The sequence below is a fragment of the Shewanella sp. SP1S1-7 genome (assembly GCF_031932105.1).
Taxonomy (GTDB): domain Bacteria; phylum Pseudomonadota; class Gammaproteobacteria; order Enterobacterales; family Shewanellaceae; genus Shewanella; species Shewanella baltica.
In genome coordinates this window covers 115,344-173,014 of sequence record NZ_JAUOEU010000003.1, presented here as the reverse complement: position 1 = coordinate 173,014, position 57,671 = coordinate 115,344, and the positions used below count along the sequence as shown (strand labels likewise).

Below are 57,671 nucleotides of genomic sequence, written 5' to 3'. Positions count from 1 at the left end.
TTTAACTGCTGCGTTTTTTCATGTAATAGCGGATTTTTAGCCTCTTTTAATGCCGCATTGAGCATAGACTGAGTCGAGAGTAACTCCTTATTAATGTCTTCTTTATGCTGAATAACATCCGCAATAAAAGCCGCTAAAATGGGCTGACTCGATGCGGCTTCAATGTCCGCCGCCCGAAACGCTTTTTCTAAAATGACTGAGCTTTCGAGCTGCTTAATGGTGACGTCGGTTGATAATCTCACTAGTGGAATATTTTCCTTTGCAATGCCTTGGATTTCCTCAGAAACTCGCTGCATCTTCAACAAACTAAAACCAGACAAAATCAGGATCAGCACTAACATCACCCCAACGAGGGCGATCATCTTATGTTTAATCCGTAAATCTTTTAAAAACTGCACCATAAAACGGGTCTCCAACAAACACAGATATCAAAGGACGTCCCATTGAGAATAGTCACAGTTTTCACTTTAGGTGGTTGAATTGAGCCTAAAGTATTAGCTGAATTTAAAAGAAAAACTGAAACATTAGAAAAATCGCATCATAGCTAAGCTCGATGATACGTTAGAAAGTCAAAACCCGTTTAAGGCGCACGAAATACCAGAGGGCATAAGTTTGAACAAACCTTGGTGAAATTAGACACTCAATACCGCCTTCCGATGTCAACGCCTCAACAAACCGCTAAAACTTGCATTAACATGGCAGATCACAGAAGATCCCTTGGCCTTTTTCATTGCCTTTAGCCTCATCTATGACTCAACCTGCATCGCCTACGCCAAATACTGTGACTCACACAGCGACGAATACTGTTGCCTCACATCCTTCGGCAAGTGCCGCGCCTGATGCCACTGCGGTTATTTGTTCATCGGACTCAGAGCAGCGCAATGCTAAAATTAGGTCGCAATTCCCAGCGTTAAATCAACTGCTTGATGGCTATCCCTTGTGTTATCTCGACACCGCAGCCACCAGCCAGAAACCGCAAATGGTGTTAGATGCCATGGCGCAGTTTTACGCTAACGACAATGCCAATGTGCACCGCGCGGCGCACCAGTTATCGGCGCGCTCGACCTTAAGTTATGAAAAAGTGCGCGATCAACTGCAGCAATTTTTAAAGGCCGAACGCCGCGAAGAAATCATCTTTACCCACGGCACCACAGAATCAATCAACTTAGTCGCCTTTGGACTCACTGCACACGTAAGCGCAGGTGATCTGATATTAATCGACGCCGCCGCCCACCACGCCAATATCGTACCTTGGCAGGAGCTGGCAAAACGCACGGGCGCTGTGATTAAGCCAATCCCTCTCGATCAAGCTTGCCGCTTAGATGTCAGCGCCTATAAAACCTTGCTCGAGTTAAAGCCAAAAATCGTCGCGCTTTGCCATGTTTCCAACGCCCTAGGCACAGTCAATCCCGTGGCTCAGTTAGTTCAGTTAGCAAAAGCCCAAGGTGCAATAACCTTAGTTGATGGTGCGCAAGCAGTGGCGCATTTAACGCTGGATGTGGCTGAAATCGATTGTGATTTTTACGTTTTTTCGGGGCATAAAATGTATGGTCCGACTGGCGTTGGCGTGCTTTACGGCCGTTTCGACGCTTTAGATAATCTCGCGCCACTATTAACTGGTGGCGAGATGATTAAACGCGTGAGTTTTGAAGCGACAGAATTTGGCAGCCTACCGAATCGCTTAGAAGCGGGCACGCCGCCAATTGCCGAAGTCATAGGTTTGGGCGCGGCCATTACATTTTTACAAACCGAGCTCACACCGCAGGTTCAAGCTTATGAAGCTGAATTAGTTAACTATTTACAAAGCCAATTGCGCGCGCTCGGTGAAGTGCATTTATACGGCGCTTTTGATGACAATATTGGCGTCGTCGCCTTTAATCTTGCCGATGAACATCATCAAGATGTGGGCATTTTGCTGGACCAACAAGGGATTGCCGTGCGTTGCGGCCATCACTGCGCCATGCCATTAATGCAGAGTCTGAATCTTAAGGGCTGTTGCCGCGCCTCTATCGGTATCTACACCAATAAAGACGATATCGACCGCTTTATTGCCGCGTTGGCCTCGGTAAAAGACTTGCTGCTGTGATCCAGTATTTAACGACTGAACCACGCGACTCATGCGCTCAAGATAAGTTACGCTCAATAAGTGAGACAGGATTTAGCCCTATGACAGATTCGACTATGCCTATGCCAAGCGAGACCGATTTTCACTATTCAGTGCAAGATGCCGAGACCTTGCTAGCGCGTTTTACCCAGGCACCTAACTGGCAGGAAAGATATCGCCAAATTATGTTGCTAGGCAAAGACTTACCGAGTTTAACCCCAGAACTTCGCGTCGAAGCCGCTCAGGTAAAAGGCTGTGAAAGTGATGCGTGGATTTATCACTTCGAACAGGCTGGTAAACACTATTATTTAGCCGACAGCGATGCCCGCATCGTCAAGGGATTGATTGGCTTATTACTTGGCGCCTGCCATGGCAAAAGTCGCGCTGAGATCCAAGCATTTGATCCTACAGCTTACTTCAAACAATTGGGACTAGAAGGTCAGCTCAGCCCATCACGCACCAACGGCCTTAACTCTCTCGCCAAAGCCATGCTTGAAGCCACTCGATGATCATAACCTTAGGGTTTCATTTTCTGGCAAAAGTACTGGCACAAACGATAATGAACACAGCTCTGCAACAATAAATCATCATCACTCCAGCCTAGGGGAAAAGGCCAAAAAAGGGATTTAATCAAAGACTTCTACGCCCTAAAAAGGTATAAAGAAGTTACATTTGCGTTATTGATAGGAATCGAGCATGCCCATCAAGGCAGTCAATCACTACCGTCGTACACTCCTTAAAGGTCTTGGCGCAGCAACCCTGTTAAGCCCACTCGCCAGTTTACCTAGCTTTGCCACCGCACAGAGGCGGATATATGTCGATGGTTTATCCTTCCTACCCGATGACTTAAGTAATGTAACCGCCGCTAAACTCGATGCCTATCTTTGCGATATTTCGGCGATTGAGACTATAGAACAAGCCGATGGCACTCAAAACTACAAACGCACCTATAAAGCCTGTATGGAAAGTATCAAGCAGGCTGCTAAACGGGTAAGCGAACATCCTGACATTTTGTTGCAAGGCCTGAGTGGACGAGATATTCAACGTGCCCGCGACAGCCAGCGCACTGCGGTGTTTTTTCAAATCCAAGGCGCTGATTGTGTCGAAGCAGACAGTGAAGCTAACCAGTGGGCGCGGGTAGATGAGTTTCATCAACAAGGGCTGCGCGTATTGCAGCTCACCCACCACTATGGCAACACCTTCGCTGGTGGTGCGTTAGACAATGATGCCAACGGCGGACTCAATCGGCCGCTCACCGCCCACGGACGCGAACTTATCGCCAAACTCAATCACACCAATATCTTGGTCGATGTGAGTCACTCCAGCGCTCAAACCGCTTTAGATGTCGCAAAAATCACGAAATCTCCCATAGTGCAGAGTCACGGCGCGGCGCGCGGCATAGTAAACCATGCCCGTTGTTCCCCAGATGAAGTGATCCGCGCTATCGGCGATAGCGGCGGCGTATTCGGCGTATTTATGATGAGCTTCTGGCTCACTAATAATGCTGTACCTACGATCGATGACTATATTCGCCAGTTGGAATACGTATCGCGCGTCGGCGGTGTAGATAGCGTGGCAATCGCCAACGACTTCCCACTGCGCGGCCAAGAAAACTTGCTCGCTCTTAATAATGACAACGCCCAAGGCATTAAAGAATATCAAGAATGGTGGTACAGCTTAAGGGCGAAAGGCGTGCTAGGTTTCGATGCAGAGCCAAGGCATGTCGTGATCCCTGAGCTAAATCATATCGATCGCATGAGCCGTATCGATGATGCCTTAGCCAAGGCGCGCTTTAAAGCTACCGATCGCGACCGTTTTATGGGTGGTAACTGGCAACGCGTGCTCAATAAAGTACTAGTGTAAACGCCATTGTTTTATCGCTCTGTTTAATTTACGTTGTCGATAATTTTACTGGCTTATCTGCCCGCTTCAGTCTTGGATATTCTATGCTGACCACACTCGCCATTTTCAATTATCGCTCTCTGCGTGAAATCGTCTTGCCCCTAGGGCAACTCAATTTGATCACTGGGGCGAATGGCAGTGGTAAATCTAATCTATACAAGGCGCTACGTTTACTCGCACAAACGGCACAAGGTGGCGTTGTCAATGCTTTAGCCCAAGAAGGCGGGCTCGACTCCAGCTTTTGGGCGGGGCCAGAAAACCTCACCAAAGACATGTTAACGGGCAACACCGCCATTGAAGCCACCGTCAGGCAAGCGCCGAAACGCTTAAAACTCGGCTTTGCCGGTGAGGACTTTAGCTATCTTATTGAACTCGGTTTGCCTAAACCCGACGTCACAACGCTATTTGGCTTAGATCCACAAATCAAGCGCGAAGCCATTTGGAACGGACCTAAGTATCGCCCCTCCACTGTGTTAGTCGAGCGCCGTGGTCCTATGGTGAAAAGCCGCAGCGCTGATGGGCAAGGCTGGATAACCTTAGGCGCTCACCTGCAAACTGGCGACAGTATTTTTACCGAGCTTGCCGATCCAGAGCGCTGCCCAGAAGTGCTCAAGCTTCGCGACAGTATTCGCGCATGGCGCTTTTACGATCACTTCAGAACCGATGCGCAGGCCCCTGCACGGCGCCCACAATTAGGCACGGCCACACCAGTATTGCACCACGATGGCCGTGATTTAGCCTCGGCAATTCAAACCATTTTTGAAATTGGTGATAAAACCGCTTTCGATCATGCGGTCAGCGATGCGTTTCCCGGTGCTAAGGTTCGAATCGAGCCTCAAGAGGGCGGCATTTTAGTGCTCGCATTTCATCAGCATGGTTTATTAAGGCCACTCAATGCCAGTGAATTGTCGGACGGCACCCTGCGTTATTTGCTGTTAATCGCCGCCCTACTGACCCCAAGACCGCCAGAGCTTATGGTGTTAAATGAGCCAGAAACCAGTCTGCATCCAGATTTATTGCCCGCGCTGGCACGCTTAATTGCTAAGGTATCAGAGGAGTGTCAGCTGTGGGTGGTATCCCACGCCAATCGGCTTATCAATGCCTTAAGCCAATTTGAACACTGCAATACCTTGGCCTTAGACAAGACCTTAGGACAAACGCAGATCCAAGGCCAAGACTTGCTCAATACGCCCAGTTGGCTATGGCAGAATCGTTAGTCGGCGGTGTTAACGCGATTGCCCTCATCAATCGTAAAATACCGCGAGCCATAGGGTTTCTGAACTTTTAGAAGTCGAAGCGACGCGGTGTTTTTGATGGGGCACAATCGTTAAGTAATCACCTGGGGTTAGCGTAACGGAGTCACCTTGTTCAAATTCAAGCGTCACCTCCCCTTTAAGTAACATCACCCATTCATGCTGAGTTTGATCGTACCATTGACCTTCGGGTAGATACCCAAACCACCTGAAGATGCAGGATTCAGCGGGCTGATGTTAACTGAATGGTAACGCACTTTAAGTAAGGCCATTAATTGCTTCTGCATATATGGCATTCACGCCATCCATGGCGATTGCAGTTATTTGCAGACCTAGTGGACTAAGTTAAAAATAACCAACACGGCATAAAGTGCGTTACTCCGTGGTTAACATCAGCCGCCGGAACGGAGCGTCTAGGGCACTCCACTTCCATGTTGCATCAATTCAGAAGGTGGCCGACATTCTGTCGTTGATGCGCCTTGAATTGAAGCACCCTAAGCGCTCTGAAACTCGTATCTTCAGGTAGCTTGGGTATATTGCCCATTAGAGACGATGCGATCTATGGTCACAGTGTCATTACCCGCCAGTTTTTCAAACACTTCCGCCGATAAATCAGTGGGTAATTTTGCAAAAAAGTTATCAAGCATTTTGTGTTTATTCCTCTGCTTTTATTCGCTCTCTCTGCTGATTAAACAGTATTTTTAACAATCAAACATTGAGAAACGAATCTATTAACCGCTATGATATGCGCACTGAAATACTCAAGGTCCATGAGTATCCCTCAGATAAGCTTATTGTTTTACATATGGATATGGAGATTTCCCCCAATGTCGTTGTTTCGCGCACTCAAAGCCAAGTTATTTCCCTCAAACCAAACTAGCCGCGATCCAAAAGACATTCAGCTTCAAACTGAATCACCTGCAGCCTGCCAAGAACAAGCGCTAACTCAGGCACCGTCAGTCGCTGTACCGCTATTCCAGCGTCACTTCAGCTTAAAAATCCATGCGACAAAGGCAGACGCGAGCGCTTGTGAAGAAAATGCCGACCACAACTTAACTCTCTATCACTACGATGCGCCCCAAGCCATAGAACTCTTAGGCTGGGAAAATGCTAATGAATGCTGCGAATTTCATCATACCGAATTTGACCGCCTCGCAATGGGCAATCAACTCCCGTTTCCAGAGCAACATTTTTGGCTCGGCACAGAAAAAGTCTGCAGTATCACAGCTCAAAAGAACCACCAGGAAACCACATTATGGCAGGTTGAACTTAACAATCGAGATGCTCTGTTAATAAGCCACTTTACGCTCGATGCAGACTATAAAGTACAAGGCGACATTCAAGATTACGCCAGCTTAACTGGCCAACTACATCGCACTTATCATCAACTCGATTCTGAAGACGGCGCGGGTATGCTCAGAATTGTCACCCAAACGCCCAATCTCACAGAAGCCGTTGACTCAAACTACTTTGGTGAACGTCATGGAGTTTCCCGCCAGTTCGACGCTCTGGGGACCTTGTTATTTGAAGGTAACTTTATTAATGATCAACAACTTGGACAGCAAGCTTGGTATGATCATGAGGGCAACATAACCCAGAGTGAAGAACGCAGTACGAGCGGCATATTAGTCAAACGCTATTACAGTAATGGGCAAGTCAGAGAGGATGCTGAACTTGATCGTGATGGCAACTACGTCAATACCTTGAGTCGCTATTATGAGTCAGGCAAACGCTGGCTGACTCGACCTATGCTGGCGAATAAAATCCACGGCATTGAATATATGTACTATGAATGTGGCGCCCTTCAGGCCGAACTGAGTCACGAGCATGGCAACTTAGTTAAAGAGGTATGGTTTCATCCTAATGGCCAGCTCAAACAAAAAATACTCGTCAATGACGCGGGCAAGAGCTTTGAAACCTTTTTTGAAAATGGTCAATTGTCATGGCGTGAGCAATTTAATCCGCAGGGGCTTATCTATGGTATTCGCCAAGAATGGCACCCTAATGGACAGCTCGCATTACAACTTAACTTCGACAACGGTCTCGCACAGGGAAATCGTGAAAAATGGTACGCCAATGGCCAGCTTGAGGCAAAAATCCCATTTGAACAGGGTAAAGAGCAAGGCATGGCCTACTGGTACCATGACAATGGCCAACTGTCTCTCGAAATGTACCTAGAGAAAGGACTCAGGGAAGGCCTGTTTAAAAGCTACTACAAAAGTGGCGTGCTCTCGGCTGAAGGCCAATATAAAAATAACCTCTCGGTAGCCCCCTTTATCGAATATTACGAAAACCAGCAAGTTCAAATGTATTTACCGCACACTCAAGGCAACCGTGATGGCACTGCCCGCTGGTTTTACCAAGATGGCACGATACGCACTATCTCTGAGTATGAAGTGCGCGACGGCCAAGGCTACCTCAGAGAATCCAGTTTTTATAACAAAAAAGGGGTTCTCGAATCCTATCAAAGTCACTCAAATACCCGCTGTGGCTATCATCTTGAGAATAATCAAAGGGAATACTATCAAGAAGGTATTGCCGATACTCGCATCGAATACTATGAAGATGGCGCCATTCGCTGGTTGCTCACACGAACTCAAGGGGATTTATTTAGCTCTAAATCCTTATCACCTCAAGGTTTAATTTTAGAAACTGGCACAATCCAAATTATCGATGGCCGTTACCTCGATATCGGCCATTGGCAGCGTTTTACGCCCCAAGGACAAGTGTATCGTGAAGTTTGGCTAGATGAAGAAGGCCAACTTATAGAAAGTCGTCACTACTTTGATACTAATCAGCCTCTATCGACTCAAGAAGATGACGAAGCAGAATGGGATAACGCAGAGCCCCGTAATTATGGCTATGATAATTGCGACATCAGTGACTATGATGAAAGCGAAGACGAGGCTGATGACTTTGATTATGATCGTGCTGATTGGGAAAATGACGGGCTAAACCAGCGTTCAGATAACAGTGAACACAGTGCTAGCCATAGCAGCAATAGCGCATATTTGTCCCGCAACAAGTATCACAGCCCCAATGCCGATACCACAGCGAAACAAACACAAACTCAAGCCGCAGCGGATGTCGACGCCAAAGAGCCGATATTGTCTTACCACTTAAAATTTGACGACGAAAGTAAGCTTTATTCAATGAAGCGCTATCATCCCAATAGCCACATTGCCGAAGAAGGTAATTTACAGATCCAAGGAGAAGCACAATTCTGGGTCGGTATCCACAATCAATACGACGAGCAAGGTAAGCTCAAGCTCTCCGAAACCTACACTATGGCAGGAGAGCCGATAGAGCACACCACCAGCACGAGTGCGATATTGTTGAACTAGGTGCTATAGCGGAACAAGCAGTGCACAAATAATCATGGTCACATGTGCGAGCATATGCGCTCCCATTGCACACTCTAAACCGTACTTCCAATATAGGTATCCAGCAATAAATCCAAAGCCTGCATTACCTAAAATAATGTACAGAACTAAGGGTATAGTGGCTTCTGAAGTTAAAGTAAAAGCGACCGGAAGATGCCCAACACCAAATATAATTCCAGAAAGAATAATAGCTAAAACATAATTATGCACCTTAATGTCAGCCCCCTTTCTTTGGGTAAGGCGATAACTACACCATACAAGAAATGACATCAATCCCCAGCGGATCAGGAGCTCTTCTGTAATGCCGCCGTACAATACTTTTGTATACCAAGGAGGTGCTAATTTTGCTCCTGCTTGAATAAAATCTGCAGGAAGATAACCCGATAGCATCCCCAGAAAAACAAGGATAAAGACCCCTCCGAGAACTCCACCCACTAAAGCAGGAATAAGCTGAGGCCTTAATGCTGTGTAAATACTATTTGAATGAACCATAGCCGAAATCACAGGAGCGGTTAATCCCACTTTTTTAGCAAAAATAGAACCCATAAAAACCATCAAAAGTAACATCAGCGACGACTGCGCTACCGAAATAATTTTCAGCAAAAATAAGGGCATGGGTAATTCCCCTTGCTGCATAGCTAAAATTTGTGAAACAAAAGGGATAACCGACATTATCCCTAAAAAACCAACAAAGAATAACGCTAGATTTAACCTCATAACTTTTACTTCCATGTATACGATCTCCGATTTACTCTGCTAAAAAACTAAAGTGCAAAAGTGGCGATAGTCTTTTGAATACCGACGACATCCGTACCACGTTTAAGTTCTTTTACTAAAGGCTCACTCTGGCCTGAGATCCAGATTTTGAGCTCGGCATCCATATCAAAATGGCCTGTGGTTTCCACTTCAAAATGGGTAATGGATTTATACGGTATGGAATGGTAAGTAACCTTCTTGCCAGTAAGCCCCTGCTTATCAATTAAGATCAGACGTTTATTGGTGAAAATAAATAAATCGCGGATCACTTTGTAGGCGAGTTTTAATTCTTCTTGAATGCCCATGATAGGCCTTAATTCCTCGGCCAATTCCTGTAAATCAACCTCAGCAGCATTACCGAGTAAACCGTCTAACAGTCCCATTTTAACATCCCTTATTATTGATATTATTTTCAATAAGATATCTGCTGATAACCGAATGTGCAATATTGGGCTTTGATGAAAATATGGGAGTAGCTATGGTGAGGGTAACATAGATATAGGTAGGCAAATTAAGCGCGCAGATGCTAGCTGAATGGGTGTTAGGAGCATTGCACTGGGCAATGCTCCTAATGACAAGTGTTAAAGGTGTTTCTGGCCTCGCACTTGACGGTTTTCACCGACCACCATCATTTCGCATTTAGGACAGTCGAATACCAACTTGAGCACATCGTTACCGATTTCAAGCACCATAGGATCGGCCTTGATGCCTGGTACTTCCTTCGGACACAAATTAAAGTTAAAGCGCAGACAATGCTTAGTGATCATCAATGGCACGTCTTCGGTGACGCCGTTTTTCTCATAGGTATCCTGGATCTCAATCACGCCGTGACGTTGATAAAAATCCTTGGCCTTTTCGTTGGCTACGTTACCTAAGTAACTCAAATGCTTAACGGGATACACTGCATCTTGATTATGTTTCCACGGCAGTGGACGCACATAACCTTGTATACGGGCAGCCTCTAAGGCGGCCACGCCATCACGGCGTAGACCATTGAGCACAGACGCTGGCAAGAACCAGGCTTGCGCCGTATCGATACTGATACTGCGGGCAACAAAGTCGGTACTACCGAGCTTACCCAGCTGAGTGCGGGTATTTTGCAAGGTCTTGTCGACATCTGTCGCAGGTGTCTTCTCGACAGTTAAATTCACTGTGGCGCTTAGGCCATAGATATCCGTCAAGGTCAGCGCCAGTCCGTCTTCGGTGTCGCTCAACCGTAAATCGACGCCGATAATCCGTTTAGAAGATTCTTTAGATAACAGGGCTTCGAAGGCTTGGTTATGGTTACGGTACAAAGTCATGCCGACTTTTAAATCCTTTGGTACCTGCAATATATGCAGTTTTAACCCTTCGGCACGGTTAACCCGCAGGCCTTGCAGCTTATCATCGGATTGTTTTGCCATGGCAAAATTCGCTGGGAAAAACGCTAAGCCATCGCCGTTATTAAACTCGTGGCTTGAGTTCACTTGGATAAAGTCTTTACCTATGCTGACCACTTTGCCGACTTCTTCGCCTATATATTTTGGCGAGCGGAAATCTTTAATGCCTTGGTTACGTTCGTTAACAAAGTAATCTGTGCTGCCGCGGTTAAAAGTCTTTTCAGGATCGGGGATAAAAGAATGTTCACAACGGCCGTGGGACGAAGCCTTAAACTCAGGGCGACGCGCCATAATCGCATCCAACTTTTGGCGATAATGCGCGGTGACGTTTTTAACGTAACTTAAATCTTTTAAGCGACCTTCAATCTTAAACGAGCGAATGCCCGCGTCGATGAGCGCTTCGAGGTTTTCGGTTTGGTTATTGTCTTTTAAAGACAATAAGTGTTCATTCTGCGCTAACACATCGCCTTGACGGGTTTTAAGATTGCCCGGCAAGCGGCACATTTGCGAGCATTCGCCGCGGTTAGCACTGCGGTTACTAAAGGAATGACTCAAGTTACACAAACCACTGTAAGCCACACACAGAGCGCCGTGGATAAAGAATTCGAGCTGCATATTAGTATGCGCGGCCACATCACGGATTTGGCTCAAGCCTAATTCGCGGGCGAGCACCACCTGAGAAAAGCCAACTTGCTCTAAGAACGCCACTTTTTCTGGACTGCGATTATCCATTTGTGTACTGGCATGCAGGGCAATCGGCGGCAAATTGAGTTGCAATACACCCATGTCCTGCACAATCAGCGCATCGGCACCGGCTTCGTACAATTGCCAAATGAGTTTTTCGGCGTCGGCAAGTTCGTTATCCATCAAAATGGTATTGAGGGCTACGAATACCTGAGCATGATATTGATGAGCATAAGTACAGAGTCGCGCGATATCTTCAACACTGTTACCTGCCGTTGCCCGCGCACCAAATGCGGGCCCCCCTATGTATACTGCATCGGCACCATGGCGTATGGCTTCGATACCGTAGTCAGCATTTTTTGCAGGCGCCAATAACTCAAGGCGGTTATGGACGTGAGAAAGATTCTCGGGAGTGTATATCTCTGGCTGGCTCATGGCTTCAAAGGCTCAACAGGGTCATTAACAAAAAAGAGCGTAATTATAGCAAGAACTCAAATCCAGCTCTATCAGCAAATCATCAACTAATGCGCTTTGCTGCGGCGCTTGAGTTATCTCAGGAAGCTTAGTCTCACAAGCAATCTTTGGGCGTCACACTTGCACCCTCAAGCCTAGCAGAGTATCTTTGCGGCGCATTGACGAATAGGCCCCATTATGACTGATTTTATATACCAACCACCGACAACCCCTTGGCTCGATATTCTTTATCAAGATAAAGACATTATCGTCATTAACAAACCTTCAGGATTGTTGTCTGTGCCCGGTCGCGACCCAGCTAATTACGACAGTGTCTATGCCCGAGTAAAAGCTGAACACCCCCATTGCCAAATTGTCCACCGCCTCGATATGGCGACCTCAGGCGTGATCGTTGTCGCCCTTATCCGTAGCGCCGAACGTGAATTAAAACGTCAGTTCCACGATAGAGAAACCAGCAAGACCTACTTTGCAAGGGTCGCGGGCCATGTCAAAAATGATACGGGTAGCGTTGATTATCCGCTGATCTGCGACTGGCCGAATCGCCCCAAGCAGAAAGTCGATCATCTTGTGGGCAAACCGTCGTTGACTCACTACCAAGTAATAAGTCGCGCCAAACGCTCAACGCTGGTGAAACTCACGCCAATCACTGGCCGCTCACACCAATTACGGGTACATATGATGGCGCTCGGTCATCCGATCTTAGGCGATGGTTTTTATGCCGACCCATTAGCCAAATCCTTAGCCCCTCGCCTATTACTGCATGCGGCAGAACTCACCATCAAACATCCCTACACGGGTGTCAGTATGACTTTTAGCGCAGAAGTGCCTTTTTGTGAGCCTTTGGGCGAACAATGATCACTAAAATCAGCTAAGACGGGCAAAATCGGTAGCAATTCCCCATAAAAAAACGTAACTTTATGACAATTCATTACGTTATAGAGAATTTATTTATGGATACCGCATTTCAGCGCGATCAACTCGATAATCATATCCTCGAAGCCTTAATGCAGGATGCCCGCACACCCTTTGCCGAACTCGCTAAACGCTTTAGCGTTAGCGCGGGCACTATCCATGTTCGGGTAGAAAAAATGAAGCAAGCGGGGATAATCACAGGCGCGCAGATCACAGTAAATCCTAAAGCCCTAGGTTATGACGTCTGCTGTTTCATCGGTATCAATCTTAAAAGTGCAGGCGATTACCCTGCCGCCATAGCCAAACTCAACGCACTCGAAGAAGTCGTCGAAGCCTATTACACCACAGGCAACTACAGTATTTTCGTAAAGGTAATGTGCCAATCCATCGATGGTTTGCAGCACGTACTCATCAATCGCATTCAATCTATAGATGAAATCCAGTCAACAGAAACCTTAATCAGCCTACAAAACCCAATAGTCAGAGCGGTTAAGCCTTAGGCTACAAAAGCAGCAAGCACACACAAATAGAACGACGAATGGCAAAGTGTGATTAACATCTTTTTAACTGTGAAAGTGTTAACCATACGGTATTTTTGTGTTACAACTTCATTGCTGACATCAAAGAGTGCAGCAAAAACTATAACAATTCAGCTACAAGCACATTAATAAAGTGCTGAAAGCATTAATTGACAAGGAAGAAGTTGTGAAGACAAAACTATCGATCGCGATCTCCGCTGCACTACTATCAAGCGCAGCTATTGCTAACAGTGAATTTACTTTTAAACCCTACTCACCCGAGATCACATCTCACGATAAATTTAGCAAACCTAAAGTGGCGACAACAAATTTAGGTGCACCACAACGTTTTATTGTTGAAATGGAATCTCCTGCACTGGCTAAATACCAAGGTGGTATTGGCTCATTTGCGGCGACAGCTTCAGCAAAAGAAGGTCAAAAAATTAACGTACAGTCAGCTGAAGTAAAAAACTACGCCAATCATCTTACAAAAGAGCAAAACAATTTTGCTTCTGCTCTAGCTAAAACAGTACCTAATGCCAAAGTTGAACGCCATTTCCAAACTTTATTTAATGGTGTCACTGTTGTTGGTCAGGGATTAACAGCTGAAAAACTGGCTCAAATGCCAGGTGTTAAATCAGTCTATCCAGAAACCATGTATGAAATTAGCATGGATGCATCACATCAAATTATTAATACGCAAGCGATGTGGGATGCTGTATCAGGAATGGAAAATGCCGGAAAAGGCGTTAAAGTCGCAGTAATTGATGGTGGTATTCGTCCTGAAAACCCCATGTTTGCTGACGCTGGCTTTACTGCACCAAGTGGGAATTTACCATCGGATGACTATTGCTCGACTGTTGATGCATCTTTCTGTAATAACAAACTGATCGTTGCGCGTTGGTCACAACCTACCTTCCCTGTTTGCGCTGATGAATATATGAGCCCACTCGGTTTTGGTGGTCATGGTACTCACGTAGCAGGAACGGCTGTTGGTAATAAAGTATCAACAACCTTCAAAGAAATTCCGGTTGAGTTATCAGGTGTTGCTCCAGCTGCTTACCTAATGGTTTATAAAGCTCTGTATAGTAAAGCTGACTGTACTGGTGGTAGTGGTTCCAACATTATGTTGATGGAAGCCCTCGAACATGCAGTGAATGATGGCGCAGATGTAATCAACAACTCTTGGGGTGGTGGCGCAGGTGGCGACCCAGCCAGCAGCCCATACAAAACAATGTTTGAAGCTGCAGAAGCTGCGGGTGTTGTTGTCGTTACGGCTGCGGGTAATGATGGTAATGGCCCTCAAACTATTGGCTGTCCAGCTTGTATTGAATCAGGAATTACCGTTGCTAACACTACAACTGGGCGTTTTTTTGCGAATAGCTTTAATGCAGGTGGTGATGATTTACTTGCTATACCAAGTTCTGATGCAGTCCTTTCAGAAGATATTACCGCTCCAGTTATTGCCGCCGTTAATTTAGACGCTGAAAATGCCAATGGTTGTGATGCCTTTGCTGCTGATTCGTTCAAAGATGGTATTGCATTGATTTCTCGTGGAACATGTAACTTTTCATTAAAAGCAACAAACGCAAAAGCTGCAGGCGCTAAAGCCCTTGTTGTTTATAACAATGCGGCAGGCGCACCGACTACTATGTCTATGCCTGGTGAGCCATTCCCAGCTGTAATGATTACGAAAGATGCAGGTTTAGCCGTAATTGAAGCTATGGGAGATACCGTAACAACAGGCACCATAGTTGCAAAAACTAAACGTATCATGGTTTCTGAACTTGCTGATAATCTAAATAGCACCAGTTCACGCGGTCCCGATGGCAACCAAAATATCCTTAAACCGGATATCGCGGCACCTGGTACCAACATTCTGTCAGCCTTTTCTCCTGATGATGGTGGTGAAGACTTCAATATGATCTCTGGCACCAGTATGGCAAGCCCCCATGTTGCAGGTGCTGCAGCCCTAATGAGCCAATTGCACCCAGAGTGGAGTGCAAATGATATTAAAACCGCTCTTACCTCTACAGCCAAGTTTGAAGGTATTCTCGATGATGATGCGGTAACTCCAGCAACTCCTTTTGACATGGGCGCAGGTCGGATGGATTTAGATGCTGCAGCTAAGGCAGTATTAACCTTTGACAAACCTTCAATAGCTTCAGACTCTTGCGTTGGTCCATGTACCTTCACTCGAACTGTCTATAACAAAAGCGATGCAACAACATCTTGGAGCTTATCAACCTCATCCGATAGCACAGGAATCACAGTATCCCCCTCTACCTTAGAACTTGCTGCAGGAGCTTCAGCCACGTTTACTGTAACCGTTGACTCAACTTTCGCTACGTATGGTGAGTGGATCTTCGGTAACGTATTGATAAACAGCACTGAAGGATTACAAAATGCTCACTTACCTCTAGCAGTTTTGGCTAAAGAGTCAAGTAACGCATCATTAATCTCCACTCAGACGACAAAAACAGACATTACAGCAAGTGATGTAATCCCATTGGTCGCTACTGTAAATAATAACGTATTTGCAAATACAGTTACTGTAACTGCACAAGCACCTAAAGGAACTAAGCTAACCTCAAAAGATGATGTTAAAGTCACTTTAGCGGGTGCGACACAAAATGGATTGCAGGTAAATGAAGATTTAGGCTTAGTGACATGGGTAGGCCAACTAAATTTACCTAAAATGGCCACTACAAAAGGTGCTCAGAGATTCCCAAGTATTGTAGATTTAGGTGTAACACCTGTTACATGCCCTGACGGCTGTGATGAACAAGCCTTTACTTTTACAGTTCCGAGCTTTAAATACAACGGTGTGAGCTACAGTAAAATAACAATTTCAGATAATGGATTAGCTATTGTTGGTGGCGGAAGCGCAAGTGGTACTTTTGCAAATAAACAATTACCAGATGGCAGTAACCCAAATAATATTTTGGCCCCCTTCTGGTCAGATTTCGACCTATCCGATAAGTCTGTCGGCGATACTGGCGGTGGTGACTTAGCAGTTGGTGTATTCACAGATGGCGCTGGGGTGAAGTGGCTAGCATTAGAGTGGAATAAAGGCCAACTCTATGGCGACACATCAGGTACATCTTATACATTCAGTATTTGGATTAGGACCGGTGATACTGAAGAGGTTGTCTTTAACTATATCGATATTCCAAATATGCCTGCAAGCATTACTATTGGTGCAGAGAACGTAGGCGGAACCATTGGAACAACTTATAACTTTAATGGTACTGGTGGAAGTATTGCTACTGGTGATGCTTTAACATTAAAAAATACAACAGCTGGAAATGTAACAATTAACTACGATGTTACTGCTACTTCACTCAATGTTGGGCAAGCCGATGTAATTGAAACCAATGAGGAAACTTTAGTTTCTATTGATGTGTTAAAAAATGATACCAAACCAGATATGAAAGTTGCTCGCGTATCAATTACAGGTGATGGCATTACGGCAAATGCCCAACGCATTATTGATATCATGCCAAAAGGAGCATTAGGCAGCTTAGCTATTGTACAAGCACCTACACACGGCACTGCTGTAATCAATTCAACGGGTGGAATTGATTACACACCTGCTGAGAATTACTTTGGTCCAGATATGCTTAGCTATAGATCAGCAGACGAAGATGGCAATACTGGCGCTGCAGCAATTGTTACAATTGACGTAAAAAATGTGAATGACGCACCAACAGTCGCTCCAGTCGGTTCAACGGGTGTTGAAGGTTCTGTGTTAACAGCAAAAGCTAATGGCTCAGATATAGATCAAGATACCTTAACTTATACCTGGACTCAGACGAGTGGAACTCCAGTGACTTTCACCAACGGTGGAGAAACTATAAGTTTCACGGCACCTAGTGGAGCACAAGATCTGGTCTTTACTGTAACAGCATCTGATGGAGAATTAGAAAGTGAGCCAGGTATAGTGACAGTTAAAGTAACTGCTAAACCAACGCCTCCTGCTAAAAAAGATGATGGCGGTGCTCTAGGTTGGTTAACAGCCTTGTTGTTACCTCTAGCGGCAATGCGTCGTCGTATGAAGTAACGAGAAGTTAAACAGTAAAAAGGGAGCCTTAATGGCTCCCTTTTTTAATATGCTCAATAAATATGTTTACGAACGTAACCCTATTCCGCGCGAGACTAAGTAATACGCTAAGGTCCACAGGGCGACACAGAAACCGATCATAATGGCGATGGACAATGGCACGCTGATGTCGGAGAAGCCTAAAAAGCCATAGCGAAACACGTTGATCATATAGACCACAGGGTTGAGTGCCGACACGCCTTGCCAGAAAGGGGGCAAGAGTGACAGGGAGTAAAATACCCCGCCAAGGTAAGTTAATGGGGTAAGTACAAAAGTGGGGATGATACTGATATCGTCGAAACTTTTTGCAAAAACAGCGTTAATCAAGCCACCCAAGGAGAATAGCACTGAGGTTAAAAACACTGTCATTACCACTAAACCGGCATGATGCAAGCTAATGTCGACGAAGAACATGGCCACAAGCGTAACTATTAGGCCAACACATAAACCGCGCGCCACGCCGCCACCAACATAACCTGCAATCAACACATAATGGGGCACAGGAGCCACCATCAGCTCTTCTAAATTACGCTGAAACTTAGCACTGTAGAATGAGCTCGCCACGTTCGAGTAAGAGTTAGTGATCACCGACATCATGATCAAACCCGGGGCGATAAACTCCATATAAGATACGCCGCCCATCTCTCCAATTCGGCTGCCGACTAAGTTACCAAAGATCAAGAAATACAAGGTCATGGTAATCGCAGGCGGCACTAAAGTCTGGATCCAAATTCGCGTAAAACGATTGATTTCTTTGCTTAAGATGCTTTTAAAGGCGATAAAGTAGAGCTGGTTCATGCAGAGACTCCCTGAGTTTTCTTCACGAGTTCGACGAAGAGTTCTTCTAAGCGATTAGACTTGTTACGCATAGATAGCACTTCTATATTGGCCGCACTTAATTGGCTAAAGACATCGTTGAGATTTTGCTCTTTAACCACATCCACCTCTAAGGTATGAGAGTCAGTTAAGCGACAAGTCATGCCATCGAATACCGGTGCCGTTGCTGTATCGTGACGCAGATCGAGAATAAATGTCTCCATATTCAGCTTACTGAGCAGCGCCTTCATGCTAGTGCATTCCACTAAAATGCCTTTGTCGATAATGCCGATATTACGGCAAAGCATTTCAGCCTCTTCAAGGTAATGGGTGGTCAGGATGATCGTCACGCCTTGCTGATTAATTTGTTTGAGGAACTCCCACATAGAGCGACGCAGTTCAATATCCACGCCTGCGGTAGGCTCATCTAAAATCAACAGCTTAGGTTCGTGCATCAGAGCGCGGGCGATCATTAACCGTCGCTTCATGCCGCCGGATAATTCCCGCGATTGGCTATTACGTTTTTCCCACAAATCCAGTTGGCTTAAGTATTTTTTGGCGCGCTCAAGGGCAACAGGCTTAGGCACACCATAGTAACCCGCTTGATTCACCACGATTTGCAGTACGGTTTCAAACTGGTTGAAGTTAAACTCTTGCGGCACTAGACCAATACAAAGCTTGGCGTGTTCTAGCTGCTTATCAATATCATAATCAAAGACTTTGACCGAACCTGAACTCTTCTGCACTAAGGAGCTGATAATACCAATCGTGGTGGATTTACCCGCACCATTGGGGCCGAGCAAGGCAAAGAAATCCCCTTGATTGACGGTGAGGCTGATGCCTTTGACCGCTTCGACACCGCCTTTATAGGTTTTTTTAAGCCCTTCGAGTACCAGAGCATGGGTAATATTCGCCATATTTGTACCGTTCCTTACACATTAGAAAGTAATAAGATGGTGCTAAAAAACACAATTACAATGATGGGTTGCAGAACTAAAGCAAAAAATTAGCTAATCAATTGAAAAACCAATCTTTAATGGTTCAATTATTTATACTATTTTTTATATAACCGTAAAAAGCAAAACTCCCGCCTGTTGCGGGAGTTTTAAACGATATCGGACACTTAATCGAGTGGCACGACTTTCGCGATGTAAGGCAGATTGCGATATTGCTCTGCATAATCAATACCATAACCCACGATAAACTCATCAGGGATAGTGAAACCGATAAAATCGACCTTCACATCCACTTCACGACGTTCAGGTTTATCTAGCAGGGTGCACAGTGCAAGGCTCTTAGGCTCGCGCAGTAACAACATCTCGCGCACTTTGCTTAAGGTGTTACCTGAGTCAATCAAGTCTTCCACAATCAATACATCGCGACCGGCGATATCTGATTGCACATCTTTCAGCACTTTCACATCCCGTGAGCTGGTCATAGCATTGCCATAACTGGAAACCGACATAAAATCGATTTCAACATGGCCTTTAATTCGGCGACACAGGTCAGCCATAAAGACCACTGAGCCTTTTAACAAGCCTACCATCAGCAGACGTTCGCTGTGGGCATAATGGGCATTGATTAGCTCGGCCATTTGATCCAATTTCTGGCTTATCTCTTCTGCAGAGATCATCACTTCGGTGGTGTGTTTCATATAAGTCTCAATTGTCGAGGTCGCGGTTAGACTGTTTGTCATAACCCCAGCGACTCGTTAATGCATGGTCAACGCCCAAATGATCGAGAATTCGAGCGACCATAAAGTCTACCAGATCTTCAACCGATTTGGGATTGTGATAAAAACCGGGAGCGGCGGGCATAATGGTCGCGCCGAGGCGAGAAAGGCTCAACATATGCTCTAAGTGTATGGCACTAAAAGGAGTTTCCCTCGGCACTAAGATAAGTTGGCCGCGCTCTTTAATCACCACATCGGCGGCGCGTTCGAGTAAATTATTACTCATTCCTGTGGCCACTGCCGCTAACGTCCCCGTCGAGCAAGGGCAAATCACCATTTGTTTAGGTGCAGCGCTGCCCGATGCGGGCGGTGAAAACCACTCATCTTTGCCTAACACCACTAACTCGCCAGTGATAATCACGCCTTTTTCGTGCAGCAAAGCCAACAGCTGGGCATGGGCTTTGTCGCTGTTGGCGCTTAACTGCAAACCGTGTTCAGTCGCTAATACTACGCGAGCGGCACTGGATATCATCAAAAACACTTGATAACCCGATACCAACAGACACTCGAGCAACTTAAGGCTATAGGGCGCACCCGAGGCGCCCGTCCAAGCTAAGCTAATCGCCTTTGTCGACTTTGTGTAGCTCATCTTAAACCTGCTCTGCAGTTGAACGTAGCTCTAATGCGGCCAATAACTTCTTATGTAAACCGCCAAAGCCACCGTTACTCATCACCACTATGGTGTCACCCGCTTTGGACGTTGCCGCCACTTTGGCGACCACATCATCAATTTGATGTAACACAGTCACAGGGATCACCGCCGCTTCCATGGCTTCTTTCATATTCCAGTCGATGGTATCGGCTTGATATAAAAAGGCTTCGTCGGCTTGCATCATAGAAAAAGCTAAAGTGTCCTTATGGACACCGCTCTTCATAGTGTTTGAGCGCGGCTCGAGTACTACAGTAATCTTGCTCTGACCGACCTTAGCCCGCATGCCTTTTAAGGTGGTCGCAATCGCCGTTGGGTGGTGAGCGAAATCATCATATACGCTCACGCCATTAACGGTTCCGAGTAATTCGAGTCGACGTTTAGGTGGCATAAATTTAGCCAAGGCGTCAATCGCGGCATTCGGCTTAACGCCCACATGACGCGCGGCAGCAATCGCCATTATGGCGTTTTCGATATTGTGTTGACCAATCAAATCCCATTCGAGAATACCTTGAGACTCGCCATCAAAAAACACTTCAAAGCGATGGCAATCATCACTTAAGGCTTTGCCATACCAACCACTGCTCGATTCGGCTAAATGATAGTTTTCTTGCTCGCTCCAGCACCCCATCTCAATCGTTTGCTTAACAGCATGGGAATCGGCGGGCCAAATGATCTTGCCTTCGCCAGGTACAGTGCGAACTAAATGATTAAACTGTTTTTGAATCGCAGCCAAATCGGCAAAAATATCAGCATGATCAAACTCAAGATTGTTGATCACTAAGGTACGCGGATGGTAGTGCACAAATTTTGAGCGCTTATCGAAGAAGGCACTGTCGTATTCGTCGGCCTCAACCACAAAAAAAGCGGTCTTGCCTAAACGCGCCGACACACCAAAGTTTTGCGGTACGCCACCGATTAAGAACCCAGGCTCATAACCGCAATCATCTAAAATCCAAGCTAACATACTAGAAGTAGAAGTTTTACCGTGAGTGCCAGACACAGCCAGCACCCAACGCTCAGGCAAAATATGATCGGCTAAAAACTGCGGGCCAGAGGTATAAGGGATGCCAATGTTTAACACGGCTTCCACACAAGGATTACCCCGACTCATAGCATTACCAATGACAACTAAGTCAGGATAATGCCCCGCTTCACCCAGCTGGCTAGGATCAAAACCTTGAATAAGCTCAATGCCTTGGTCCTCTAATTGCGTGCTCATTGGAGGATAGACATTGGCATCCGAGCCCGTCACTCTGTGCCCTTTTGCCCTAGCTAATAACGCTAGACCACCCATGAAGGTTCCACAAATTCCTAAAATATGTACGTGCATACCGCTCGCTCTGATGTGTTGAATTCAATGCCATTCTAATCCATCGGGCGACAGATTGGCAGGTAACAATCGGCGAAAAGCACTGCAATCGCAAATGACAGTTTTTAAATCCGTGGATTTCACATTCGAGTTGCAGAACTGAGATTCTTAGATAACAGGTCAACTAACACAAGGCCGAAAACTGTCGCAATGCAGGGTACTATACCCAAACAACCTGAAGATGCAGGATTCAGCGGGAGTTTAACGCACTTTAGGCAAGGCGGTTATTTGCAGACCTAGCGGGCTAAGTTAAAAATAACCAACGCAGCATAAAGTGCGTTAAAACCCGCCGGGACGGAGCGCCTAGGGTGCTTCACTTCCGTGTTGCATCAATTCAAAAGGTGGCCGACATTCTGTCATTGATGCGCCTTGAATTGAAGCAGCCTAGGCGCTCTGAAACTCGTATCTTCAGGTTGCTTGGGTATAGCGTAAGTCTCGATAGAGTTGAGCATGCTGAGAGCGGTGACGACTAAATAAGAATTGACGTAACGCTTCACGTTCTTCGGTTTCGGCCTGAAACTTAACAAAGGCCAAACCTTTCTCACTACGGATAGGCTCAATATCGATACGTAAAGTCTCGCCATTAGGCAATTGTAATTGCAGCTCTTTACTGCCTAGCAATTGCTTAAATTGCTGCTGTGATTTAGCGCGAATAGCCATACCAGAACTGGATAACGAGACAACAGACCATTGCTCACCTTGGTCGTGGTCGAATATCCACACGTCATCGGCTTGGGTTAACCGCCAACTGCGTTCCACTCCCGAGGCATCGAGCACTTCAGGCACACCTAAAGTAGGTTGAAACTGTCCAAAGTCATCCACTTTCATCAGTAGCGGAAACCAGAGTTTATAGGGCCCGACTTCGGCCAATAACGTGAGTTTTGCCTTACCCAAAATCGAAGCGATAACTTGCGGCACTTCAGTTGTGACTGTGAGTACATGATTGACTAGGGGATCGTTGGTCAAGGCAGTGCCCACACGAGTCGGCGAAAAAAGTTCACTAAAACAAGCAAGCTCCTCCGCGGATAATCGAGGTTCATCCATCATGATAAGTCCTCCCAAGTTAAATGCCTTCCCCCAAAAAGTACCACCAAAGTATGATGTTGTACATTTTTACACCAAAATACTGGCAAAAAAGGGAATATAGGCTAGCAAGGCTAAATTCAAGACTCTATTAGCCATTTGCGCTATTTAACTTGGAAAATACAGTGGATTGTTATTCCTCACTTTTTAAACTGCTGTTAGGCGGAGCAAACAAGATACGTAAGCGTTGTTTAACACTCAAGCCTGCCGCGGTAACCTCAGCAAACATGTCTCGCCATTCGCTAAACGTCACTTTAAGGGGATTAAAACTATTCACAGGCTTAGTGATACCGTAGATCACTGTCTCCACTTCGGGCTCAAAAGTACCAAACAGCTTGTCCCAAATAATCAACACACCCGCATAGTTTTTATCGATATATTGGGGATTGCGACCGTGGTGCACCCTGTGATGCGATGGAGTATTAAAGACCCATTCCAGCGGTCCGAGTGATTTAACCGCTTGGGTATGCACAAAAAATTGTAATCCCAGATTGAGTAATACCACAAACACCACCCAGTTTGGATCGAAACCTATGACCACCAGCGGTAACCAAAATACCCACATTCCCGCCAATGGATACATTAAACTCTGACGAAAAGCCGTACTAAAATTCATATTCTCAGAGCTATGGTGCACCACGTGAGCCGCCCACATCCAGCGCACTCTGTGGCTCGCCCTGTGGAACCAGTAATAACAAAAGTCCTGCGCAACCATCAAGGCAATAAAGCTTAATGGGCCCATTTCAATATCGAATAACTTCCAACCAAACACCGCTAGATACAGCTTAGCGATCAACAAGCCAGTGAGCAGATCAGCGCCTTGATGCATGGCCGCGAGGCTGAAATTACACAGCACTTCTTGGCCGCGATAACGTGCACTCAAAGGTAGTTTTTGTCTTTTATCGCCAAAATACCATTCCAGTAAAATACACACGAAAAACAACGGCGCGAGTACGAGCAGTAACACTTCGGGGTGCTGGATCAGCGAGGCGATATCCATATAAGGTCGTCCTGTTTTCTTGTTGTTTTATGATTATTTTTAGTGTTTTTATATCAATTCTGAGCGAGTGTTATAAACCGCATTAAACGCCACAACACAGGCAACAGTGGTCGGTTAGTCGCGTTTGACAACCCGCATTTGGTTACCAGCGGGCATAATGATCTTCGGCGAGTCCCAGCACATTATTCAATTGGTAACTGCGCCCTTGATTATCGGTAATCGTGCCGCTGAAATGACCGATGAATTGGCGAAAATTACTCTTAAGCAAGAGCAAATTACGCTTTTCACTGCGGCAATTGCGCGCCGCAAACTGCAAATCCACTTGACCATTTTGACTGTAAACTCGCCAAACCTCGGCGCCGAGCGTGGCGTGTCGATCAAAATCAAACTGCACTGGTCCGAGTAAATGACGCTCGCCATTAATCCAAAAGACATTTTCAGTAGCGCCGGTTTCATTGACACCCGCCGCTAAATTAAGCCCCATTATGCCCTCATGGATCCGCGCGTTGATCGACGCCCAGCGCCAACTCGTATCGCGGCGCATGTAACCCGCCGAAAAGTCATAGCCAGCTAAAGCGTGATTCAGCGGCTGCGGTTCATGGTCTACAGTCAAACTACCTTTAACCGTCAAACCATTATGCTTTTGTGTGTAAGTCCAGCCGTTGTATCCAGTAGGACTACACATGGCCATAGGCAAACTTAAGGGAGCTGAGTGCAAAGTCACATCGGCTTGAATGTTTTTAGTATCAATCATTAACCGCCAACCGCCCTCTACGATCTCAAAACTTAACTGCGCTCCTTTACGGCCAATACGACTTTTACCCTCAGCGGGTGATGGTGTCATCTGATAGCCAAACCTCAAAGGTTTTAGCCAATCAAGCTGGGTGAGAGTGTTGGTTTTTATGTCGTATAAATAACAAAACGCACTGCCGACGTAAGCAATATCGGCAAGTGCGATACCAAGGACATAACGCGGTGTGACCAAAGAGACAAACTGAAATTGTTTATAATCGAAATGCTTGGCCCACGCTGAAGCGGGTTTATCCATAGTATCGAAGTAGGCAAAGTCCACTAAACCTAAGGTTTTAACTATGCCATCAAAATGGCCGAAATGGGGTAAGCCCTTGGGATTGATCAGGCTATCTGGGGCGATTTGCGTTGCTATCGTTAACATGACTAAGCCTTACAGAAAGGACGCGGGAGCATTTGTGCTCTCTCATTCTAAACATCGAATTTTTACTCTAACCTGTCCCCCTTTGCATTAAAAGAGTGCAAGGCTAAAATGTTGTCACTTTGTTGCGGGCGAGTATTCTGTTTACAGCTCTAATATCCAAGGTTCTAAAACGAAAAAAGCGCCAAGGGCGCTTAATTGAGGCTAATTGATAATATTTGCGAGTTAGAATCGATAACTCACGCCAAAGTTGACCCCTTGCAGCTCTAACTCTTTCATTGGCACATATTGGTACTCAAGATTGAGTCCAAAGCCAGAGCGAAAACGATATTGCCAACCTACAGCGCCGTAAAATCCTACATCATCCGAATCCATCTCTTGCTTATCCATCTCATAACTCACTTTGGTATAAGCGGCGCCGAGCTTGGCGTACAGACTATTACCACGAGACAACGCATATTCGCCATAAGCAGTGGTTCTGATACCTTGGTAATGTAAATCTTTGATTTCACTGATACCACTAATAAGTGCACTCGCCACTCCACCCGTCCCCGTTAAATACCCCGCTTCAAAACCAAAATGCTCATTAAGCATAAAGCGATAATACAAGTCACTGGTGAAGGTATCACCTGCATCATATTTACCGCTGTTGGTTTCAAATTCTTGAGTACCGTAGCCTAAACTGCCGCCGAGTATATGGGCGGAATCCCCCGCGAATGCATTGGTGCTAATGATGCTTGACGCCAGTGTCAGGCCCACAATGAACGAAATTAACGACAGTTTTGGCATATTTTGCACCTAAAGAAATGAACTAACCCATAGTGAACGCTGGATATTATCACTAAAAGCTGTACTCCAACTGAATCGAGGTGTTCTGTGGCATCAAAAGTGATTTCTGGTATGCTGTAGCCACTTTTACTTGTACGAGAGATCCCATGAAACGGCTATTACTGACTTTGACTTTTCCCCTGCTGTTCGCGGGCTGTGCCAGCCAAAATCCGACTCATATGGCTTTCAGTCCCCAAGTGCCCAATATCAGCCAACAAACCGCGCAACGTGTTCCTATCTCTCTTGAAACCGTAGATACACGCACCGTCGATTACGTGGCGCGCTTTATTGAAGAAGGGACAAAAACACGTTTGGTCGGCCCGAGTGAACCGCCTAAATTGCTGCTCGATGAAGTATTCCGCGCCGGCTTTAGCCAAGCGGGTTATCAAATCGATCCTAGCGCGACTAATTCAGTGCAAATTCAATTAGAAGAATTGCAAATGGATGTCACTAAAAAGACTTTTGGCTATGAGGCAAAACACAGTGTGTTAATCGCAGTGCAAGCCAAAAACTCAACCCAAGAACTGGTTAAACGTTATAAGGCAAAAGGCACCTTGAAAGGCCCTTTAACACCCGATTTTGCGACCTTAGAGCTGGATATGAATAAATTACTCGGCCAACTCACAGGTGAAATTCTCAATGATCCTGAGCTTAATCAGTTTCTACAACAATAACAGCGTCAGTTTATTATAAGGAAATCAATATGCTCCGTTGGATATCAGCCCTCTTATTTCTCTTTATGAGTCACAATAGCCTCGCACTCGACATTCAGGCCGATACCTTGTATCCCAGAGTAGAGTTTGACACTAGCTTAGGCAAAATAGTGGTCGAGCTAGATAGAACACGCGCACCTATCACTGTCGATAACTTTTTAACTTATGTCGTCAAAGGCGAATATGACAACACGATATTTCACCGTGTGATCAGTGACTTTGTGGTGCAAGGCGGTGGACTCACCCCTAAGTATGAAGAGTTGCCAGACGGCAAACCGATAGTCAACGAATCAGGAAATGGCCTCACCAACAGCATAGGCACTATCGCCATGGCGCGGGAAAACGAGCCGCACTCAGCCACGCGCCAGTTCTACTTCAACGTGGCCGACAATACTAAGCTCGACCCATCCAAACGCCGTTGGGGTTATGCCGTATTTGGTGAAGTGATTGAAGGTAAAACTGTCCTCGAAGCCATGGCTGTCGTTGAGACAGGCACGAATACTAAGCTCAATTGGCCTGACGTCCCTGTGACACCTATAGTATTGAAAACCGCTAAGTTATTACCTAAACAGTAATCCAAAAATAATTTCGAGCAAAAGCGCTAATTTGCATCTATACTGTTACAGCAAACAGAAAGGAGGCAAACGATGACAGCAACTGAGTTCATCGATAATAAAGCGCCCCAACTCGCCTTTTATGGAAAAGCGTTTTTGAGTGAAGAACTCGACTTCCATGAAGTGCAACTTTACTTATGGGACACGTTAGAAGAATGGCAACAATTGAATTCGACTGGCGAAGCGCAAACGGAAACTGAAAAAGTGTTTTGGCACTTGCTCCACAGCTTTAACAGGTGGCCTGACTGTGTGATCCGCGGTAATCAATATCTGCGTAAGCAAGTAAATGATTGCTGTGACTATTTGAGTTTAGGCGGCCGAGTGCCGCAGGGATGCGTCGGGATAAGACCTTAAGTTCAGCATTCCTATCGATAGAAAATGGCCCTGTTATCAGGGCCTTTTTTATCGCGCAATTCATTCCTCCCCCTTCATTTTTGTGATCTCTTTTACTCAAGGTATTAATACAGGCAATCAATGCCGACAATTAATGCTGACGATAAAAACCGCTGTAAACGCTTAGCAACAGAAGATTAACGCTTAAGCCATATTCAATCACCAAAATGCGCCAAACGAGAGCCTTATACAAAAGGAATGCCATTAGCCCTTGAACCCTATGGCACCTTACCCGTAAGCTAGGCGGATTAAACACTTAGACTCATACCTATGTCCGCAACAGGTTTTATTCAACATACACTCGATGCGCTCAGTGTCTATTATCACAAGCGGGTTTTGATCCTGTTATTACTGGGTTTTTCCGCCGGTCTACCATTAATGCTGGTATTTTCAACGCTATCCTTTTGGTTGCGTGAAGCCGGTGTTGATCGCACTTCAATTGGTTATTTCAGCTGGATAGCCTTGGCCTATGCGTTTAAATGGGCTTGGTCGCCCTTAGTCGATCGACTCTCGCTACCACTGCTAACTCGCTTTCTTGGCCGCCGCCGTAGCTGGATGCTGTTCGCTCAGTTGTTATTGGTCGGCGCTATCTTAGGTATGTCATTCAGCGATCCGCTCAAGGATCTCGAACGCTTAGCGCTATTCGCATTAATGGTCGCCTTTGCTTCCGCCACCCAAGATATTGTGATTGATGCCTTTCGAATTGAATCCGCCCCAGAAAAGATGCAAGCCGCATTAGCCGCCGCCTATCAAGTGGGTTACCGCAGCGCCATGATAGTCGCCACCGCAGGTGCGCTCACGATAGCGGCTTGGGTCGAACCCGGTAACACAGCATACAACTTAGTGGCCTGGCAAACCTCTTACCTGATTATGGCGGGCTTGATGTCGGTGGGGATTTTGACCACGCTTTTTAGCCGAGAGCCCAAAGTCGATACCCGCGCCGCCGATGCCACCGAATTAGTGCTAAAACAACGTTTAAGCGCCACTTATCCAAGCGTTATCGCCGCTGGCATGTCTTGGATTTACACGGCCAGTATTTTGCCTTTTATTGATTTTTTCAAACGCTATGGCCGCAGCGCTATCCTCATCCTATTGCTGATTTCTTGCTACCGGATCTCGGATATTGTGATGGGCATTATGGCGAACGTCTTTTATGTGGATATGGGCTTCACTAAGGAAGAAATTGCCTATTTGAGTAAAATCTATGGCCTAATCATGACCTTAGTCGGCGCAGCCTTTGGCGGTATTTTGTTAGCGCGTTATGGCACGATGAAGATCCTTTTCCTCGGCGCGTTACTGGTGGCGGTAACCAATCTGTTGTTCGCGTGGCAGGCGGTAATTGGCTACAACGTGCCCTTTTTAACCTTTGCTATTTCCGTGGACAACTTTAGCGCAGGAATCGCCACGGCAGCCTTTATCGCCTATCTATCGAGTCTCACCAGCAGCGGCTACAGTGCGACGCAATATGCCTTACTGTCTTCGATTATGTTGCTGTTCCCTAAGTTTATCGCGGGCTTTTCGGGGGCTTATGTCGACGCATTTGGCTATGTGAACTTCTTTGTCGCCGCCAGTGTGATTGGGTTTCCTGTGTTGTTTTTGGTTATCTTAGTTAACAAGTATGCGCCGCACCCCAGCACATCGTTAACTGATGGTACGTCAAAAGATACAGCAGCAAACTCGGATTAAAATCTTAAAACACTTACGATATCAATAAAAAAAGCCCTCACACCTTAGTGTGAGGGCTTTTACATTTAAAGACGAAATGGCAAACGCGATACTGCATCACGTTAAAGCAATTTTGCTCGATTAATCTTTAAAGTTATCAAATTGGAAGGGCTGGCCTAACTCAGACTCGCGTGCCAATGCCATGACAGCTTGTAAATCATCACGTTTTTTACCTGTAACTCGTACTTTTTCGCCCTGAATAGACGCTTGTACTTTAAGTTTACTGTCTTTAATTAGCTTGACCAGTTTTTTAGCAATTAAGGTTTCGATACCTTCTTTAAACTTCACTTTGAGGGAGAAGGTTTTACCGCTGTGGATGGCTTTCTCATCGACTTCCATCGAAGACGGATCCACATTACGTTTGCTCAGTTGCATACGTAAAATGTCCACTAATTGTTGGCATTGGAAGTCATCTTCAGCGGTTAACGTGACCACATGGTCCTTATATTCCACGTCAGCCGTTTTACCGCGAAAATCGAAACGGGTCGCCAGCTCACGTTTGGTATTATCAACCGCATTGCGCAGTTCAACTTCATTCACTTCTGACACAATATCCATTGAAGGCATAGTTTTTATGTCCCATATCAAATTAATATGCAGCTAGTTTACCCACACACAGGCCTAAGTTGAAGGCAAAGCCTAGAATAAAGCGTAATCATGGATGACTTTAGTGGTGGATTTTCCTATCATTGGGCCACTCTAAGCTAATGCAAACATATTTGTGATAACTAAAAATACCCTATTTAAGCTGGCTTTAGCCGTAGCCTTTGTCGTGATCAGTTATCTGGTATTTTCCAGACCAACCTATTCGCAAAGTATTCCGAATATCGACAAGGTTGGCCATCTTGGGAGCTTTTTTTGCCTCTCCTATCTCTCCTATCTCGCTTTCAGACCTAAGTGGTATTGGCTATCGCTCACATTGGCAAGCTATGCCATTTTAATTGAGCTAGTGCAATCGCGTTTACCCTATCGAAGCGCCTCTGTGGCGGATGTTATCGCCGACTTTGCGGGCATAGCGCTGTTCTACTTTTGTAATTGGGCCTATGGCAAATACTTTCGTGCGGCTCAGTTGCGGGAAGATTAGTTCGAACGCAATACATGGGCGCTGATACAGAAATCTTAAGGCTGCGAATATGACTCATGCTGTGGATATTGCCATTTTAGGTGCAGGTGCCGTTGGACAACTGATCTGTCGCCAATTAACAGTTGCGGGCATGAATGTCGGTTTTATCGGCCGTAGTGCCCTCGAAGCTAGCCAGCAGGTTCTGAGTTTCACCCCATTAGCGTCTGCCGATGACAAGCAACAGCAGATACACGCTATCCCGTATTCGGTGCCTATCTTAACTGCCGATGCGCTCGACAATATCCGTCTGGTGATTGTCTGCGTTAAAGCCTATCAAGTGCTTGATGCGCTCTCCCACTTACTCAAGCAACTGCCTAGCCAATGTCATATTTTGTTATTACACAATGGCATGGGGCCTCATTTAGCGCTGGCACCGCTGATTAATGCGCAAGCCAATGGCAGAGGGCTAAGCCTAGGGACAACGTCTCAAGGGGTGTTACGCCAAGCCCCTTGGCAGATTAAGCAAACCGGACAAGGGCTGACTCAGCTGGGGCATTTCACAGGCGCAGAGCTGACAGAGCATTATCGCAACGCTTTGCTGGCTGCCATTCCGAGCAGTGAATGGGTCGATGCGATTGTGCCTTGCCTGTGGCAAAAACTCGCAGTCAATGCCGCCATCAATCCACTCACGGCGCTATATCAATGCCCCAATGGCAAACTAGCTGAGCCAGATTTTAGTGAAATGATTAAGGGTATTCTCGATGAGTTGGTCATGGTTGCCGCACATGATGGCGTGTCGCTTGATCAATCATTTTTGCACGACAGAGTCTACCAAGTGATCCGCCTCACTGCGGGGAACTTCTCGTCGATGCACCAAGATATTGCGCATCAAAGGCGAACCGAGATAGACCAAATTAACGGCTATATCTGTGAGCGTGCACAAGCGCACGGTTTAAGTGCGCCAGTCAATGCCGAGCTTTGGGCGCGAGTCAAACAGCTAGCAGTTTAACCGAGTACAACTAGCCTAGCACAACCAAAGTTAATTCACTGTTTAATAAAGATAACCTGTAAATAACGATTTAATTTCCCGCATTCATGCAGCGCATTAAAACGCTGACTCCCCTTCGCTTTATATCCACTCGACACTATCTGCACTGATACTTGCCAGCAGAACTCATCTTGCACCAATAAAACGCACCAAATCAGGGCGATTTGATTCTGTTTTGCACCGTTTTGCATCAATTCTTGATGCTATTTCGGTGCGACTGAATGTTAACGCAATGATAATAAATGCTTTGTTTATATGGCCTGATTCCTGCTTTATTCCAATAAATTGAGTCTGAAGTTTGTTGGAGAGAAAATTGAAACTGGTCACCGCAATCATTAAACCGTTCAAATTAGACGATGTACGTGAAGCCTTAACTCAGCTCAACGTCCATGGCATGACAGTCACTGAAGTGCGCGGCTTTGGCCGCCAAAAGGGCCATACAGAATTGTATCGTGGCGCCGAATACGCAGTGGACTTTTTGCCTAAGATGAAACTCGAAGTCGCCATTCACTCCGATCAAGAAGAAGCCGTTATCGAAGCCATTATTGCCGCTGCCCATACGGGTAAAGTGGGCGATGGCAAAATCTTTGTGACCGAACTCCAACAAGTCGTGCGCATTCGCACTTCGGAAGAAGGAGTGGATGCCCTATGATGCTAGCGAACTTCAGACTCAGTTTTAAATATCTATTGATATTATTCAGTATGTTGGCGACCAATGCTGTCGCCGATGAGGGTCAGTTCAGCGCCGCAAATACCGCGTGGATCTTAAGCTCATCCGCGCTGGTGTTGTTGATGACCTTACCCGGATTAGCCTTATTTTACGGCGGTTTAGTACGCAGTAAAAACGTGCTCTCGATATTGATGCAATGCTTCTCTATCGCCGCCCTTGTCTCAGTTTTATGGTTTGCCATAGGGTATTCACTCGCCTTCGATGCGGGCAATAGTTTTATCGGTGGCTTGGGTAAAGCATTACTGTCAGGAATTGGCCGCGATAGTCTCAGTGGGGATATTCCTGAGCCCCTGTTTATGCTATTTCAAATGACCTTTGCCATCATCACGCCGGCACTGATCATCGGTGGCTTTGCCGAGAGGATGAAATTCTCAGCTGTGCTCATCTTTTCAGGGGCTTGGTTATTATTGGTTTATGCGCCGATCACCCACTGGGTGTGGGGCGGAGGCTGGTTAGCACAGCTAGGACTGTACGATTTCGCGGGCGGAACCGTGGTGCATATTACCGCCGGAGTTGCAGCGCTCGTGGCGGCTAAAGTGCTAGGTCCGCGCAAAGGATTTTTAAACTCGGCGATTATGCCGCACAACCTGACCATGACAGTCACAGGTGCGGGCATGTTGTGGGTAGGATGGTTTGGTTTTAATGGCGGCAGCGCGCTCGGCGCCAATGGCACAGCAGCCATGGCGATTTTAGCAACTCATCTCGCCGCTTCTATGGGCGCGATGACATGGGCAGCAATTGAGTGGATTAAGTTTGGTAAACCCAGCGCCCTTGGCATAGTCACAGGCATGGTAGCAGGCTTAGGCACTATCACTCCGGCGTCTGGTTATGTTGGCCCAGCGGGTGCCTTAGTGATTGGTTTACTCGGCGGGATCGTGTGTTTTTACTCAACGGTCTATATCAAACAGAAACTTAAGATCGATGACTCCTTAGACGTTTTCCCCGTACACGGGGTCGGCGGTATTCTCGGAACCCTTTTGGCCGGCGTGTTTAGCTCGACCCAATTAGGCGTCTTCAGCGGCTACGGTTTTGCGGCCGTGAACGAAACCATGATAGACCAACTTGGGGTACAGATTATCGGGGTCGCGGCAACATTCACTTATACAGCTGTGGTCACTTGGTTACTGTTCGTGATCATCCGTAAACTACTTGGCGGCCTTCGTGTCAGCACAGAACAAGAAGTTAACGGCTTGGATTTATCGGAACACGAAGAAACGGGCTATAGTCTTTGATTAAGCCTCTTGCCAGAGCAGTTAACCAGAAACTTTAAAAGAGACTTTAAAAAGAGGCTTTAACGCTAAGCTTTCAACCAGAGGCTTAAACCAAAGCCTTTAACACGCACTTTTAGCTATAACGCTTGAACAGCAATAAGGGCACCTAGGTGCCCTTATTGCTGACTGATTTTATGATGCTAACGTTTAAAATGCTCAACTAACCATAGCTTTAAATCGGCGAGTTTCATCGGCTTAGCAAAGAGATACCCTTGTAGAAAATGCACTTGGCGACTGGTTAAATAATCCGCCTGCTCCTGCGTCTCAACCCCCTCTGCCACCACGACATAATTCATCTTGTGGGAAAGCTCGATAATAGTATCGAGCACATGGGAAGTGACAGAATCTTGTCCTATGGTATCGATAAAGCATTTATCAATTTTCAGATAATCTAACGGCATCGTTTGCAGCAGGGATAAAGTGGTTTGCCCAGTACCAAAGTCATCAATTGCCACTAGAATCCCTAACTGTCGCAAGCTTTCAATACACTGGCAAATATCCGGCGTTAATAATTGCCGTTCGGTGATTTCAATCAACGGCTTAACGCCAATACGCTCCAGGGAATCCCGCAGATGAATAAATTTCGACTCAATATCATCTTGCGTAAAGTGTTCTGGCGCCACGTTAAACGCAATTCTAAAGCCCGGTTCGACCTTCATATCGGCAAAATCTTTTAATGCCCGCTCAAAAATATAGTTGGTCAATGGGACAATTAACTTGCCCTCTTCGGCAATGGGAATAAATAAGTCAGGTCGCACTAAACCCATTTGAGGATGCTGCCAACGCACTAATGCTTCAACGCCCTTGGCCTTACCGTCCTCGGCACAAATCACTGGCTGATAAACCAAGAAAAACTCTTCGTTCTCTATCCCACTGCGAATGTCATCGGCAAGGGAATGGCGAGTAACCCTTGAATAGAGCACAAATAGGATAGTCCCCGTAATCAAGACTATGCTAACGGGCAAAGAAATGGCCAAAAATATCCAAAAGAAATGCCAGAAAAAGGCAGGTGACATTGCTAATAACACTGAAAAATTGTGCTTATCAGAATCGAGCGTCATCACCTCATTTTGTTTAAATTCGGGTGACTCTGGAATCGTTTTACCATTTATAGATAAAGCGACATTGATCACTGCGCTGGGAAACACATTGGGTTGTACAAAGGAGTCTAATAAATATTGCCCTTCAATAATCACAGCAGCGCCGTGCTTAGATATCGGTTCCCAGTTTGATGCCACTATCGCAGGCACCTCAGGCATAAAAGGCGTGCCGCCAATAATAAACTGGTTAGGTATTTCAAGATTTTCAGTGGTACTGACTATGCCTAAAGGAACGTCGATATCACCTGTTTTAGATGAACAATAAACACGTTGCGAATCAAATATTAAAGCCGAGCGAAAGTAAGGCTGGAACAACATATAGTTGTGTAATTCTTGACACTCAGTGTCCTTCAACGCCAATGCATAATGGCTGATTTCATCGGCATGAGAGATCAAAGTATCTATGTTGCCTACATAAATCCCCCCCCACACCTTTGACTTTATCTTCCACAAAATACTGTGCAGAGAGATAACTTGCTACAACAGCAACCCCAATGGGAAACAATATCACTGCCAGCCATTGCCACAATGGCAGATTTAATTTTGCTATTTTTCTTCGCATAGTTCTCTGTTTAGTTCCTTAACTCGCACAGCACTCGGTTAAAAATGGTATCAAAATCTAAGCGGCAAGACGTGTATATGTTTGTATCTCAGTTCATATCAGCTTGATATAAACTGGCTAAATCGAGTTTTATTTTAGTATAAAAAACCAGTATGACATCAATGAGTTTTAATCTATTCCCACATCACTAAAATAGCGGCGATAGCGATAAGCACTAATCCAAGCATATCTTTTATCTTCACTTTTTCCTTCAACCAAAAGGTGGCAATCAAGATCATAAAGAAGACTTCAACTTGGCCTAAGGTTTTAACATAAGGCACAGCCTGCAGCGACATTGCACTAAACCAGCCGATAGAACCTAAACAACTGGCGGTACTAGTGAGTAAGGTAAGCTTAGGTCGCTGCCATAACGCGGCCAGTGTGGATTTATCCTTAAGTAACAGATAACTGACTAACACTAAGGTCTGTAGACTAATCACGAATAACAGCACCCAAGCGGCGCTATGGGGGAAGCCGATATTCAAACACAAACTCGCCTCCCGCACCCAAAGCGATGTCAGCGCAAACGAAGTACCACAGGCTAAACCAATCAATACCGTATTGAGCGACAGACTTCGAAGACCTTGTTTGGCACTCATCAGAAAAATCGCCACACCGCCCAGTAATACACCCGACCAACCTAATGGTGATAAATGAGTGCCAAAAAACACTGTGCCTAATATCGCCGCAACCACAGCTTCACTCTTAGCCAGCCCAGCCCCAATAGCAAAATTCTGCAGCTTAAACAGTTTCACCATCAAACCCGTCGCGAGGATTTGCATCGCCGATGCACCTAAGATAAAAACGATAAAACGGCCGCTAAAATCGGGGATACCGACATCCTGCCAAAGATATAAACCTACCAGATACACGGCGGCAATGGGCCCAGCCCAAATAAAACGCGCTAAGGTCACGCCCGCAACACTCACCTCTTTACTCAGCTGGCTTTGAAACGCATTACGCCAAGCCTGCATAAATGCCGCCAGCAAAGTTAGTAAGATCCACATGAAGGTATTCCGTAAAGAATGAGGTCGGCAATAAAGACGAGGGTTAGGCAAACCTCATCATAAAACATTAATGTTTCAGATAGCTACAGGGTTATAGCCATCGGATTATTTCAGCTGGAAAACAAAAGCCCCGAACGAGTCGAGGCTTTGGGATTAAGTCACTAATTCATTAATTCATTAAGTCTTAGTTTGCGATTACTTACTGGTATCGATTGGACCGAAGGACTTAACCAAATCGTCAATTGCTTTCATTTGCTTCAGATAATTTTCTAACTGATGCAAAGGTAAGGCACATGGGCCGTCGCACTTAGCGTTATCAGGATCGGGATGTGCTTCAATGAATAGACCCGCTAAACCTAGCGCCATACCGCTGCGCGCTAACTCGGTCGCCTGTGCACGACGTCCGCCCGCAGAATCGGCACGGCCACCTGGACGTTGCAGCGCATGGGTCGCATCGAAAATCACTGGGTAGCCAGATTGCTTCATCTCATCCATGCCCAACATATCAACGACTAAGTTGTTATAACCAAAGCTTGAACCACGTTCACACAGGATGATCTCGTCATTGCCCGCTTCGTTAAACTTAGTGATGATGTGGCGCATTTCGTGCGGCGCTAAAAACTGTGGCTTTTTCACGTTAATGATAGCGCCGGTTTTTGCCATAGCGACAACCAGATCTGTCTGACGGGCCAAGAATGCTGGCAACTGAATGATATCAACCACTTCAGCAACAGGTGCACACTGGTGCACTTCATGCACGTCAGTGATCAAAGGTAAGTTAAAGGTCTTTTTGATTTCTTCAAAAATCTTCAAACCTTCTTCCATACCTGGGCCACGGTAAGAGTTGATTGAAGAGCGATTCGCCTTATCAAAGGACGCCTTAAACACATAAGGAATACCCAGTTTTTGGGTCACTTCGGCGTAGGTTTCAGCAATCGACATAGCGAGATCGCGAGACTCAAGCACGTTCATGCCACCAAACAACACGAAAGGTTTATCGTTAGCAATCTCGATTGAACCTAGGTTTATGATTTTATTACTCATCGCAACTTCTCTCTAAAATGCTGGAACCTTTCCCAGCGATGAACTGAATATAGGGCTAAGGCCGCTATGCTGCAACTAGCTGTAAAAGTTGACCACAGAGCCACGCCATGTAAGTCCCTAACGCATAACCAAATACGGCTAACAACACACCAACAGGCGCTAAAGCGGGGTGAAATGCCGCAGCAACAACAGGGGCAGATGCCGCACCGCCGACATTTGCTTGACTACCCACGGCCATGTAAAACAGCGGCGCTTTTATCAACTTAGCCACCAATAACATAAAGCCAGCATGCACTATCATCCACACAATACCGATTAAAAAATACAAAGGTGTGTCGAGCACTTTACTCACATCCATATGCAGACCAATCGTCGCCACTAGGATGTAAAGGAAGGCCGACGCCACTTTCGATGCCCCCGCCGCCTCTAAATGGCGTACTGGGCTGAAGGACATCGCCAAACCAATGGTTGTGACTATCACCACTAACCAGAAAAACTTAGAAGTTAAGCTGTAATCTTCGGTCCAAGGGTAGTTCGCTTCAAAAAATGGCCCAAGGAAATCGGCGGCCATGTGGGCGATACCAGTGATCCCAAAGCCAACAGCGACAATCAGCATAAGATCGCGCAGATTAGGAATGCGTGCATTTTCAGCGTGATACTTTTCAACTTTTTCTTTTAACGCTTCAATTGCTGAGGTATCGGCACCCGTTCTGGCATCGATTTCTTTCGCCTTTGAGGCCATAAATAGCAACACGGCCATCCAGATATTGGCGACAATCACATCGACTGTCACCATCACAGAGAAAATATTGCCACCGACTACATAGATTTCTTTCATCGCCGCTTGGTTTGCGCCACCACCAATCCAGCTTCCAGCTAAAGTCGTCATGCCGCGCCAAACCGCATCAGGACCATCAACCCCGATCAAAGAAGGCTCGATAACAGACACTAATAGCAAAGCAATCGGGCCACCGATGACGATGCCGACAGTGCCGGTTAAAAACATGATTAAGGCTTTTGGCCCTAAACTTAAAATCGCTTTTAAATCAACACTTAAAATCAACAAGACTAAACAAGCTGGCAGTAAATAACGTGACGCCACAAAATACAGTTGTGAGGTATTACCGTCGATCACCCCAAAGGTATTCAATAATGATGGCAAGAAATAGCACAACAAAAGGGCGGGAATAAAACGATAAAACTTCTGCCAAAAAGGATGACTACTGCTGCTGGTATAAAATACAAAACCTAGAATTGTCGCGAGTATCCCTAACGCCGTGGCATCGTTCGTCACTAAGGCCGTGCTTGTCATGCTAATTTCTCCCTGTTAATACAGTTATTATTTTATTTTTATTAGAGACTTAACCTTTAAGTCCCTGGGTCAAACTTCCATCTGCCCAGTATTATTATTTTGCTGATTGGATTGAACAGTTGATAAATAAGAAGAGCCCCGAAAGGCTCTGCTTTAATGGTAAATCTCGGCGTGCTCATTTAATTCTTTGAGCTGCATCTTCACGATTTCGATCACGGGATCGTGGGGGCTGTTATCGACAAAATGCTGCAAATCAGCAGCGGCCACATTAATACAACCCAGCTGCTGCGCGATAAAGGCTCGCTCACGATTGAGGTGCACATCATCGCTATGCCATTGCAACAGCAGACTGCAACATTCCATCGCCGCCTCAAATTGATGCGACACAATGCAACCGGCTTTTAGCTCATGCAGCATACGCGTCAGCAGTTTTTTCACCGTTGCAGGTTTTAAATAACTCGCCTTAAGCTCGGCAGCATTGCCTAACTCGCCGCGCACTAACACATGCAACTGGTGACGGCTGAGCTCCTTGCCCGTCAAAGGGTCCAGATAACTCACTTCACCGGCAATCTTGCAACGCAGCACCGTATTGCCGGGTAGTAATATCGGCTCAAGCTCAAGATCTAACTGCTTCGCCAGTAACATCAAGACAGTTGCCAGCGTAGTGCTATTCCCTTGGCGGCTAATTAAGCAAGTGCCTAAATCCGCCGCCTCAGTACTAAAGTAGTTATCGCGGACACAAAAGCCTAAATCCTCGTAAAACCAATGCAACAGCGCATTAAAACGCTGTTGTTGGTCAACCAAGTAATGACTTAATACGGCTCCCGCCATTTCAAACCAAGCCCATTTAGCGGCTTCTAGTTTAGAAAATCCAAGGTGCGCACCTACATCCAATGCCGACTCGGGCAATGAAATGCCATCTTGCAGAGTGTAGTTACCCATTAACCCAATAAGACCGCTTGTTTAAAATGAGCCAATTTAGCAGCATAAACCAACCAGCCTATCGCGCCTAAGTAAGCAAATACTTTGAACAACTTGTTTCTGTTTGCCTTTATGGCAATCGCACCTAGGACAATGTAAGCAACTACAGCACCGATTTTTTCGGTCATCCAAGGATCCACAAAAGGAAATTGTTGGATCATAAAACACAGGGTTAAACCCGACAGCAATAAGAAAGTGTCGATAACATGGGGCGCTATCTTGAGCAGTTTCTTCTCCATCAAAGCCGATTGGCGCAGATGCAGAACAAAGCGCACGGTAAGCAGCAACACGCTCAACGCGATAAAGGTAAAATGCAGATGTTTAACCGCAGGATATAGACTGTAAAAAGTTTCCATTACGATACTTATGGTCAGTGACAAAGGCGCTAGTTTACCCTAATCCGTGACGGCATACCAATGCCTATCAGCCTGATAGTCAGAGCTAACAACATAAAAAATCAAACGAGAATAGACGATGAATTTAAGCTTAATTAACGATGAATCAACCGAGTTCGCCGATGCCATAAAACAAAAAATCATCGAGTTCAACCAAGTCCAATGGCAAGGGCTTAGCCGTAAAAATCTCGGCCTCAAATTACAAGATACCGAAGGTAAACTGTTAGCGGGAATAAGCGGCAAAACCTTCGGCAATTGGTTGTTAATTGATTACCTGTGGGTCGATGGTACCCTAAGACACCAAAAAATCGGCACGCGCTTGCTATTAGAGGCAGAAAGCCAAGCAAAAGCGCGCGGCTGCCAATTTGCCCTGCTCGATACCTTAGATTTTCAAGCTAAGCCCTTCTATGAGCGCCACGGCTATCGCGTACAGTGGATACAACAAGCCTACCCAGAAACCGGCAGTAAATTCTTTATGGTGAAAGTGTTGTAATGTTTGAGGTTGGCGATTTTAACCTTACATCTGCTTAAACTGACTCTTTAGAAAACAAAAACGCCATTGGCAATAACCAATGGCGTTCGATAAATCGGTATAACAGGGTAAATACCTTCACTTAAAGCAACGCGTTATTCTGCCCATTTACCCATAGTGCATCTGTCATTGCTGCCAAAGTCTCGCACTGTGGCGACATTCTCATAGCCCAGTTCAATAAGTTTAGCCCTGAGTTTTACCGCCTGTTCAAAACCATGTTCCAGCAGAATATAGCCGTTAGGCTTTAAGTAATCTCGGGCAGTGTTGGCAATATAGTAAAGATCGGCAAAGCCTTCCTCGGCGGCGGTTAACGCGCTTTGGGGCTCGAAACGCACATCACCTTGGTGCAAATGTTCGTCTGCTTCATCAATATAAGGTGGGTTTGAGACGATTAAATCAAAGTCACGCGACTTTACCGCGCTAAACCAATCGCTTTGAAGAATGTCGACCTGCGGCAGCTTTAAATTCTCACGGTTCGCGATAGCCAAAGCCACGGCATCATCGACTTTATCGACCGCGGTGATTTGCCATGACTCACGCTCAGACGCTAACGCCAACGCAATAGCCCCAGTGCCAGTACCTAAGTCGAGCACTTTGGCATAGGTTGAAAGCGGCAGGTTCAAAGCGGTTTCGACCAGAATTTCCGTGTCAGGACGCGGGATCAAAGTCGTGTCGTTAACGATAAAAGGCAGCGACCAAAATTCACGCTCACCAACAATATGTGCCACAGGCACGCCCTTTTGACGTTTCTGTACCATTTGCTGGAAGCGTTTCCACTGCTCAACCGTCAGGGATTTTTCAGGCCAAGTGTATAAATAGCTGCGACTTTTATTGAGGCAATATAACAGCAAAACCTCTGCATCCAGATGAGCGGATTCAGAGGTTGATGCTAACTGCACATAAGCCCATTGCAGGGCTTCGGCTATGCTAGATTGATCTGACAAAACTACCCCTGCTCGTCAGCCAGTGCGGCTAACTGATCGGCTTGATGCTCTTGCATCAGAGGCAATAAAATGGCATCGAGATCGCCTTCCATCACTTCGTTCAAGCGATATAAAGTCAAGTTGATGCGGTGTTCGCTCACTCGGCCTTGCGGGAAGTTGTAAGTACGTACACGTTCGGAGCGATCACCACTGGCAACCAAACTACGACGGGTCGATTCTTCGGCGCTACGGCGTTTTTCGTCTTCAACAGCTTGAATACGTGCGGCCAGAACACTCATGGCTTGGGCACGGTTCTTATGTTGCGAGCGTTGATCTTGGCATTCCACCACTATCCCTGTTGGAATGTGGGTAATACGAATGGCAGAATCAGTTTTGTTAACGTGCTGACCACCCGCACCCGATGAACGGAAAGTATCAACTTTCAGATCGGCAGGATTGATTGAAATCGCTTCCGCTTCAGGCACTTCATGCAGTACAACCACAGTCACCGCAGAAGTATGCACACGACCTTGGGATTCGGTTTCTGGCACACGTTGTACGCGGTGACCGCCGGATTCAAACTTAAGTTTGCCGTATACGCCTTCACCGCTCACCTTCATGATCACTTCTTTAAAGCCACCATGTTCGCCTTCGTTACAGCTCATGATTTCAATCTGCCAGCGATTTGCTTCGGCATAACGGCTGTACATGCGGAACAAATCGCCCGCGAAAATAGCGGCTTCATCGCCGCCTGCGCCAGCACGGATCTCAACGAAGGCGTTTTTATCGTCGTCGGGATCTTTTGGCAGTAATAGAATTTGCAGTTCATCTTCAAGATGCTCGAGCTTAGCCTTAGCGGCTTTCATCTCTTCCTGTGCCATTTCGCGCATTTCAGCATCGTCTTCTTCCAGCATTTCTTTGGCAGAATCGAGATCGACCTGCGCTTGCTGATAGGCTTTAAAGCCAGCAACAACGTCTTCTAACTGGGCATATTCTTTCGATAACGCGCGAAACCTGTCTTGATCAGAAATGACGCTAGCATCACCCAGCAAAGCCATGACTTCTTCATTGCGCTCGAGCAAGCCTTCCAGCTTGCGGATAACGGATTCCTTCATTTAACTCGCTAACCTTAGTTTTTATCTAATCCAAGCGCTGATCTTAACTGACCGAGAGTATTCAAATCGCCCTGACGACTCGCTGCCGTGAGGGCCTGTGTCGGTGCGTGGATAAGTTTATTGGTCAGGCGATTGGCTAATTCAATCAATACCTGCTCAGTGTCTGAGCCCTGGGCTAATTTATTCAGGGCGCGTTCCACTAACTCATCTTTTACCGCCATGCTCTGGCTGCGATACTCGCGAATACTGTCGACCGACTCTAAAGAACGGATCCAATCCATAAATAAGAAAGATTGTTCTTCAGTAATTACTTCAGCTTGCTCGGCGGCTTCTTTTCGAGAAGCCATATTCTGTTCAATAATGCTATGCAGGTCGTCCACTGTATACAGAAACGCGTCATCCAAATCGGCGACTTCCGGCTCAATATCCCGGGGAACTGCTATATCAACCAATAACATAGGTTGATGGCGACGCTGCTTTAGCGCTTTTTCGACCATGCCTTTACCTAGGATAGGCAGAGGGCTGGCGGTAGAGGATATCACGATATCGGCTTTTGGGAGATAATCTGGTATCTGCGCCAGTGTAATTGCTGTTGCGCCAAACTCCTCGCACATGCCTTGGGCACGTTCTAACGTCCGATTTGCTACGACCATTGAAGCCACGCCGTTATCTTTAAGATGCTTCGCAACCAGTTCTATGGTTTCACCTGCGCCAATCAACAGTACTTTAGTGGTCGATATCGATGAGAAAATATGTTTCGCCATGCTTACCGCGGCAAATGCCACAGAAACTGCAGCGGCGCCAATTTCAGTGTCAGTGCGGACTTTCTTAGCGACTGAAAAAGTGTTCTGAAAGAGTCTATCTATGGTTAGTGCAACCGTACCAGCCTCTTTGGCCTTAACAAACGCTTGCTTTACTTGACCGAGAATCTGCGGCTCACCCAAGATCAACGAATCGAGCCCAGAGGCCACACGCATCAAATGCCTTACGGCATCTTGACCGTGATAATTATAGAGACAAGGTGCTACATCCTCATGATCTAGGCCGTGATATTCTTCAAGCCACGCAATAATGTCGGCCTCATCGCCGTTGTTGCAATACAACTCAGTGCGATTACAGGTTGAGACAATAACGGCTTCACCCGAGCGTGTACGACTGGCCAGACTCTTCATAGCATCATGAATTTTGTCCGGAGAGAAGGCAACTTTCTCACGCAGGTCTACCGTGGCTGTTTTATGGTTAATACCGATTGCTACAAGGCTCATCTGACTCTTTCTAGATTCTTGGCGACTCTCTTAATAAGGGCATTCTACTGAATTGGCCCAACTAAAAACAGAATACGCTTAACAAAACCGAATAAAGGTCTAACTTCTTACCTAAATTTTCTATCAATAATAGGTAAGGCAAAATTTGCCCCAAGGGAGCAAATCTAAGTGACCGCCGATGGAAATTTTACGTTTGGCATTGGTATTCTTTCCAAGCCCTCGTATCATAAGGACTTTGGTATATCAGTCATAGATGAATAATTTGAAGCGCCTCACAAAAACCATTTTCTCTTGTTTTACCTTAAGCGCCCTACTTTTGCTGGCGGGGTGTGAAACCTTGCCGCCGATGACTGACTTAAGCCCAATCACAGTCACGGATGCGCGCCAAGCAACCGCTTGGGAATTACAGGGTAAACTGGCGATAAAAACCCCTGACGATAAGCTCAGCGCGAATATCTACTGGCGCCACAGTGAAGATCGTGACGAACTGACACTCACCACTATGCTGGGTACGACTGTGTTGACGCTTAACTCAACCCCGAACTCGGCCCATTTGCATATCGATGGCAAAGATTTTCGCGACGATAATGCCCAGCGTTTACTCGAGCGAGTCAGCGGTTGGTCCATCCCCTTGGCCGATTTACCTTTGTGGATCACAGGCCAAGTTGGCCCCAATGATCAGGTCATCGCACGCGATAGCCAAGGCAAACCCAAGCAGCTAACCAATACTCAAACCCCGCCACCTTGGCAGGTCGCATTTTTAAGTTGGCAACCCCAGAGCGGCGCCAGTGTGCCCCATCAATTAAAGCTTGAACGTGGTGATTTACAACTCAAACTACAACTGAATCAATGGCAAGCTCTTGGCAAGCCCGCGATCTTAGTAGGAGAACAACCTTAACATGCCCACTGCAATTTCCCGCAATTGGCCTGCGCCAGCCAAGCTCAACTTGTTTTTACACATTAATGGCCGCCGCGCCGACGGTTACCACGAACTGCAAACCTTGTTTCAGTTTATCGATTGCTGCGACATGCTCGATTTTAAGGTCACTGAAACCCCTGAACTGATTTTGCACTCCAATATGTCGGGCGTTGTCGCTGACAGCGATAACTTAATTCTGCGAGCCGCAAAATCATTACAGCAAACCACAGGCTTTAAAGGCGGCGCTGAGATCTGGCTAGATAAACGGCTACCCATGGGCGGCGGTTTAGGTGGCGGCTCGTCCGATGCAGCCACCACATTAGTGGCATTGAACACGTTATGGCACACCCAATTATCAACCGAAGAATTGGCAATAATCGGCCTTAAATTGGGTGCCGATATTCCTGTTTTTATTCATGGTTTCGCCGCTTTTGCCGAAGGTGTGGGTGAACGCTTACAAGCAGTAAATCCGAGTGAGCCTTGGTACTTAGTCATAGCTCCCGATGCGCATGTTTCCACCGCCGACGTATTCCAAGATCCACTTTTACCGCGTGATACCCCGAAACTGGCCATAGATACCTTAATGAGCCAACCTTGGGCAAATGATTGCCAAAAACTCGTCGTTTCTAAATACCCTCAAGTTGCCAAGGCATTAGGCTGGCTGCTAGAATATGCGCCGTCGAGAATGACAGGAACAGGCGCATGCGTGTTCGGGGAATTCACACAACAGCAACAAGCTCTCGCAGCCTTGGCGAAATTACCGTCTGAAATGCAAGGATTTGTTGCACAAGGGATGAATATTTCGCCGCTCATCACGCGACTCAGTCACCCTTAAACTACTTTCTTCTAGGGTAACCACTTAACGATAACGCCTCGGGTTCCTCCCGTCCCTATATCGTCGTTACTCTAGCCACTAAAATATAAAGCAAACGCCTGAGGTTCATACAGTGCCCGACATCAAGCTCTTTGCTGGGAACGCCACCCCCAGTCTCGCTAAAAAGATAGCCGATCGTCTATTTTGCAAACTCGGAGACGCAGTGGTTGGTCGTTTCAGCGATGGTGAAATCAGTGTCCAAATTAACGAAAATGTACGTGGTGCCGATGTGTTCATCATCCAATCCACTTGCGCGCCGACAAACGACAACCTGATGGAACTCATCGTGATGGTTGACGCGCTGCGCCGTGCATCAGCTGGCCGTATCACAGCCGTTATTCCTTACTTTGGTTATGCTCGTCAAGACCGTCGCGTTCGTAGCGCCCGTGTACCTATTACTGCAAAAGTGGTTGCCGATTTCCTGTCTAGCGTGGGTGTTGACCGCGTTCTGACCTGTGACCTGCACGCTGAGCAAATCCAAGGTTTCTTCGATGTTCCTGTTGATAACGTATTTGGTAGCCCAGTGCTGCTAGAAGATATGTTAGCGAAGAATTTAGATAATCCAGTGGTTGTTTCTCCAGACATCGGTGGTGTTGTTCGCGCTCGCGCAGTAGCAAAACTGCTCGATGATTCTGATTTAGCGATCATTGATAAACGTCGCCCACAAGCGAACGTTGCGCAGGTTATGCACATCATTGGTGATGTTCAAGGTCGTGACTGCATTATCGTTGACGATATGATCGACACAGGCGGCACTCTGTGTAAAGCGGCTGAAGCCTTAAAAGAACATGGTGCGAACCGCGTATTTGCTTACGCAACTCACCCAGTATTCTCTGGCAAAGCGGCTGAAAATATCGCTAACTCAGTGATTGATGAAGTGATTGTGACTGACACTGTTCCTTTAAGCCCAGAAATGTTAAAAGTGGCTAAAGTGACTCAGTTAACTATGTCTGCGGTACTGGCTGAGGCAATTCGTCGCGTAAGCAACGAAGAGTCTATTTCTGCCATGTTCCGTCACTAATAGTTCTGTCACTGAACGTTCTGACTAATCTGAGTGGTTCCACACAGTGTGCTGTTTTAACGAATCACTAAGCTTGCAGAGCTAATCACTCGGACATAAAAACGCACTCCTCGGAGTGCGTTTTTGTTAGTGTATTTTCTAAGCTAGCTTCTGCTCATTAGATTAGAGTTGGCTTTTAAATATTAGATTTTAAAATTACTGACCGCACGGAATAAGAATTCAGCCTGCGCTTTCAGCTCATCCGATGCCGACGCATTCGCATCTGCCGCATGGGAGGATTCTTCGGCGATGTCGCGGATCACCACCACGTTCTTATTCACTTCTGCCGCCACCATGCTTTGCTCTTCAATCGCCGCGGCAATTTGAGTACTCATGTCCATGATGTTACGCACATCTGTATTGATAAGCTTGAGTAACGCACCGGCACTCGCCGCTTGCTCCGCACTCTCAACACCTTGTTTTTGACTCGATTCCATCAATTGCACAATCGAGCGAGTACGCGTCTGTAAGGTCTGAATAATGTTCGCAATTTCTTGGGTTGACGATTGTGTCCGCATCGCTAAGTTACGCACTTCATCGGCAACCACTGCAAAACCACGGCCCTGTTCACCTGCACGTGCAGCTTCAATCGCGGCATTCAAGGCTAAAAGGTTAGTTTGCTCAGCAATGCCGCGGATCACATCTAACACGCTACCGATTGTCTCGCTGTCACGTTCCAGCTCATTAACGACCGCAGCCGAGCTATTGAGCTGCTCAGCAAGTGACTGGATTTTATGAATCGTTTGCTCAACTTCTAATTGGCCGCTTTGCGCATTATCGTGGGTCTGACCCGCTTTTGATGCCGCTAACTCAGTTGTTTTAGCAATTTCGTCAATGGTTGCGCCCATTTCTGTTATCGCCGTTGCAACCATATCAGTCTCATTGAGCTGTTGACCTACGCCTTCAGAGGCAAGCATGGCATTTTCGGATACGCGCTTACAGGAGGTGTTAATCGTTGCGACCGACTCAATCACTTGCTCAATCAATTGCTGGAAGCTACTCACCATACTATTGAAATGCTGCGCAATTTCGCCAAGTTCATCTTGCGTTGATGCATCGCATCTCAAGGTCAGATCTTTACTCACTTCGATACGAGCAATGATCTGCGTGATGCGCTCAACCGGGGCGATAATACTGCGGATAATCAAATAGGTAATGATAGATAGCAGCAACGTGATAAAGATAAACACAGCAATACCTACATTAACGCTGCTGCTCTCAGCATCATCAATCGCCTTAAGCGCTAGGTTATGTAAGTCATTCGCGCTACTTTCAATTTGTAGGTTGGCAGCGACAAGACGCGCCATAGTGCCATCTTTTTCGGTTAAACCGAGTTGCTGCTCTTTATTGGTTAAGCTTTTAAAATCTTTCTGATACTGAGTAATAAGCTCTGCAATTTTATTTTGGGTATCGGCATCTAAGCTCGATGAACGTAGCTTGTCATTAAACTTGCCAATGTTGGCATCGAAGGTTTCAACATAACTTAGCTCTCGACGCAGCATAAAATCTTTTTCGTTACGTCTCAGTTGCAGCATAGCCACTTCGAGTTCGAGCTGATTGTATTGCTTCAGCAGCGTTTCAACATTATGCACCGCCGTACGCAATGTGCCGTACAAACCTGTTTTAGGCGTTAAGCCAATTTCCTGCTGTAGCTGCACCACTTCAGAAAAAGCAGCTTGATACTGATTTAAATTACTATCAAAACTTTCAAGCGATGCCTTGGACACACCGTATTCTTTAAAGACTTTCTCTAATTCTGGGACAATACTGTCGATTGCCATGTGGCTTTGCTTATGTAGCTCGGCATATTTTAAATCCTTACGCGCGAAGAAATCCTTTTCGTTTTTACGCAGAATTAAGACATCGCGCTCTAACTCAAGCACATTTTGAACGGCATGGGAGAGCTCAGACTTAACCGAATTTGAATGGAGTTGTAATCCAAACATGGCAACTAATGCCGAGATAGACACAGCTGCGCTGAGTAACAACTTTGAGCGGATTAGCATAGAAAGTCCCCGAATAAATAATCTATCTTAAAAAGATAGCTGCAAATTAAGCCTTTAACAGCGCAAGTGTAGCAATACATGAAAAGTTCATATCAAATACTCTGACAATTTGTGGATTTAAGCTCTCATATCGTGAGCACCTCATTATTTTTAGCTTAGTTCATCAAGATGATGCCGACATATTTTTCAAAGTAATGCGTGTTAACTTTGTTAAACATACCGTCTCAATGCCGATATAAACACCACAGCACCAATTGGTATAAAATGAATAACTTCATTAGTTTAACTGTATATTTTCGGGCGAATTCTACTACAGATTACAAAAATGTTACGCTGGATAATGAATCTTAATAAAATATATTTTTTACAGTTCCAAACCTTTTGCAGCATTCAGTGCGTCAAAACGACAACACTTAATAATTATGGCAGGGAATGACAGTGACGGCAGGGATACTCCCACTCAATAGCGCAATGTCTGATTTTGAGCTGGCCACCTTAGCCAGCCAAGGCAACAGAGCCGCATTTAAACTGCTGTATCAAAGCCATCACCAACGTATTTATGCCTTATCACTGCGCCTTTGTGGTCATAAAACTATGGCGGAAGACATTACCCAAGAGTGTTTTATTTTAGTGTGGCAGAAGTTGCCACAATTTCGAGGTGAGAGTCAGTTTTCCACTTGGTTACACAGTATTTGTGTCAATCAAGCCTTGAGCAGTATCCGTAAACAACAATCATTTTGGGCACGATTTATCCCACTTGAAAATGAAACTGAACCTATGAGTTCAGATGAAAGTTATAGCGGATTAGACAAGTTGATTTTCAAACTGCCGCAGCGGGCTCGCATAGTGTTCGTACTCTGCGCCATCGAAGGTTATCAACACGATGAAATCGCTGACTTACTTGGCATTGCGGTCGGTACTAGCAAGACCCAATACCATAGAGCTAAGCAACTACTACAGGAGATGCTGTAATGACATTAACGCCGCTTTCCCGTGAACAACAGCTTGAGCAACTGATCGATAGCGCCCCCAAAGAAATGTCGCCCAGCCATGATCTGTGGCAGGGCATTGAAAAGCGCATGGACAAACCACTTATGTCGCAAACGCGCCAATCCCAGCACGGCAGACTGTGGGCAATAGCCGCCTCCTTTATCCTTCTGGTGGCATTGGGGTATACCCAATTACCCTCTTTCAATCCATTAACCACGCAGCAGACAGAGCTTGCTCAGAACTCAGCTATGCCAGCGCAACCAGGGGATGCGGCCTTACAATTATTACTCACTCAAATTGCAGCATCGCACCAAGTGCAAGTGGATAACCTAGAGCAAACAACGAATGCACTAGCTTGGCAGACCAGCAGCTTTAGCGCGCCCGTTGAGCAAGGTTTGGCTGAACTAAGACGGGCGGCAACTCAGCTTTACCAAGCTTTACAAGCAAATCCAACCGATAAACAACTTTGGCAACTCTGGCTTTGGGTGCAGCAGCGTGAGCTCGACCTATTACAACAGGGCCAAAAATTACCCATTAGAAACTCGACACAAGGAAATACCCTATGAGTAACCTCAATCTCACTAAAACCAGTCTATTAGTTTCGACACTCTATTTAGGTTTAATGGGCAATGTGTTCGCAGCGCAAAGCGTTGATAAACAGCTCAGTATTGATAGCGACACCCAACTGCAGATCAAAGTCCAGCGCGGCGATGTGACGATTCAAACCTGGGATAAGAGTGAAGTCAGTGTCACAGGCACACTCGATGAATTGAGTGAAGGTTTTGTGTTCGAGCAACAGGGAAACAGTCTGAATATCGAAGACAAGATGCCTCGCCACTATAATGGCAATAATGACAAGGGCTCGCAGCTCACCATTAAAGTACCAAAAACAGTAAAACTCAATGCAGACACTATTTCAGCGAATCTGCAAGTTGCCGAAGCCCAAGGTGAACTCGATTTAAATACCGTCAGTGGCGATATAAAAGCTAACAACCTCAGTGGTAAACCTGAGTTAAATACCGTCTCTGGCGATATCACAACCAAAGCACTTGATGGGAAAATCAAATTAGAAACCGTATCCGGCACGATTCAAGACACTGACAGCAAAGGGGAAATGAACTATCGCCTCGTTAGCGGCGACTTAAATAGCCAAACTCAGGCAGAAAAAGTCACGGTGGAACAAGTTTCTGGCGAAGTGAATGCTAACTTTAGCCTCGCAAAGGAAATCGTACTCAGAACCGTCAGCGGTGACTCAAAAGTATCACTGGCGAAAAACTTCAACAGAGCCAATTTAGAAAGTGTGAGCGGCGATATCATAGTGACGTTTGCCGATATGCCAGATGCCAGCTTTGACTTAGACGGTGGTCCTGGTGGCAAGATCAAAAACACCTTAACTCAAGATGAGCCTAAGAAGCAGAAATACGTGCCACGCGCCGAGTTGTCATTTCAAACAGGCTCTGGCGCAGCAAACGTGAAGATGAATACCATCAGCGGTAATCTGATTTTAAAGAAACAGTAATAATAAAAGCTAGTTAGCACAAATAAAAAATGCCGCCACAAATCAAACTCGGGCGGCATTTTTTATATTAAACTCGTTAGACTGAAGCTATCTCTTCAGCCGTCAAATATCGCCATTCACCCAGTGCTAAGGCGGGATCTAATTCAATTTGGCCCACACTTTCACGGTGCAATCCTTGCACGTGGTTGCCCACCGCAGCAAACATACGTTTCACTTGATGGTACTTACCTTCAGTGATGGTGAGTCGCACTAATTGCGGCTCAATAATCTCCAGCAATGCAGGCTTAGTTAAGCCATCTTCACCGCGCAATTCAACACCAGCGGCAAACACTGCAATCAAGCCAGCATCCACTGGTTCGGCGAGTTGCACTAAATAGCGTTTACCGCATTCTTTCTTCGGTGAGGTGATTTTATGCGACCACTGGCCGTCGGTCGTGATCAACACTAGCCCTGTGGTATCGGCATCTAAACGACCAGCAATGTGCAAAGTTTCAGGCTTGGGCACATCCACTAAGCTCAATACCGATGGATAAGTTTCATCAATCGTTGAACAAATGGTATCGACTGGTTTGTTGAGCATTAAATAACGTACGCCCACTAAGGCAATAGGCTCGCCCTCGAGACAAACACGCATACCTTCAGTCACTTTAAAGCCCGAGTCTTTGACGACTATGCCATCGCAAGTGATATCACCGCGATGCAGGGCTTTTTTCGCTAATGAGCGAGTCAGTGGGGTACTCTCACAGATAAATTTGTCTAAACGCACGTTAATACTCAACTTCAATAAAGAAAACTGCCATATTATGAGGCCGACCACTTCAAAGGGCAAAGAATTGCTGCTCAGCACGCGATGTGTTTCTATCTAAGCCCTTACGTATTGACAACAGTCACCCTAGGGAAAGATAACATGACTGAATTCCAAAAGATGATCTCAGGCCAAGAATATGACTGCCTTGCCAGCGAACTATTAAGTTTACGCGCTCAGCAGCAACGGCTAAATCGACAATTAAATCAAATAATTGACCAAGAAAATACAGAATATAGCCAACTCTGTCAGCAGCTCATCCCCCATAAATCTCCAGCCGCAACAATATCTACGCCGATTTTTATCAGTTATGGCGTCAATCTATCCCTTGCCGACAAAGTGTTTATCAATGTGAATGTCACCTTGCAGGATAATGCACCTATTTCTATTGGCGAGCAGACTATGGTCGGCCCCAATGCACAATTTTATACCTCGAGTCACCCACTCGATGCCGAGCTGCGTTGCTCAGATTTAGAAACCGCTAAAGCAATTAAGGTCGGTAAACGGGTATGGATTGGTGGCGGCGCTATCATAATGCCAGGCGTCACTATTGGTGATGACGCCATCATAGGCGCAGGTGCTGTAGTCACAAAAAATGTGGCCGCCAAAACTGTGGTCGCTGGTAACCCCGCGAAGCCGATCAGGCAGCTAATTTGATTGTGTGTAAAAAATGCGAAAGCTAAGTACTCGCTTACCTGAAAAGGCTTGCATACGGTAACTTCGCCGCTAATGGGCTTAAGACTGTAACTGGTAACCTTTAGTTACATATGACTCAAGATAAATCCGCGATAAAAACTGTAATGACCTTGTTTAGATTCCTAGTAAGGCATTAACATAGTTCATTGCGCCTGAAGCAATCCCATTTTGCAAAAAAATAACAGCCCCAATAATGGGCACAATAATAAACTCGAAGGAAACGACATGAGAAAAGTACTCATTGGGGGACTGTGTGCCTCACTTATCGCAGGCCTGACTGCCTGTAATGACAAGCCAGCCGAAGTTAAAGCACCTGAAACCGCTAAAACAGCCACCGCAGTTGCTGTGACTCAGGTACTGGGCTCTGGTATTGAATTCGCTAATTTTGATAAAGCTGTTCGCCCACAGGACGATTTCTACAAATATGTTAACGGCACTTGGCTGAAAAACACTGAGATCCCAGCCGATCGTACTAGCATTGGCGCTTTCTACGATTTACGTGAAAAATCACGTGACGACGTAAAAGCCATTATCGAAGAAGTGGCAGCAACGCCCAATCTGGCCACTGGCACAGACGAGCAAAAAGTGGCCGATTTATATCGATCATTTATGGATACTGACACGCTCAACAAACTGGGCGTGACACCAATCCAAGGTGAGTTCGATGCTATTAACGCCTTAAAAGATAAGAATGAATTGGTGAAGTACTTCGCCCACAGCCAAATCGCTGGTGCGGGTACACCTATGGCATTTTATATCGATATCGATGCGAAAAACTCTAGCCGTTACGCGACTCATCTCTATCAATATGGCCTAAGCCTACCAGAAAAAGACTACTACTTTAACGAGTCAGAACGCTTCGTTAATATCCGTAAGGCTTACCTAGCCCACATAGAAAAGATGTTTACTCTTGCGGGTCTTGCTAATCCTAAAGCCAGCGCTGAGTCTATTCTTGCCCTAGAAACAGCAATTGCCTCTAAGCATTGGGATGTGGTTGAAAACCGCGATAGCACGAAAACTTACAATCTATATCAAGTGAAAGATCTGCCAACATTGGCACCAGATATCGATTGGACTGTTTACTTAACAGCGCTGGGTGCGGATAAGCAAACCGACATCATTATTAACCAGCCTAGCTATATCCAAGGTCTGAACGAGGTGTTAAAAACGACCGATTTAGCTACTTGGAAAACCTACATGCAATGGCAAGTACTGACGCATGCGGCGAACTATTTGAGTGAAGCGCTGGACAACGAAAACTTCGATTTCTTCTCTAAAACCTTAAACGGTCAAGAAGAGCAAGAACCACGTTGGAAGCGCGGCGTAGCCTCTGTTAACGGTATGCTGGGTGAAGTTGTCGGCAAAGTGTACGTTAAACGTCACTTTACGCCTGAAGCCAAAGACCGCATGCAAGCACTGGTGGAAAATCTTCGGGGCGCTTACGGCGACAGCATCAAAGATTTAACCTGGATGAGCGACAGCACTAAAGTGGCTGCGGCGGATAAATTAGCCAAATTCAACCCGAAAATCGGTTATCCGAACAAGTGGGAAGATTACAGCAAGCTGAGCATTAAAGCTGACGACTTAATCGGTAACGCTATTCGTGCCAGCGAAGTTGAACATGCTAAGTCATTAGCCAAACTGGGCGCGCCAATCGACAAAGACGAATGGCACATGACCCCACAAACGGTTAATGCTTACTACAACCCAACCATGAACGAAATCGTCTTCCCTGCGGCAATTCTGCAACCGCCATTCTTCAATTTGGCGGCTGATGATGCAGTCAACTACGGTGGTATTGGTGCCGTTATCGGTCACGAAATGGGCCATGGTTTCGACGACCAAGGTGCTAAGTTCGATGGCGAAGGCAACATGCGTGACTGGTGGACTGAGCAAGACTTGAAAGAGTTCTCTGCCCGCGGCCAAGCGCTGATCGCACAGTACGATGGTTACTATGTGTTTGACGACTTGCACGTCAACGGTGGTTTAACGCTAGGTGAGAACATTGGTGATTTATCAGGCGTGACTATCGCATACCGCGCCTATAAAAAATCACTCAATGGTCAAGAAGCGCCAGTCATCGATGGCTTAACGGGCGATCAACGTTTCTTCATCGGTTTCACGCAAATTTGGCGTGCAAAGGCCAAAGAAGAAGCCATGCGTAATCGCGTAGCGACCGATCCACACTCACCTGCGGAATTCCGCGCTCTGGGTGCCCTATCTAACATGCCTGAGTTCTACACCACCTATGATGTGAAACCCGGTGATGCTATGTATATCGCCCCTGAAAAACGCGTAAAAATTTGGTAAGCCTGATTTAAATCGCCGCTCGGCTGCATAAGCTGAGCAACAACAATGGCGCTCACTGTCACAGGTGGCGCCATTTTTATTTCCTTAAACCACTGAGTTATGAAAGTGACCCAATGGGCAAGATGAACAAGTCTTCATGATTGATTCAGCTTTAATTAAGCAAAAGAAGCCTATGGTGGATGTGTGACCTGTACCACTCACCCATAAGGAAGTAGGCCGCATGACTAAGTTATTTCGTACCTTTTTTATTTTTCTACTCTTATTATCGAGCCGCGCTGGTGTAGCAAATTCTCTCGACGTCAGTGACACTAAAACAGAACGTGGTAATTACAGTGCACGGCAGGCACAAAGCCACGATCTACAAGGTCTATACGCACTCAGCAGTCAGACCTTTGATGCGCCTCGTCAAGCCTCGAATGACTTATCTGTTCTCCATCACCAAGCCTATGATGCTCAGGCTGAGCTGGCTCAGTTGCTTACCCGAATTGGCCATCATTCACAGACGCAAGTGATTATTCCTCCGGTGAAAAGTTATCAAAGAGCTGCCGACAAAGTGGCGACAAAATTTAACGGTGATGCCAGTCAAATCACCGACCTTGCAAGGGCAAGTATCGTGACCGACAGCATTCAAGATCTGATGAAGGCTTATCAAACTTTGAACGAACAGACCCAAGTGGTTAAACAAAAAAACCGCTTTGCTGAACCTAAAGCCTCAGGCTATCGCGATCTCAACTTGCTGGTACGTTTACCCCAATCGGGGATGATTGCCGAGGTGCAATTACACTTGCAGGAAATCGCCGATATCAAAAGTGGCCCAGAGCACAAGGTATATGAAAAAGTGCAAAGGATTGAGGCCAATGCCCGTAAACAGCAAAGATCACTCAGTGAGTTTGAGCTGGCACAGATTGCCCAATTACGCCAAGAATCACACAAGCTGTACCACAAAGCATGGCTTAACTATAAGCGAGTCGATGAAGCCAGTTTATTAAGAGTCTCAGTCGCTTAACCCACAACCGCTTCCACTCTTGCGCTGGTCTCCTGCAAAGGTGCCAGCGCTTTTTTTTTATATTTTACAGCGCCTGAAAAACCATATTAAAAATCAGCTGAAAAAAGCACTCTCTCGCATCGAACGTCTTTTTAAGTATATAATCCCGCGCCATAGCCCTATCAGCAGGAAACGCCATGCACGACATCATTGAGCAACTCCAAGAACGCAGCGAAACTGTTCCTGTACCACTCGAATTACCCACATTTGAGCAGCTCGTCGAAGTTGAAGAGCAAATCCTGATTTCATTACCACGGGAGCTAAAAGAATACCTGCTGTATGCCAGTGATGTGATTTACGGCACGATAGAGCCAGTAACTGCATCGGATCCTTACTCACACACCTATCTGCCTGAGGTCACTTGTTATGCTTGGTCTATCGGTATGCCAAGGGACATGATTGCCATTTGTCAGCAAGGCGATGCTTTTTACTGTATAGACCAAGATGGCCAAGTGCATTTCTGGAAAAACGGCGTCTTTACCGATATCTATTGGGAGTCGTTCTGGGAATGGGTTGAAGAAATCTGGCTAAAGATTAAATACTAATTTTACTTTTATTGCATTGAGAACACGATTATGTCTAAAAACATTGGCTTGAATGCCATCGAAATTAGCTACTTACGCCAATCATTGAGCTTAAGTGCGGCTCAAGTTGGCACGCTAACTAACCATAGCGAAGCCGATGTATTAGCCTGGGAAAGTGGCGAACAAGCAGCACCTGAGCTGGCGCAAAAGAAACTGCTTGATATTGATGACATCATTGAGATGCAAGTGCTCAACACCTGCGATGGTATCGAAGAACTATTTAAAAAAGAACCTAAGCGTCATTTAGCTTTTGTGGTGTACCCCACTCAAGCCATTTACACTCAATACAACCCCGAATTTTTAAGTTCATTGCCTTTTACTGAGCTGTACAACACGGCAGCTTGGCGCATCAAGAAAGAGTGCAAACTGGTCCTAGAAGTCGACGTCAGCTTAGTCGCACTGGACGTGGAAGCCTATAAAGCCTTCCGTGAACCGACCAAAATGAGCGAAAGCCGTGAAAGCCGTGCTAAATGGGCCGCAACTCAACTATAAGCATGCAAATCCAGAAGCTTAGTACTCGCATTAACAGTAAGGGCAGATATCACTATCTGCCCTTTTCATATTCTCATAATGATTTTCAGATAATCAGTGACTTAGAATGATTATCCCTTAGCGGCCACCACAGCATCCATCTTCTGTAAAGCCGATTGACGCGACGGCAGCGCAGACAACCTATCGCGATAAGCGGCGAGTTTAGGTGGAATGGCTTGTTCAAACAATGTGCCCCACATTAAGGTATGGGCCAATAAAATATCCGCCACCGAAACGTCATCACCGAGCAAAAAATCACTTTCAGGCAACATGGCTTCGGCCAATGCAGCCGCCTTATCAAACTCCCATACCGCACAAGGCATGATCTGCGGATGACGCTGCTCCTCCGGTAAAGCAAACTTATGCTTACCCAAAGTCCAAA

The 57,671-nt window shown here is 46.1% G+C and carries 56 protein-coding genes and 1 pseudogene (2 of these 57 cut by a window edge); 28 read left to right on the top strand and 29 right to left on the bottom strand.

The annotated features are described in order from the left end of the window. Positions 1-401, bottom strand: the 5' end (the start) of a protein-coding gene (locus Q4Q49_RS04090; RefSeq protein ID WP_311998703.1) for a methyl-accepting chemotaxis protein. 1,300 nt of this gene lie to the left of the window's left edge; the window shows 401 of its 1,701 coding nt (coding positions 1-401); its start codon is at positions 399-401; its stop codon lies off the left edge, out of view. A 347-nt stretch (positions 402-748) separates the two neighbouring features. On the opposite strand from Q4Q49_RS04090, the gene Q4Q49_RS04085 reads away from it, so the two are divergent. The 4 genes from Q4Q49_RS04085 (at position 749) to Q4Q49_RS04070 (ending at position 5,223) form a co-directional block, all read left to right on the top strand. Next, a complete protein-coding gene (locus Q4Q49_RS04085; RefSeq protein ID WP_311998702.1) occupies positions 749-2,086 on the top strand; it encodes a cysteine desulfurase in 1,338 nt (445 codons plus the stop codon). A gap of 80 nt (positions 2,087-2,166) precedes the next feature. Further along, a complete protein-coding gene (locus Q4Q49_RS04080) occupies positions 2,167-2,613 on the top strand; it encodes a SufE family protein (RefSeq protein ID WP_311998701.1) in 447 nt (148 codons plus the stop codon). Between the two features lie 187 nt (positions 2,614-2,800). Next, complete coding sequence (locus Q4Q49_RS04075; protein WP_311998700.1) at positions 2,801-3,967, top strand: membrane dipeptidase; 1,167 nt, start codon at positions 2,801-2,803, stop codon at positions 3,965-3,967. Between the two features lie 83 nt (positions 3,968-4,050). Further along, positions 4,051-5,223: an AAA family ATPase gene (locus Q4Q49_RS04070; protein ID WP_311998699.1), complete on the top strand. Its 1,173-nt coding sequence runs from the start codon at positions 4,051-4,053 to the stop codon at positions 5,221-5,223. A gap of 27 nt (positions 5,224-5,250) precedes the next feature. Here the strand turns inward: Q4Q49_RS04070 and Q4Q49_RS04065 are convergent, their stop codons facing one another. The 3 genes from Q4Q49_RS04065 to Q4Q49_RS04055 form a co-directional block, all read right to left on the bottom strand. Continuing rightward, positions 5,251-5,475 (bottom strand): cupin domain-containing protein, encoded by a 225-nt coding sequence (locus Q4Q49_RS04065; RefSeq protein ID WP_311998730.1) that lies wholly within the window; start codon positions 5,473-5,475, stop codon positions 5,251-5,253. Further along, positions 5,409-5,555, bottom strand: a complete 147-nt coding sequence (locus Q4Q49_RS04060) for a hypothetical protein (RefSeq protein WP_311998698.1) — start codon at positions 5,553-5,555, stop codon at positions 5,409-5,411. The genes Q4Q49_RS04065 and Q4Q49_RS04060 overlap by 67 nt, the downstream gene beginning before the upstream one ends. Positions 5,556-5,777: 222 nt before the next feature. After that, positions 5,778-5,906: a cupin gene (locus Q4Q49_RS04055; protein WP_371824877.1), complete on the bottom strand. Its 129-nt coding sequence runs from the start codon at positions 5,904-5,906 to the stop codon at positions 5,778-5,780. 180 nt (positions 5,907-6,086) lie between these two features. Here Q4Q49_RS04055 and Q4Q49_RS04050 point away from each other — a divergent pair, with 180 nt between their 5' ends. Further along, the gene (locus Q4Q49_RS04050) at positions 6,087-8,603 is read left to right on the top strand and encodes a toxin-antitoxin system YwqK family antitoxin (protein WP_311998697.1); all 2,517 of its coding nucleotides are present in this window, start codon (positions 6,087-6,089) and stop codon (positions 8,601-8,603) included. 3 nt (positions 8,604-8,606) lie between these two features. Here Q4Q49_RS04050 and Q4Q49_RS04045 read toward each other — a convergent pair whose 3' ends face one another. From Q4Q49_RS04045 to Q4Q49_RS04035, 3 genes are all read right to left on the bottom strand, one after another. After that, on the bottom strand, positions 8,607-9,374 hold the full coding sequence (locus Q4Q49_RS04045; protein WP_311998696.1) for a CPBP family intramembrane glutamic endopeptidase: 768 nt from the start codon (positions 9,372-9,374) through the stop codon (positions 8,607-8,609). Between the two features lie 32 nt (positions 9,375-9,406). Further along, entirely contained in the window at positions 9,407-9,781 is a 375-nt protein-coding gene (locus Q4Q49_RS04040; protein WP_105250128.1) for a PH domain-containing protein, read from the bottom strand. 198 nt (positions 9,782-9,979) lie between these two features. Next, a complete protein-coding gene (locus tag Q4Q49_RS04035; protein ID WP_311998695.1) occupies positions 9,980-11,896 on the bottom strand; it encodes a U32 family peptidase in 1,917 nt (638 codons plus the stop codon). Positions 11,897-12,112: 216 nt separating this feature from the next. Here Q4Q49_RS04035 and rluA point away from each other — a divergent pair, with 216 nt between their 5' ends. From rluA to Q4Q49_RS04020, 3 genes are all read left to right on the top strand, one after another. Then, on the top strand, positions 12,113-12,790 hold the full coding sequence (gene rluA / locus Q4Q49_RS04030) for a bifunctional tRNA pseudouridine(32) synthase/23S rRNA pseudouridine(746) synthase RluA (RefSeq protein ID WP_259483054.1): 678 nt from the start codon (positions 12,113-12,115) through the stop codon (positions 12,788-12,790). 95 nt (positions 12,791-12,885) lie between these two features. Then, complete coding sequence (gene asnC, locus Q4Q49_RS04025; RefSeq protein ID WP_006080290.1) at positions 12,886-13,347, top strand: transcriptional regulator AsnC; 462 nt, start codon at positions 12,886-12,888, stop codon at positions 13,345-13,347. Between the two features lie 205 nt (positions 13,348-13,552). After that, positions 13,553-17,428 (top strand): S8 family serine peptidase, encoded by a 3,876-nt coding sequence (locus Q4Q49_RS04020; RefSeq protein WP_311998694.1) that lies wholly within the window; start codon positions 13,553-13,555, stop codon positions 17,426-17,428. 66 nt (positions 17,429-17,494) lie between these two features. On the opposite strand, the gene Q4Q49_RS04015 is transcribed toward Q4Q49_RS04020, so the two are convergent. The 9 genes from Q4Q49_RS04015 to Q4Q49_RS03975 all read right to left on the bottom strand — a co-directional run bounded on the left by Q4Q49_RS04015 (position 17,495) and on the right by Q4Q49_RS03975 (position 26,079). Then, positions 17,495-18,265 carry an ABC transporter permease gene (locus tag Q4Q49_RS04015; RefSeq protein WP_311998692.1) on the bottom strand — a complete coding sequence of 257 codons (771 nt, stop codon included), beginning with the start codon at positions 18,263-18,265 and terminating at the stop codon, positions 17,495-17,497. Next, a complete protein-coding gene (locus tag Q4Q49_RS04010) occupies positions 18,262-19,200 on the bottom strand; it encodes an ABC transporter ATP-binding protein (RefSeq protein WP_311998691.1) in 939 nt (312 codons plus the stop codon). Before Q4Q49_RS04010 ends, Q4Q49_RS04015 begins: the two co-directional genes overlap by 4 nt. A gap of 206 nt (positions 19,201-19,406) precedes the next feature. Then, positions 19,407-19,937 (bottom strand): hypoxanthine phosphoribosyltransferase, encoded by a 531-nt coding sequence (hpt, locus tag Q4Q49_RS04005; protein WP_011845844.1) that lies wholly within the window; start codon positions 19,935-19,937, stop codon positions 19,407-19,409. 7 nt (positions 19,938-19,944) lie between these two features. Next, on the bottom strand, positions 19,945-20,604 hold the full coding sequence (locus Q4Q49_RS04000) for a flavin prenyltransferase UbiX (protein ID WP_311998690.1): 660 nt from the start codon (positions 20,602-20,604) through the stop codon (positions 19,945-19,947). A gap of 1 nt (position 20,605) precedes the next feature. After that, positions 20,606-21,997, bottom strand: a complete 1,392-nt coding sequence (gene mpl / locus Q4Q49_RS03995) for a UDP-N-acetylmuramate:L-alanyl-gamma-D-glutamyl-meso-diaminopimelate ligase (protein WP_311998689.1) — start codon at positions 21,995-21,997, stop codon at positions 20,606-20,608. 447 nt (positions 21,998-22,444) lie between these two features. Next, positions 22,445-23,083 (bottom strand): hypothetical protein, encoded by a 639-nt coding sequence (locus Q4Q49_RS03990; RefSeq protein ID WP_107949065.1) that lies wholly within the window; start codon positions 23,081-23,083, stop codon positions 22,445-22,447. A gap of 169 nt (positions 23,084-23,252) precedes the next feature. Next, positions 23,253-24,119, bottom strand: coding sequence for a sterol desaturase family protein (locus Q4Q49_RS03985; RefSeq protein WP_107949067.1), 867 nt, complete (start codon positions 24,117-24,119; stop codon positions 23,253-23,255). A 142-nt stretch (positions 24,120-24,261) separates the two neighbouring features. Then, a complete protein-coding gene (locus tag Q4Q49_RS03980; RefSeq protein ID WP_311998688.1) occupies positions 24,262-25,293 on the bottom strand; it encodes a DUF2804 domain-containing protein in 1,032 nt (343 codons plus the stop codon). A gap of 222 nt (positions 25,294-25,515) precedes the next feature. Continuing rightward, a complete protein-coding gene (locus Q4Q49_RS03975) occupies positions 25,516-26,079 on the bottom strand; it encodes a porin family protein (protein ID WP_311998687.1) in 564 nt (187 codons plus the stop codon). Positions 26,080-26,225: 146 nt separating this feature from the next. Here Q4Q49_RS03975 and Q4Q49_RS03970 point away from each other — a divergent pair, with 146 nt between their 5' ends. From Q4Q49_RS03970 to Q4Q49_RS03955, 4 genes are all read left to right on the top strand, one after another. Beyond that, entirely contained in the window at positions 26,226-26,792 is a 567-nt protein-coding gene (locus Q4Q49_RS03970; protein WP_006080278.1) for a YajG family lipoprotein, read from the top strand. 29 nt (positions 26,793-26,821) lie between these two features. Continuing rightward, entirely contained in the window at positions 26,822-27,406 is a 585-nt protein-coding gene (locus Q4Q49_RS03965; RefSeq protein WP_106651567.1) for a peptidylprolyl isomerase, read from the top strand. A 72-nt stretch (positions 27,407-27,478) separates the two neighbouring features. Next, positions 27,479-27,799 (top strand): hypothetical protein, encoded by a 321-nt coding sequence (locus Q4Q49_RS03960; RefSeq protein ID WP_006080276.1) that lies wholly within the window; start codon positions 27,479-27,481, stop codon positions 27,797-27,799. A gap of 309 nt (positions 27,800-28,108) precedes the next feature. Beyond that, a complete protein-coding gene (locus Q4Q49_RS03955; protein ID WP_311998686.1) occupies positions 28,109-29,524 on the top strand; it encodes an AmpG family muropeptide MFS transporter in 1,416 nt (471 codons plus the stop codon). Between the two features lie 120 nt (positions 29,525-29,644). On the opposite strand, the gene Q4Q49_RS03950 is transcribed toward Q4Q49_RS03955, so the two are convergent. Further along, positions 29,645-30,130, bottom strand: a complete 486-nt coding sequence (locus Q4Q49_RS03950) for a YajQ family cyclic di-GMP-binding protein (RefSeq protein ID WP_006080274.1) — start codon at positions 30,128-30,130, stop codon at positions 29,645-29,647. A 154-nt stretch (positions 30,131-30,284) separates the two neighbouring features. Here Q4Q49_RS03950 and Q4Q49_RS03945 point away from each other — a divergent pair, with 154 nt between their 5' ends. From Q4Q49_RS03945 to Q4Q49_RS03930, 4 genes are all read left to right on the top strand, one after another. Next, positions 30,285-30,647: a VanZ family protein gene (locus Q4Q49_RS03945; protein ID WP_107949082.1), complete on the top strand. Its 363-nt coding sequence runs from the start codon at positions 30,285-30,287 to the stop codon at positions 30,645-30,647. Positions 30,648-30,696: 49 nt separating this feature from the next. Beyond that, positions 30,697-31,635 (top strand): 2-dehydropantoate 2-reductase, encoded by a 939-nt coding sequence (locus Q4Q49_RS03940; protein ID WP_311998685.1) that lies wholly within the window; start codon positions 30,697-30,699, stop codon positions 31,633-31,635. A gap of 352 nt (positions 31,636-31,987) precedes the next feature. Then, a complete protein-coding gene (locus Q4Q49_RS03935; RefSeq protein ID WP_006080270.1) occupies positions 31,988-32,326 on the top strand; it encodes a P-II family nitrogen regulator in 339 nt (112 codons plus the stop codon). After that, positions 32,323-33,636, top strand: coding sequence for an ammonium transporter (locus Q4Q49_RS03930; protein ID WP_107403816.1), 1,314 nt, complete (start codon positions 32,323-32,325; stop codon positions 33,634-33,636). The genes Q4Q49_RS03935 and Q4Q49_RS03930 overlap by 4 nt, the downstream gene beginning before the upstream one ends. A 179-nt stretch (positions 33,637-33,815) precedes the next feature. Here the strand turns inward: Q4Q49_RS03930 and Q4Q49_RS03925 are convergent. The 6 genes and pseudogenes from Q4Q49_RS03925 to Q4Q49_RS03900 all read right to left on the bottom strand — a co-directional run bounded on the left by Q4Q49_RS03925 (position 33,816) and on the right by Q4Q49_RS03900 (position 40,076). After that, positions 33,816-35,337, bottom strand: a pseudogene (locus Q4Q49_RS03925) (EAL domain-containing protein). A 173-nt stretch (positions 35,338-35,510) separates the two neighbouring features. Continuing rightward, the gene (locus tag Q4Q49_RS03920) at positions 35,511-36,383 is read right to left on the bottom strand and encodes a DMT family transporter (protein WP_311998684.1); all 873 of its coding nucleotides are present in this window, start codon (positions 36,381-36,383) and stop codon (positions 35,511-35,513) included. Between the two features lie 195 nt (positions 36,384-36,578). Continuing rightward, on the bottom strand, positions 36,579-37,427 hold the full coding sequence (gene kdsA, locus Q4Q49_RS03915) for a 3-deoxy-8-phosphooctulonate synthase (RefSeq protein WP_311998683.1): 849 nt from the start codon (positions 37,425-37,427) through the stop codon (positions 36,579-36,581). Between the two features lie 64 nt (positions 37,428-37,491). Then, positions 37,492-38,739 (bottom strand): DUF819 domain-containing protein, encoded by a 1,248-nt coding sequence (locus Q4Q49_RS03910; protein WP_006084074.1) that lies wholly within the window; start codon positions 38,737-38,739, stop codon positions 37,492-37,494. A gap of 153 nt (positions 38,740-38,892) precedes the next feature. Further along, a complete protein-coding gene (locus Q4Q49_RS03905; RefSeq protein ID WP_006080264.1) occupies positions 38,893-39,681 on the bottom strand; it encodes a SirB1 family protein in 789 nt (262 codons plus the stop codon). Then, on the bottom strand, positions 39,681-40,076 hold the full coding sequence (locus Q4Q49_RS03900) for a SirB2 family protein (RefSeq protein ID WP_006080263.1): 396 nt from the start codon (positions 40,074-40,076) through the stop codon (positions 39,681-39,683). Before Q4Q49_RS03900 ends, Q4Q49_RS03905 begins: the two co-directional genes overlap by 1 nt. Positions 40,077-40,194: 118 nt before the next feature. Here Q4Q49_RS03900 and Q4Q49_RS03895 point away from each other — a divergent pair, with 118 nt between their 5' ends. Continuing rightward, complete coding sequence (locus Q4Q49_RS03895) at positions 40,195-40,608, top strand: GNAT family N-acetyltransferase (protein ID WP_311987346.1); 414 nt, start codon at positions 40,195-40,197, stop codon at positions 40,606-40,608. A 134-nt stretch (positions 40,609-40,742) separates the two neighbouring features. Here Q4Q49_RS03895 and prmC read toward each other — a convergent pair whose 3' ends face one another. Genes prmC through hemA form a run of 3 tightly spaced genes read right to left on the bottom strand, consistent with a single transcriptional unit; the run spans position 40,743 to position 43,950 of the window. Next, positions 40,743-41,591 carry a peptide chain release factor N(5)-glutamine methyltransferase gene (gene prmC, locus Q4Q49_RS03890; protein WP_107403806.1) on the bottom strand — a complete coding sequence of 283 codons (849 nt, stop codon included), beginning with the start codon at positions 41,589-41,591 and terminating at the stop codon, positions 40,743-40,745. Positions 41,592-41,593: 2 nt separating this feature from the next. Further along, positions 41,594-42,685 carry a peptide chain release factor 1 gene (gene prfA / locus Q4Q49_RS03885; protein ID WP_311998682.1) on the bottom strand — a complete coding sequence of 364 codons (1,092 nt, stop codon included), beginning with the start codon at positions 42,683-42,685 and terminating at the stop codon, positions 41,594-41,596. A gap of 14 nt (positions 42,686-42,699) precedes the next feature. Beyond that, positions 42,700-43,950 carry a glutamyl-tRNA reductase gene (hemA, locus tag Q4Q49_RS03880; RefSeq protein WP_028761678.1) on the bottom strand — a complete coding sequence of 417 codons (1,251 nt, stop codon included), beginning with the start codon at positions 43,948-43,950 and terminating at the stop codon, positions 42,700-42,702. Between the two features lie 253 nt (positions 43,951-44,203). Here hemA and lolB point away from each other — a divergent pair, with 253 nt between their 5' ends. The 3 genes from lolB to Q4Q49_RS03865 all read left to right on the top strand — a co-directional run bounded on the left by lolB (position 44,204) and on the right by Q4Q49_RS03865 (position 46,764). Next, positions 44,204-44,848, top strand: coding sequence for a lipoprotein insertase outer membrane protein LolB (lolB, locus tag Q4Q49_RS03875; protein ID WP_311998681.1), 645 nt, complete (start codon positions 44,204-44,206; stop codon positions 44,846-44,848). Position 44,849: 1 nt separating this feature from the next. Next, entirely contained in the window at positions 44,850-45,704 is an 855-nt protein-coding gene (ispE, locus tag Q4Q49_RS03870; RefSeq protein ID WP_311998680.1) for a 4-(cytidine 5'-diphospho)-2-C-methyl-D-erythritol kinase, read from the top strand. Positions 45,705-45,816: 112 nt separating this feature from the next. Beyond that, positions 45,817-46,764, top strand: coding sequence for a ribose-phosphate pyrophosphokinase (locus Q4Q49_RS03865; protein WP_006080255.1), 948 nt, complete (start codon positions 45,817-45,819; stop codon positions 46,762-46,764). 182 nt (positions 46,765-46,946) lie between these two features. Here the strand turns inward: Q4Q49_RS03865 and Q4Q49_RS03860 are convergent, their stop codons facing one another. Further along, complete coding sequence (locus tag Q4Q49_RS03860; RefSeq protein WP_006080254.1) at positions 46,947-48,809, bottom strand: methyl-accepting chemotaxis protein; 1,863 nt, start codon at positions 48,807-48,809, stop codon at positions 46,947-46,949. Positions 48,810-49,247: 438 nt separating this feature from the next. On the opposite strand from Q4Q49_RS03860, the gene Q4Q49_RS03855 reads away from it, so the two are divergent. From Q4Q49_RS03855 to Q4Q49_RS03845, 3 genes are read left to right on the top strand one after another with little or no spacing between them, the layout of a single operon-like run. Continuing rightward, the gene (locus tag Q4Q49_RS03855) at positions 49,248-49,781 is read left to right on the top strand and encodes an RNA polymerase sigma factor (protein ID WP_126493534.1); all 534 of its coding nucleotides are present in this window, start codon (positions 49,248-49,250) and stop codon (positions 49,779-49,781) included. Next, entirely contained in the window at positions 49,781-50,365 is a 585-nt protein-coding gene (locus tag Q4Q49_RS03850; RefSeq protein ID WP_311998679.1) for an anti-sigma factor, read from the top strand. The genes Q4Q49_RS03855 and Q4Q49_RS03850 overlap by 1 nt, the downstream gene beginning before the upstream one ends. Next, entirely contained in the window at positions 50,362-51,318 is a 957-nt protein-coding gene (locus tag Q4Q49_RS03845; RefSeq protein ID WP_311998678.1) for a DUF4097 family beta strand repeat-containing protein, read from the top strand. The genes Q4Q49_RS03850 and Q4Q49_RS03845 overlap by 4 nt, the downstream gene beginning before the upstream one ends. A gap of 76 nt (positions 51,319-51,394) precedes the next feature. Here the strand turns inward: Q4Q49_RS03845 and rsuA are convergent, their stop codons facing one another. Next, positions 51,395-52,147 carry a 16S rRNA pseudouridine(516) synthase RsuA gene (gene rsuA, locus Q4Q49_RS03840; RefSeq protein ID WP_300479348.1) on the bottom strand — a complete coding sequence of 251 codons (753 nt, stop codon included), beginning with the start codon at positions 52,145-52,147 and terminating at the stop codon, positions 51,395-51,397. Between the two features lie 78 nt (positions 52,148-52,225). Here rsuA and Q4Q49_RS03835 point away from each other — a divergent pair, with 78 nt between their 5' ends. The 5 genes from Q4Q49_RS03835 to Q4Q49_RS03815 all read left to right on the top strand — a co-directional run bounded on the left by Q4Q49_RS03835 (position 52,226) and on the right by Q4Q49_RS03815 (position 57,250). After that, positions 52,226-52,780 carry a sugar O-acetyltransferase gene (locus Q4Q49_RS03835; RefSeq protein WP_311998677.1) on the top strand — a complete coding sequence of 185 codons (555 nt, stop codon included), beginning with the start codon at positions 52,226-52,228 and terminating at the stop codon, positions 52,778-52,780. Between the two features lie 264 nt (positions 52,781-53,044). Beyond that, on the top strand, positions 53,045-55,129 hold the full coding sequence (locus Q4Q49_RS03830) for a M13-type metalloendopeptidase (protein WP_311998676.1): 2,085 nt from the start codon (positions 53,045-53,047) through the stop codon (positions 55,127-55,129). A gap of 220 nt (positions 55,130-55,349) precedes the next feature. Then, positions 55,350-56,135: a RelA/SpoT domain-containing protein gene (locus Q4Q49_RS03825; RefSeq protein ID WP_261272278.1), complete on the top strand. Its 786-nt coding sequence runs from the start codon at positions 55,350-55,352 to the stop codon at positions 56,133-56,135. Positions 56,136-56,311: 176 nt separating this feature from the next. After that, positions 56,312-56,719 carry an SMI1/KNR4 family protein gene (locus Q4Q49_RS03820; protein ID WP_261272279.1) on the top strand — a complete coding sequence of 136 codons (408 nt, stop codon included), beginning with the start codon at positions 56,312-56,314 and terminating at the stop codon, positions 56,717-56,719. Between the two features lie 30 nt (positions 56,720-56,749). Further along, entirely contained in the window at positions 56,750-57,250 is a 501-nt protein-coding gene (locus Q4Q49_RS03815; RefSeq protein WP_259541398.1) for a DUF4447 family protein, read from the top strand. A 110-nt stretch (positions 57,251-57,360) separates the two neighbouring features. Here the strand turns inward: Q4Q49_RS03815 and Q4Q49_RS03810 are convergent, their stop codons facing one another. Further along, positions 57,361-57,671 carry the final stretch of a glutathione S-transferase family protein gene (locus Q4Q49_RS03810; RefSeq protein WP_311890976.1) on the bottom strand. 322 nt of this gene lie beyond the right edge of the window, so only the last 311 of its 633 coding nucleotides appear in the window; its start codon lies off the right edge, out of view; the stop codon is at positions 57,361-57,363.

Excerpts from the sequence above, each read along its gene's own strand:
- Q4Q49_RS04035 (WP_311998695.1), bottom strand. The coding sequence starts at position 11,896 with ATGAGCCAGCCAGAGATATACACTCCCGAGAATCTTTCTCACGTCCAT.
- Q4Q49_RS03895 (WP_311987346.1), top strand. The coding sequence starts at position 40,195 with ATGAATTTAAGCTTAATTAACGATGAATCAACCGAGTTCGCCGATGCC.
- Q4Q49_RS04010 (WP_311998691.1), bottom strand. The coding sequence starts at position 19,200 with ATGGCGAATATTACCCATGCTCTGGTACTCGAAGGGCTTAAAAAAACC.
- Q4Q49_RS03845 (WP_311998678.1), top strand. The coding sequence starts at position 50,362 with ATGAGTAACCTCAATCTCACTAAAACCAGTCTATTAGTTTCGACACTC.
- Q4Q49_RS04060 (WP_311998698.1), bottom strand. The coding sequence starts at position 5,555 with ATGCCATATATGCAGAAGCAATTAATGGCCTTACTTAAAGTGCGTTAC.
- Q4Q49_RS03900 (WP_006080263.1), bottom strand. The coding sequence starts at position 40,076 with ATGGAAACTTTTTACAGTCTATATCCTGCGGTTAAACATCTGCATTTT.
- Q4Q49_RS03905 (WP_006080264.1), bottom strand. The coding sequence starts at position 39,681 with ATGGGTAACTACACTCTGCAAGATGGCATTTCATTGCCCGAGTCGGCA.
- rluA (WP_259483054.1), top strand. The coding sequence starts at position 12,113 with ATGACTGATTTTATATACCAACCACCGACAACCCCTTGGCTCGATATT.
- Q4Q49_RS03980 (WP_311998688.1), bottom strand. The coding sequence starts at position 25,293 with ATGTTAACGATAGCAACGCAAATCGCCCCAGATAGCCTGATCAATCCC.
- Q4Q49_RS04015 (WP_311998692.1), bottom strand. The coding sequence starts at position 18,265 with ATGAACCAGCTCTACTTTATCGCCTTTAAAAGCATCTTAAGCAAAGAA.
- Q4Q49_RS03950 (WP_006080274.1), bottom strand. The coding sequence starts at position 30,130 with ATGCCTTCAATGGATATTGTGTCAGAAGTGAATGAAGTTGAACTGCGC.
- Q4Q49_RS04045 (WP_311998696.1), bottom strand. The coding sequence starts at position 9,374 with ATGGAAGTAAAAGTTATGAGGTTAAATCTAGCGTTATTCTTTGTTGGT.
- kdsA (WP_311998683.1), bottom strand. The coding sequence starts at position 37,427 with ATGAGTAATAAAATCATAAACCTAGGTTCAATCGAGATTGCTAACGAT.
- Q4Q49_RS03990 (WP_107949065.1), bottom strand. The coding sequence starts at position 23,083 with ATGATGGATGAACCTCGATTATCCGCGGAGGAGCTTGCTTGTTTTAGT.
- Q4Q49_RS04075 (WP_311998700.1), top strand. The coding sequence starts at position 2,801 with ATGCCCATCAAGGCAGTCAATCACTACCGTCGTACACTCCTTAAAGGT.
- Q4Q49_RS04050 (WP_311998697.1), top strand. The coding sequence starts at position 6,087 with ATGTCGTTGTTTCGCGCACTCAAAGCCAAGTTATTTCCCTCAAACCAA.
- Q4Q49_RS03825 (WP_261272278.1), top strand. The coding sequence starts at position 55,350 with ATGACTAAGTTATTTCGTACCTTTTTTATTTTTCTACTCTTATTATCG.
- prfA (WP_311998682.1), bottom strand. The coding sequence starts at position 42,685 with ATGAAGGAATCCGTTATCCGCAAGCTGGAAGGCTTGCTCGAGCGCAAT.
- Q4Q49_RS03930 (WP_107403816.1), top strand. The coding sequence starts at position 32,323 with ATGATGCTAGCGAACTTCAGACTCAGTTTTAAATATCTATTGATATTA.
- Q4Q49_RS04070 (WP_311998699.1), top strand. The coding sequence starts at position 4,051 with ATGCTGACCACACTCGCCATTTTCAATTATCGCTCTCTGCGTGAAATC.
- Q4Q49_RS03830 (WP_311998676.1), top strand. The coding sequence starts at position 53,045 with ATGAGAAAAGTACTCATTGGGGGACTGTGTGCCTCACTTATCGCAGGC.
- Q4Q49_RS04085 (WP_311998702.1), top strand. The coding sequence starts at position 749 with ATGACTCAACCTGCATCGCCTACGCCAAATACTGTGACTCACACAGCG.
- Q4Q49_RS03835 (WP_311998677.1), top strand. The coding sequence starts at position 52,226 with ATGACTGAATTCCAAAAGATGATCTCAGGCCAAGAATATGACTGCCTT.
- Q4Q49_RS03860 (WP_006080254.1), bottom strand. The coding sequence starts at position 48,809 with ATGCTAATCCGCTCAAAGTTGTTACTCAGCGCAGCTGTGTCTATCTCG.
- ispE (WP_311998680.1), top strand. The coding sequence starts at position 44,850 with ATGCCCACTGCAATTTCCCGCAATTGGCCTGCGCCAGCCAAGCTCAAC.
- Q4Q49_RS04040 (WP_105250128.1), bottom strand. The coding sequence starts at position 9,781 with ATGGGACTGTTAGACGGTTTACTCGGTAATGCTGCTGAGGTTGATTTA.
- Q4Q49_RS03955 (WP_311998686.1), top strand. The coding sequence starts at position 28,109 with ATGTCCGCAACAGGTTTTATTCAACATACACTCGATGCGCTCAGTGTC.
- Q4Q49_RS04055 (WP_371824877.1), bottom strand. The coding sequence starts at position 5,906 with ATGCTTGATAACTTTTTTGCAAAATTACCCACTGATTTATCGGCGGAA.
- asnC (WP_006080290.1), top strand. The coding sequence starts at position 12,886 with ATGGATACCGCATTTCAGCGCGATCAACTCGATAATCATATCCTCGAA.
- Q4Q49_RS03850 (WP_311998679.1), top strand. The coding sequence starts at position 49,781 with ATGACATTAACGCCGCTTTCCCGTGAACAACAGCTTGAGCAACTGATC.
- Q4Q49_RS03910 (WP_006084074.1), bottom strand. The coding sequence starts at position 38,739 with ATGACAAGCACGGCCTTAGTGACGAACGATGCCACGGCGTTAGGGATA.
- lolB (WP_311998681.1), top strand. The coding sequence starts at position 44,204 with ATGAATAATTTGAAGCGCCTCACAAAAACCATTTTCTCTTGTTTTACC.
- Q4Q49_RS03960 (WP_006080276.1), top strand. The coding sequence starts at position 27,479 with ATGACAGCAACTGAGTTCATCGATAATAAAGCGCCCCAACTCGCCTTT.
- Q4Q49_RS03940 (WP_311998685.1), top strand. The coding sequence starts at position 30,697 with ATGACTCATGCTGTGGATATTGCCATTTTAGGTGCAGGTGCCGTTGGA.
- hpt (WP_011845844.1), bottom strand. The coding sequence starts at position 19,937 with ATGAAACACACCACCGAAGTGATGATCTCTGCAGAAGAGATAAGCCAG.
- Q4Q49_RS03820 (WP_261272279.1), top strand. The coding sequence starts at position 56,312 with ATGCACGACATCATTGAGCAACTCCAAGAACGCAGCGAAACTGTTCCT.
- hemA (WP_028761678.1), bottom strand. The coding sequence starts at position 43,950 with ATGAGCCTTGTAGCAATCGGTATTAACCATAAAACAGCCACGGTAGAC.
- Q4Q49_RS03975 (WP_311998687.1), bottom strand. The coding sequence starts at position 26,079 with ATGCCAAAACTGTCGTTAATTTCGTTCATTGTGGGCCTGACACTGGCG.
- Q4Q49_RS03970 (WP_006080278.1), top strand. The coding sequence starts at position 26,226 with ATGAAACGGCTATTACTGACTTTGACTTTTCCCCTGCTGTTCGCGGGC.
- Q4Q49_RS03965 (WP_106651567.1), top strand. The coding sequence starts at position 26,822 with ATGCTCCGTTGGATATCAGCCCTCTTATTTCTCTTTATGAGTCACAAT.
- Q4Q49_RS04080 (WP_311998701.1), top strand. The coding sequence starts at position 2,167 with ATGACAGATTCGACTATGCCTATGCCAAGCGAGACCGATTTTCACTAT.
- Q4Q49_RS03985 (WP_107949067.1), bottom strand. The coding sequence starts at position 24,119 with ATGGATATCGCCTCGCTGATCCAGCACCCCGAAGTGTTACTGCTCGTA.
- Q4Q49_RS03815 (WP_259541398.1), top strand. The coding sequence starts at position 56,750 with ATGTCTAAAAACATTGGCTTGAATGCCATCGAAATTAGCTACTTACGC.
- mpl (WP_311998689.1), bottom strand. The coding sequence starts at position 21,997 with ATGCACGTACATATTTTAGGAATTTGTGGAACCTTCATGGGTGGTCTA.
- Q4Q49_RS03920 (WP_311998684.1), bottom strand. The coding sequence starts at position 36,383 with ATGTGGATCTTACTAACTTTGCTGGCGGCATTTATGCAGGCTTGGCGT.
- Q4Q49_RS04000 (WP_311998690.1), bottom strand. The coding sequence starts at position 20,604 with ATGAGCTACACAAAGTCGACAAAGGCGATTAGCTTAGCTTGGACGGGC.